Origin of the sequence: Mycobacterium sp. E740, from assembly GCF_001672895.1 — a bacterium.
Taxonomy (GTDB): Bacteria; Actinomycetota; Actinomycetes; order Mycobacteriales; family Mycobacteriaceae; genus Mycobacterium.
The window spans coordinates 1-41,280 of record NZ_LZKP01000191.1; the positions used below are offsets into that span (position 1 = coordinate 1).

The window sequence follows — 41,280 nt, forward strand, 5'->3', positions numbered from 1 at the left end:
TGCGGCTGCGGAGCAAGGTCGTCGAGGTCTGCGTCGCCGACGGGCGGGTGAACGGAGTGCGCCTCGAGGACGGCACCCCGCTGAGCGCGCCGGTAGTCGTCTCCGGCATCGCGCCCGACCTGACGGTCAACGGACTCATCGACGTGGGATCGGTGCCGGCCGAGGTGCGGGATCGGTTCTCCCGAGTGGACCATCGCGGCAGCTATCTGCAGATGCATTTCGCGCTCGACGGCATCCCGGAGTTCGCCGCACCCTACGAACTGCTCAACGACCCGGCGATGCAGTCCAACATCGGGATCTTCAGCACGCCTGAGGAATTGCAGCAACAGTGGGAGGACTGCAGGCGCGGGATCGTGCCCGCCGACCCGGCGATCGCGCTGCAGCTCCCGTCGGTCAACGACCCCGAGCTGGCGCCCCCCGGGAAGCACGCGGCATCGGCATTCTCGCTGTGGTTTCCCATCGAGGAAGGTGAACACTCCTACGGTGAGATGAAGGTCGAGATGGGCCAACGGGTGATCGAGAAGATCGGCCGACTGGCACCCAACTTCGAGAGCCTCATCCTGCGGCACACCACGTTCACGCCCAAGCACATGGGCACCATGTTCGGCGCGCCCGGTGGCGACTACTGCCACGGGCTGATCCATCCCGACCAGATCGGGCCGAACCGGCCGGGCCCCAAAGGCTATCTGGACCAACCCATCCCGATCGAGGGACTCTACCTCGGTAGCGCCGGTTGCCACGGCGGGCCCGGTATCACGTTCATCCCCGGCTACAACGCTGCCAAGCAGGCGCTGGCCGACCTGTCCTGAAGCCCGGCGAGAGTTTCAAACGGGTGGTGCAGGGAATGCATCGCCCATGGGAATCATCGTCGCTGTCACCGGGCCCACGGGCGAGATCGGCAAATCTGCCGTGGCGGCGCTCGAGGGCGTTGCCGAAGTCGACGAAATCTTCGGCATGGCTCGGCGGCCTTTCGACCCCGCCGAGCACGGTTGGACCAAAACCACCTATCTACAGGGCGACATCCTCGACCGAGCGGCGGTCGACTCCCTGGTCGCCCGCGCCGACGTGGTGGTCCATCTGGCCTTCATCATCATGGGTTCACGAGCCGACAGCGCTCGCGTCAACCTGCAGGGCACCCGCAACGTCTTCGAGGCGACTGTCGCCGCTTCGCGGCCACGGCGACTGGTGTACACCTCGTCGGTCGCGGCGTACGGCTATCACTCCGACAACCCGGTTCCGATCACCGAGAGCGTCCCGCCACGAGGCTCGCCCGAGCACTACTACTCCGAACAGAAGGCCGCATGCGAGGCCACGCTGGCCGAGGTTACCGACGGCACGACACTGGAAGTCTTCGTGCTGCGGCCGTGCATCGTGGCCGGACCCAAGGCGCCCGCACTGGCCGACGCCATGCCGTGGAGCCAGCTGCCCGGGCCGGTCAAGCAGATCACGCAGACCCTCCCGCTGTTGAAACCACCGTTCCCGGACCCGGGAATACCGCTGCAGTTGGTCCATCACGACGATGTGGCGACGGCGATTGCGTTGGCCGCCACCACCTCAGCTCCGCCGGGTGCCTACAACCTCGCCGGCGACGGACTGGTGTCGATGTCGGACGTGGCCCGCAAACTGGGCGCCCGTCCGGTGCGCGTACCGAAAGTCTCGGCCGCCGTGGCATCGGAGATCATCGCGCGGTTGCCGTTCGTCCCGTCGATGCTGGAGTGGCTGCACACCGGCCGCACCTCGGTCGTCATGGACACCACAAAGGCCAAAACTGAGCTGGGTTGGCAGCCGAAACACACTGGCGCCGAGACGCTGACCCAGCTGGCTGATTCCCTTTAACCCGTGGGGTCGCCGGTGTCGGCGGGACCGCTCGGTGTGGCGCCGCCCTCGTCCGACCAGTCCACGCCCTCCTCGGTGCCGTCCGTGCCGCGGGCCGGGTCGCTCTGCACGTCGTCGTCCGCGTTCGATGGGCCCGCGTCGGTGTCGGTGGTGTCGGGATCGTCCTTCTTCTGCTCGGTCACCGGCACTGACTACCCGCCGAAGTGGCGTTCTAGTCGCCAACTCATGGGACACCTCCCGGGCAACACTTAAGCTCAGCGCGATCTGATCTGAATGAGCGAAACCAAAGGCGTTGAAGCAGCCAGCGAATACCCCTAATTGACGGCCGGGTCCGGCCGTTCCCTTGCGTTGACAGCTAATTCGGACGTGCTTACCGTCCCGCCAGACCTGACGACGATGGGACCGAGTTTGAGCATGACTACAACTGCGTGGTCCCGGCCTGCGCTTGCCATGGGCGATTTCGTGGTGCTCGCGGGGGAGACGTTCGCGGCGATGTTCCGCCGCCCGTTCGCATGGCGCGAACTCATCGAGCAGATCTGGTTCGTCGCCCGGGTGTCGATAGTGCCGACGCTGGTGCTGTCGATCCCGTACACCGTGCTGATCGTGTTCACCTTGAACATCGTGCTGATCGAGGTCGGCGCCGGTGACCTCTCGGGCGCCGGTGCGGCGCTCGCGTCCGTGACGCAAGTGGGTCCGGTGGTCACCGCGATCGTCGTCTCGGGAGCCGGTTCGACGGCGATGTGCGCCGATCTGGGTGCGCGGACCATCCGCGAGGAGATCGACGCGATGAAGGTCATCGGTGTCAACCCGATCCAGGCCCTGGTGGTGCCGCGGGTGATCGCGGCGACATTCGTCGCGCTGATGCTGTATTCGGTGGTGGCAGTGGTCGGGCTGACCGGCAGCTACTTCTTCGTCGTCTTCATCCAGAACGTCACGCCCGGCGCGTTCGTCGCAGGCATGACGCTGCTGACCGGGCTGCCGCAGGTGATCGTCTCGTTGGTCAAGGCGTTGTTGTTCGGCCTGTCCGCCGGACTGATCGCCTGCTACAAGGGTTTACACGTCGGCGGCGGCCCGACCGCGGTGGGCACGGCGGTCAACGAAACCGTCGTCTTCGCGTTCATGGCGTTATTCCTCATCAACATCCTGGCTACGGCGTTCGGCGTGAAGGTGGCCCCGTGAGTGTGAGTGAGCTTGCGAGCGAACCAAAGGCACGGCGCGAGGTTGGATTCATCAACACCACCCGCAGGCTCGGGGAGCAGACCGCCTTCTACGGTCAGGCACTCGCTGCCACCCCCGACGCGGTTCGGCGTTACCCGACCATGGTGCTGCGCCAGATCGCCGGGATGGGCATCGGCACCGGCGCATTGGCCGTGATCGGCGGGACGGTCGTCATCGTCGGGTTCCTCACGCTGTCAACCGGCGCGCTGATCGCCGTGCAGGGCTACAACACGCTGTCCAACGTGGGAATCGAAGCCCTCACCGGTTTCCTCGGCGCGTTCCTCAACGTCCGGTTCATCGCGCCCGCCACGGCCGGTGTGGCCCTCGCCGCGACCATCGGCGCCGGCGCCACCGCGCAGATCGGCGCGATGCGGATCAACGAGGAGATCGACGCGCTCGAGGTGATGGGCATCCGCGTCATCACCTATCTGGCCTCCACCCGCATCGTGGCGAGCGTCGTCGCGGTGGTCCCCATTTACACTGTGGCCGTTCTGATGTCGTTCCTGGCGACCAGATTCGGTACGACGGTGATCTACGGGCAGTCGTCGGGTGTCTACGACCACTACTTCTCGACGTTCCTGCATCCGACCGATCTGCTGTGGTCGTTCGTCGAGGCGTTGGCGATGGCCGCGGCGGTGATGGCCGTGCACACCTACTACGGCTACACCGTGACCGGTGGACCGGCCGGTGTCGGTGAGGCGGTCGGGCGCGCGGTACGGATGTCGATCACCGCGGGCGTCTTCATCCTGCTGACGATCACGCTGTCGGTATACGGCCAGTCCGGCAACTTCCATCTGTCGGGATGACGGCATGAGCACAATCAATTCGCCTCGACGCGGCGGAATCGACCCGATCTGGTGGGCCCCGGTGCTGTTCGTGGTGACCGGTGCGCTGGTGGCGCTGACCGCGCTGCTGTTCTCCGGGTCGCTCAAGCGGTCGGTGCCACTCACGCTGGTGTCCGACCGGGCCGGGCTGGTGATGGAGGACGGCGCCAAGGTCAAGCTGCGCGGCGTGCAGATCGGCGAGGTCCACACGATCGGTGGTGAATCCGGGGTGGCGGGCGCCACCTCGAAGCTGGCGCTGAGGATCGATCCCGAACCGTTCTCTTACCTGCCGAGCAACATCGAAGCAGAGATCAAGGCCAGCACCGCGTTCGGCGCCAAGTACGTCGACCTCGTCGTGCCGCCGGATGCGAGTGCCGAGCCGTTGAAGCCGGGTTCGGTGTTGCATTCGCGCAACGTGACCGTCGAGGTCAACACCGTGTTCGAGAACCTGCAGTCGGTGGTGCGGTCGATCGACCCGGCGAAGCTGAACGCGGTGCTCTCAGCGGTCGCCGAATCCCTGCGCGGCAAGGGCGATGTCATCGGCCGGGCGATCACCGGCTCGAACAATGTGCTGCTCGCGGTGAACCCGCGCATGGACACCGTGCGACAGGACTGGCAGCTGTTCGGGCAGACAGCACAAGCGTATTCGACTGCGGCACAGAATATCTTGTCGACACTGGAGTCGTTCTCGACGACGAGCGCGACGATCTCCGGCCATGCCGGAGCGTTGGACGAGCTGTTGCTGTCAGCGGTCGGCTTCTCCACCTCGGGCATCTCCACGATCGGCGGAAACCAGCCCGCGCTGGCCCGCGCTCTCGACACCGCCGTGCCGACGACCAAGCTCCTGCAGACATATTCACCCACCTACGCCTGCCTGTTCCTCGGCGCGCAGTGGTTCCTGGAGAACGGGGGACGAGACGCATTGGGCGGCAACGGTAAATCGGTCATCATGGATGCGGCGCTACTCGCCGGTGACGATCCATACCGCTTCCCGGCCAACCTGCCGAAGGTCAACGCCAAAGGCGGGCCGGCCGGGAAGCCGAGCTGTGGTTCGCTGCCCGACGTCAGCAAGAACTATCCGGTCAAGTACCTCGTCACCGACACCGGTTTCGGCGACGGTCTGGACGTGCGGCCCAACCCGGGTATCGGATTCCCCGGCATCGCCAACTACTTCCCGGTGACCAAGCCGATTCCCGAGCCGCCGCGGATCCGCTACCCGGGTGGACCGGCGCCGGGTCCGCTGCCGCCCGCACCGGGGGGTGGACCGTGAGGAGGACCGGCCGCACGCTGACGCGGGTGGTGCTGTTCACCGCGATGTGCGTCGCGTTCATGTTCGTGCTGATGACCGTCTTCGGACAGTTCCGGTTCGACTCCCGCGCCACCTACAGCGCGGTGTTCACCAACGTCTCCGGACTCAAGGGCGGCAACTTCGTCCGCATCGCCGGCGTCGAGGTCGGCAAGGTCAAGAGCATGAGTCTGCACAAAGACGGCACGGTCACCGTCGAGTTCACCGTCGACAGGAACCTCACGCTGACTCAGGCCACCAGGGCGGCGGTGCGCTACGAGAACCTGGTCGGCGACCGCTACCTCGCGCTCGAGGAGGGCGCCGGCTCGGTGCGTAAACTTCAGGCGGGACAGACGATTCCGCTCGAACGGACCTCGCCGGCTCTCGACATCGACGCCCTGCTCGGCGGGTTCCGGCCGCTCTTCCGGGCGCTGGACCCAGACCAGGTCAACGCGTTGTCCGGTGAGCTGCTGCAGGTGTTCCAGGGCCAGGGCGGCACGATCGCCTCGGTCCTTGCCCACACGTCGACACTGACCTCGACGCTGGCGGGCCGCGACCAGCTCATCGGCGAGGTGATCACCAACCTGAACACGGTGCTCGGCACGTTCGCCGAGCGCGACGAGCAGTTCTCCCAAGGCCTGGACAAGCTTTCGCAGCTGGCCCAGGGGCTGGCCGACCGCAGATCCGACATCGCCACCGGGACCGCCTACATCAACGCCGCGGCGGGTTCGGTGGCGGACCTGCTGACCGAGGCGCGTCAGCCGATCAAGGAAGCCGTCACCCAGACCGACCGGGTCTCCGGTCAGATCATGGCGGACCGCGACTACGTCGACGATCTTCTCAAGACCCTGCCGGACGCTTATCAGGTCCTTGCGCGGCAAGGCCTTTACGGCGACTACTTCGGCTTCTATCTGTGCGACGCGATTCTTAAGGTCAACGGCAAAGGCGGCCAACCCGTGTTCGTCAAACTCGTCGGGCAGAGCACGGGGCGGTGTGCAGCCAAATGAGCCGACTTCGATTCAAGCGTCCCGAGATCAAGCCACTCGCCGAACGCAACAGACTCGTCGTGGGAGCGGTGGGCATCGCGCTCATCCTCGCGATCGTGGTCGCGGCGTTCTCCTACGACAGAATCCCATTCATCAAGGGGACCTCCGACTACTCGGCCTACTTCGCCGAAGCCGGTGGCATCAAGCCGGGCAGCGACGTCCGGGTGTCGGGCATGAGTGTCGGCAGGGTCTCCAGTGTCACGCTCGACGGCACCAAGGTGCTCGTCGACTTCACCGTGCGCGACGGCGTCGAACTCGGTGATCGAACGGAAGCCGCGATCAAGACCGAGACCGTGCTCGGCAACAAGATGCTCGAAATCACGCCGCGCGGTGACGGTGTGCTGGACGGCACCATCCCGCTCGAGCGGACGAAGTCGCCCTACGACCTGCCCACTGCCCTCGGCGATCTGACCACCACGATCAGCGCACTGGACACCACACAGCTGTCGTCGGCGCTGACCACACTCGCCGACACATTCCGCGACACGCCGCCGCAGCTGAAGACAGCGCTCGAGGGAGTGGCAAAGTTCTCCGACACCCTCAACACCCGCGACCGGCAACTGCGCAACCTGCTGGCCGACGCCAACAAGGTCAGCACCGTGCTCGGCAAGCGCAGCGACCAGATCGCCGCGCTGGTGGTGAACACCAACGCCCTGCTGAGTGAGATTCTGGCGCAACGGAACTCGGTCGACGCCTTGATGACCAATGTCACCGCGGCGTCGCAGCAGGTCTCCGGTCTGGTGGCCGACAACCGCACCCAGCTCAAGCCCGCGCTCGACAAACTCAACGGTGTGCTGGGAATTCTGGACCACCGCAAGACCGAACTGCAGCGGGTGCTGTACCTGTTGCGGCGCTACGCGATGTCCTTCGGTGAAGTGCTCGGCGCCGGCCCGTTCTTCAAGGCATCGCTGGTCAACCTCGCCCCAGGCCAGCTCGCCCAGCCGTTCATCGACGCCGCGTTCTCCGACCTCGGATTGGACCCCAGCGTCCTGCTGCCCTCGCAACTCGTCGACCCCGCTCTCGGTCAACCAGGCACACCCGCGCTGCCGGTGCCGTTCCCGCGCACCGGTCAGGGCGGTGAACCGAAACTCACCGTCCCCGAAGCGATCACCGGCAACGAGGACCCGAACCTGCCCGCGCAGTTCCCCGGCCGCTACCCGCACCGCGAGCCGCTGCCCGCGCCGCCGCCGGGTGGTCCGCCGCCCGGTCCCCCCGCGATCGACGGAGGCCAGTGACTATGCGCCGCAGAACGCTGCGAGCAGTGCGGATCGCCACCGCGGCAACGCTCGTCATCCTGCTGGCCGTCGCCCTCACCGTAGTGGCGACCCCGTGGTGGGACCGCGTCGCGAAGAACACCTTCGTCGCGTACTTCGCCAACGCCAACGGCCTCTACACCGGCGACGAGGTCCGCATCCTCGGTGTGGAGGTGGGCACGGTGGACGCCATCGATCCTCAGCCGAACCGCACGAAGGTCACCTTCTCGGTCGACAAGCAGGTCGATGTACCCGCAGAAGCGCGCGCGGCGATCCTGTCGCCGTCACTGGTCAGCGCACGAGCGATCCAGTTGGTCCCTGCATACTCCGGCGGCCCGAAACTCGCCGACGGTGCCACCATCCCGCAGGACCGGACCGCAGTCCCCGTCGAGTGGGACGACTTCCGCGAGCAGTTGGAGAAGCTCACCGAATCGCTGCAGCCCACCACGCCCGGCGGGGTCAGCGCAGCCGGTGAATTCATCAACAGCACCGCGAAGAACCTGCGGGGTAACGGCGCGACGGCCAGAGACACGGTGATCGAACTGTCGCAAGCGGTTTCGGCACTCGGCGATCACAGCACCGACATCTTCAGCACGGTGCGCAACCTGCAGCTGCTCGTGGCTGCGCTGTCGTCGAGTAGCGACCTGCTCGCGCAGTTCAACACCAATCTCGCCGACATCACCACTGCGCTGTCCAACACCCCGAACGAGGTCGCCGATGCGACCGCGAGCCTCGACGGCGCGGTCACCGACCTGCGCGGGTTCGTCGCCGAGAACCGGGAGGGTCTCGGGGAGACGTTCGATCGCGTCGCGTCCATCACCACGACGCTCAACGACAGCCGACAGGACGTCAAGCAGATCCTGCACATCACGCCGACGGTGTTCCAGAATTTCATGAACATCTACCAGCCGGCCCAGAGCTCGGTCACCGGCATCCTCGCGCCGGTGAACTTCGCAAACACCGTCCAGTTCATCTGCAGCGCAATCGAAGCGGCGGCCCGGCAGGGCTTCGAGCACTCCGCCAAGCTGTGCGTGCAGTACCTGGCACCGATCATCAAGGACCGCCAGTACAACTTCCCGCCGCTCGGCATCAACCCGTTCGTCGGGGCGTCGGCGCGGCCCAACGAAATCACCTACAGCGAGGATCGGCTGAAGGGGAGCCCCTCGAACCCGCCCGTGGCCACGCCCACCGACCCCAGCCTCGGCCTGCCGGGAATGATGGTCCCGCCGGGAGGGACGCCGTGAGGCGGGCGCTGGTCGTGCTGCTGGCCGCGGTGTGCGCGTCGGCGTTCAGCGGATGCGGCTGGCGCGGGCTGAACTCGTTGTCGCTACCGGGCACCGAGGGCGGCGGAACCGGGTCCTACACCATCCAGGCGCAGTTGCCCGACGTCGTGGTCATCCAGCAGAACACCCGCGTGCGGGTCGCCGACGTCAACGTCGGCAACGTCACCAAAATCGAAGTGCAGGACTGGCATGCGCTGGTGACGATGCGGATCAACTCCGATGTTCACCTGCCCGCGAACAGCACCGCGAAAGTCGGGACCACCAGCCTGCTGGGCTCCATGCACATCGAGCTCGCGCCGCCCGCCGACCAGCCGCCGCGCGGTGAACTCAAGGACGGCTCGGTGATCCCGTTGTCGGCGTCCGGGACGTATCCGACGACCGAGCAGACGTTGGCCGCCGTGTCGATACTCCTCAACGGCGGCGGCCTGGGCCAGTTGCAGGAGATCAACCAGACCTTCGCCAAGGCGCTCGCCGGCCGCGAGAGCGAGATGCGCAGCCTGCTCGACCAACTCGACATCTTCATCGGCCGGCTCAACGAACAGACCGACGACATCATCACCGCGACCGAGAACCTCAACGCACTGGCGGGCCAGGTGGCGGCGAAAGACGACACCGTCGACAGAGCGCTCACGACGATCCCGCAAGCCATTGCGGTACTGGCGGATTCGCGGGAGAAGATCGCCAACGCCGTCCACGCGCTCGGCCAGTTCAGCGCGATCGCGACCTCGACGGTCCAGCAGACCAAGGAGTCGCTGGTGGCCAACCTGCGCAACCTCGCGCCGGTGCTGCGCGAACTGGCCAACGCGGGTCCCGCCCTCACCAGGGGGCTCGACTTCCTGTCGACGTATCCATGGGTCAAGAGCACGATCCCCAACTGGTTCCGCGGTGACTTCGCGAATATCACGCTCGTGATCGACCTGACACTGAGCCGCATCGACGCCGGCTTGTTCACCGGCACTCGGTGGGAAGGCGACCTGACCGAACTGGAACTGCAGTGGGGCCGCACGATCGGCCAGAAGCCCAGCCCGTACACGGCGGGCAACCCGCTGGTCGCGCCGTACCGGTGGGGAGCCTACTGACATGGTGCGGTTGCCGCGCACGGTGTGGATCCAGTTGGGGATCCTGGCTGCCGTCACGCTCATCGCCGGTGGCGTGATGGCTTTCGGGTTCGTCAAGGTTCCGGCCCTGGTCGGAATCGGCCGCTACCACGTCACTTTGGAGTTGCCGTCGTCGGGCGGGCTGTACCCGTCGTCCGTGGTGACCTACCGGGGACTGGAGATCGGCAGGGTGACGTCGGTCGACGTCACCCCGAACGGGGTTCGCGCCGTCCTCAAACTCGAGTCGTCGAGGAAGGTCCCCGCCGACGTGTCGGCGGCCGTGCACAGCCGCTCGGCGATCGGTGAACAGTTCGTCGAGCTGACCCCGGCACCGGACACCGACGACGCGACCGCTCCGGCGCTGCACGACGGTTCGGTCATCCCGGCGGCCAAGGTGGCGGTGCCACCCGACGTCGCCAATCTGCTCGATGCGACGAACCGTGCACTGCAGGCGATTCCACAGGACAACCTGCGCACCGTGGTCGACGAGGCCGCCACCGCTGTCGCCGGGCTGGGCCCGGAACTGTCGCGCATCGTCGACGGCTCGACCAGGTTGGCGATCGACGCGGGAAAGACGGTGGACCCGATAGTCGGTCTCATCGATCAGTCCCCGCCGGTGCTCAATTCGCAGGTGCAGACCGCGGATTCGATCCGGACCTGGGCCGACCGGATGGCGTCGATCACCGGGCAGCTGAAAGCACAGGATGCTGCGTTCGCCGACCTGCTGCAGTCCGGTGCACCGACGCTAAAAGAGGGCCGCGCGGTCCTCGACCGCATCAGCTCGCCGTTGCCGCTGCTGCTGGCGAACATGGTCAGCCTCGGCGACATCGCGATCGACTACCGCAATGACATCGAGCAACTGCTGGTGTTGTTCCCCCAGGGAACAGCGGTGATGTCGGCCATCATCCTGCCCAACGCCAACACCAAGCAGGACTACAAGGGCGTGTACCTCGACTTCAACCTCAACCTCAACCTGCCGCCGCCATGCAACACGGGCTTCCTTCCGGTGCGCCAACAGCGATCGCCGTCGGAACAGGACGCGCCTGAACGGCCCGCCGGCGAGCTGTACTGCCGGGTGCCGCAGAACTCGGACCTGAATGTCCGTGGGGTACGCAACATTCCGTGTGCAACCGTGCCGGGCAAGCGGGCGCCGACGGTCGAGATGTGTGAGAGCGACGAGCAGTACGTCCCACTGAACGACGGCTACAACTGGAAGGGCGACCCGAACGCGACGCTCAGCGGTCAGGGTGTCCCGCAGTACCCACCGGGCCAGGATCCGAGGCAGCCAACACCGGCTGCCCCGCCTGCCTCGCCTGTCTTGGCGGTGCCCTACGACCCCGCCTCCGGCGACTACATCGGCCCGGACGGCAAGCCGCACACCCGCGCCGACCTCGCGCACCCGCAGCACCGGACGTGGCAGTCGATGCTGGTGCCGCCGGGCTAGCGCGCCATCGTCGAATTCGGCGCGGCCCAGTCGGTCGAGACCAAGCGGTGCCGGATCAGCCAGTGCCCGCCGACCGGGACGAACACGTCGCGGTAACGGCCGTAGTGGTCGAGGCCGATCTCGGTGAACACGGTGAAGTAGCAGGCGACCTCCGCCCGGGCCGGCGTCAGCTCGCCGAACCGGATGTTGGCCACGTTGTGGCGCACGATGCGTTTGACGTTCGACGCCGAGGCCGCCGCATTCGGCGCCGCGACCGCGCCACCGAGGAACTCGACGATCGCGGTGCGCCCCTGCACCGGAGCGCTGCCCCGCACCTCGAGAGTCCCGTCGTCGCAGAACGCAGCGGCCAGCTCGTCGAGCCGCATCGCGTCTCCCGACCAGTTGTACTGCGCCAGGGTGTCGCGGATGCGTTCTCGGGCGCAAAGCTCCCAAAGCTCCATGCGGTCAACGGTAACGGCGCTAGTGTCACGCCATGGCAACCAGCGATTCCCGCGAGGTCGTGATCGACGCGAGCCCGGAGGAGATCCTCGACGTCATCGCCGACGTCGAATCCGCGCCGGAGTGGTCGTCCCAACACCAGGGCGCCGAGGTGCTCGACAGGGACGGCAACGGACGACCGGGCCGCGTGCGGCTCAAGCTGAAGACGATGGGCATCTCCGACGAGCAGGTGGTGCAGTACACCTGGTCCGACAACAAGGCCAGCTGGGACCTGCTGGAATCCACCCAGCTGAAGACGCAGAGCGCGTCGTACACGCTCACCCCTGACGGCGACAAGACCAAGGTGCGCTTCGAGATCACCGTCGACCCGGCGGTGCCGATTCCCGGCTTCGTCCTCAAACGCGCGATGAAGGGCGGCTTGGAAGCGGCCACCGACGGCTTGCGCAAGCAGGTGCTCAAGGTCAAGAAGGGCCGTTAGCCCGCGGCTTCCAGTTCGTCAGGCTCGGCGATCGTCAGCACGGCGTCGACGATGAAGGGGTCGGCCTGCAGCTGCGTCTCCAGGCGCCGAAGCGTCTCGGCGACCCTCGATTCCACGGCGTCGCCCTCGAGGTCGACGCTGGCCACGAGGAACATCTGCTTCGGTCCGACGAACACCAGTCGCACGAAGCGCACCGCGGCGACCTCGGGTAGGCCCGCGATGCGTTTGACCGCGGCCTCCCGCACCCGCGGATCGGCCGGCTCACCGACCAGGAATCGGCGGTTGCGGTCGATGAGGATCACCGCGATCACGCCGAGCAGCAGGCCCACCATGATCGACCCCAGGGCGTCCCACATCGCGTTGCCGGTGAGCTGGTGCAGGCCAATTCCCAAGGCGGCGATGAGGATTCCGATCAGCGCCGCGGTGTCCTCGGCGAACACCGCGCGAGTCGTCGGGTCCGAGGTGTCGAGCACGTGGTCGAGCAGGTCGCGCTCGAAGCGACGCGCCTCGGTGCGCAGTTGGCGCACGGCCTGCAGCAGCGAAACGGACTCGAGTGCGAACGCGACGCCCAGCACGACGTAGGCGACCAGATAGTTCTCGGGCCCCGACTCGCCGTGCAGGAGTTCGGTGATGCCGTGCCAGACGGACAGCGAACCACCGACGACGAACAACCCGACGGCCGCCAACAACGACCACACGTACGCTTCGCGGCCGTAGCCGAACGGGCGGTCGGCGTCGGGTGGTCGGCGGCTTCGACGGTTGGCGACAGCCAGCAGTCCCTGATTGCCGGCGTCGGCCCAGGAGTGGGCGGCCTCGGCGGTCATCGACGCCGAACCCGTCACGACGGCTGCCGCCGTCTTGGCGAGAGCCACGGCGAGGTTGGCGCCGAACGCGATGAGGACGGTCAGGGTGCTTTCGCCGGACTCGGTTTCGGCCACCTTTCCAGTCTGCTCGCCTGACCCGCGGCGGGGCCGCCCGGGGGCACATGCCGCGACGTCCCCGCGATATCCGCGCGAATCCCCACGCCGTGCTACCCGTGCTCTTAGGCTCGTTGCGTGTCCTTGTCGTGGCCGTTGATCGGCCGCACGCAGGAAATGCGAACGATCGAGACCGTTGCCACGGCCGCGGATGTCCGCGGCCTCGTCATCTGCGGATCAGAAGGCGTGGGCAAGAGCCGGATCGCCCATGAGGCCTTGTCGGAAGCGGCCTCGAAAGGCTTCGAGACTCGCTGGACGGCGGGCGCTTGCTCGGCCAGATCGGTTCCGCTCGCCGCTTTCGCGGCGTGGGCGCCGTCCGGCGTGACGGACACATTCCAGCTGCTGCGAGGGATCATCGAGGCACTCGCCCCCGCTTCGTCGAGCGCCAATGTTGTTCTCGGTGTCGATGACGCACACCTGCTCGACGAGCTGTCGGCCTTCGTCGTGCACCAGATCGTGCAGCGCGGGGCCGCGAAAGTGCTACTCACCGTGCGCGACGGCCAGCCGGTCCCACCCGCTGTGCAGGAGATATGGACGGCCGGTGAGTTCGCGCGACTCGATCTGCGGCATCTGACGCTGGACGAGACCACCGCGCTGTTGGTAGCCGCACTGGAAGGCCCGGTGGACCCGGAGGCGGCCCTACGGTTGTGGACGCTTACACGCGGCAATGTGCTGTATCTGAGGAACATCGTCGAGCAGGAAGTTGCCGACGGCCGGATCGTGCGGGTAGGTGATTTCTGGCGCTGGGTCGGCGACCCGGTGATGCCGCCGGGCTTGGTCGAGCTCATCGAGTCCCGCATCGGAGTCCTTCCGGCGCCCGTCGGCGACGTGATCGACGTGGTGGCCGTCAGCGAGCCGATCGACCTACCGACCCTCACGCGGATCACCGGCGCGGCTGCCATCGAGGAGGCCGAGACCCGGGGCCTGATCTCCATGGAGTCCGCGGGTGGCGGCATCGAGGTGCGGGTGGCGCATCCGCTGTACGGGGAGGTCCGCCGCAGGCGTGCGCCATACAGCCGGTTACGGCGACTGCGTGGAGCGGTGGCCACGGAACTCGCCGCGTCGACTGAACCCCGCGACATCCGCGTCGTCGTACGCCGCGCGACGTTGAGTCTCGACTCCGACCTCGCTCCCGACGCCGACCTACTCGTGCGGGCGGCGTACGGCGCCGTATGGCTGGGGGACCTGGCACTCGCGGATCGACTCGCGGAAGGGGCAATCGGCTCCGACGCGGCACCGGAGCCGAACTTCGTTCGCGCGCATGCGTTGTCGTGGCTCGGTCGGGGCGAGGAAGCAGAGTCGGTGCTCGCCGCGATCGACACCGGTCAACTGACTGATCAAGACCGCGCCAGACTCGCCTTCCTTCGGGCCAGCAACATGCTGTGGGCGCTCGGTGATCCCGCACGCGCGAAGGCATTCATCGACGATGTGCAGCCCGTCATGAGTCCGAATGCCCGCATGTACCTCGACGCCTTCCGCACCGTCTACTGGTTCGCCATGGACGAGCCCGAAAAGGCGTGGGAAGTCTCGAGATCCATTGCTGTAGAGGAGTTTCCCGTCGCCGGCGCCGAAGTGGCCTGGGTGCTTGTCCAACTCTGCGCGGACGCCGGACGCACCGCCGAAGCCATGGCGTACGCCGACGCCGGCTATTCCGTGGCGACCCGCAGCCTCGAGGCCCCACAGATGCGATTCAACATCGCGGACGCCGAAGTCAGCGCGTTGCTTCTCGGCGGCCTCATCGAGGACGCGGCGGGTGTGGCCGAGCGCACTCGTGAACAGGCTGCCGGTCTACCCGGAGTTGTTCACCTGCTCGGTGCGGCGATCGCCGGTCGGGCCGCGCTCGGTGCCGGTGATCTGCACAACGCGTCCGCACTGCTGGAGCAGGCAGCCGAGGGGCTGTGCGCAACACATCCCGACGGCTTCGGATACCGCTATCGCATCCCTCAGGTGACTGCGCTCGCGATGCGCGGCATGACTCGGGAAGCCGCCGAGGCACTGGCCACGCTCGCCAGGAGTCCACGCCGATTCCGCTCCCTGGACCACGAGCAGGCCATGATGCGGGCTTGGGTCTCCGGGAGTCAAGGCGCAGTCAGCGAGGCGATCGCGATACTGGTGTCAGCCGCCCAACGAGCCGCCGCGGCAGGGCAATTCGCAGCCGAATTGCTTTGCCTGCAGACCGCTACGCAGTTCGGTGATCGCAGCAACGCACCCCGGCTGCGCGAGCTGGAATCGATGGTCGAGGGACCCCGGGCGGGCCTTGCTGCGCGATTCGCCGATGCCATGTCGAAGGGCGATGCCGCCGAATTAGCCTCCGTGTCGGAAGAGTTCGAGCATCTCGGCGACCTCATCGCGGCGATGGATGCGGCCGCCCACGCCGCCTTGGCATACCGTCGGGACGACAAGCGGGGATCGGCGCTAGGCTGCGCGACACGCGCCGTAGCCCTGGCCGAGCGGTGCGGCGCCAGCACTCCGGCGTTGCGACAGGCCAGCGATCCCCTGCCGTTGACCGATCGCGAAGAAGAGATCGTGATGATGATCAGCGAGGGATTGTCCAACCGAGCGGTCGCCGAGCGACTGACCCTGTCCGTGCGCACCGTCGAGAGCCATATCTACCGGGCCATGGCGAAGACCGGAACCACCAGTCGCGAAGAACTCGCAGCGTTGTTGCCGCGGCGCACCGCGTCTAAGTACTGATCGACTCGAGAGCGCGCCGACTGCAGTAGCGGCCTACTGCGCTCGTCGCGGCATGCGCGGCCGACGATCGAGCGACACAGCCCTAGTGAGGAGGCACGAAGTGACCGATCTCATCACCGCGCCAACTGAGCGCCAGGAAATCATCGAAAGCGGGCCCGTCGTCACAGAGGTCGCCCAGCCGCCGGTCCTCATCACGGTTCAACAAGTGGCTTTCAGCACGGCGGCCGCGGCGTCGCTGCCCCGTACGAAGCCCCATCATGGTCTGGTCGCCGCCGTGCGAGCGATGCTGTCGAGTCACGAACAGGCGGCATCGCCGGCAGACGACCGCGTTCCGCCGAGTCACTATCTGCCACATCGCGAGGCCTTCCTCGAAAGTGCCGCCATGGCGCGAGAGATGCTCAGGCTGTGATCCTGTTTCAAGGCCGGGTACCGGTGGATTCGGCCCCGGTGGCCGGATGCGGGCATCTCGGGGACTCGGTCGCGCCGGCGCTGAAGCTCTCGGGCATCGCCAAGACCCACCGCAGGGGTGACGAGCAGGTGCATGCGCTGCGTGATCTCGACTTGACTTTGGGTGCGGGCGAGTTCGTCGTCGTCACCGGGCCGTCCGGATCCGGCAAGTCGACTCTGCTGCATGTCGCCGGCGGCCTTGACCGACCGGACAACGGCACGGTGACCGTGGCAGGAAAGGATGTGTGGACGATGAAAGCCGGTGCGCGCGCTGCGTTCCGGCGCCGCAACCTCGGATTCGTGTTCCAGTTCTTCAACCTGGTGCCGATGCTCACCGCGGCCCAGAACGTGTCGTTGCCCCTGGTCCTGGACGGCGTGCCGACTCGGGTTGCGGACGCGCGCGCCGCGGAGTTGCTGCACCGGGTGGGTCTCGGCAACCGGGTCGATCACCTGCCTGCCGAGCTGTCGGGTGGCCAGATGCAGCGCGTGGCGGTGGCCCGTGCGCTGGTGGCCCGACCGTCGATCATCCTGGCCGACGAGCCGACGGGAAACCTGGATCGTCACTCGTCGGTAGAGGTCTTGGAACTGCTGCGCTCGCTGTCGGACGAAGACGGCGCGGCGGTCGTGATGGTGACACACGACCAGACGGCGGCGTGCTACGGCTCGCGCGAACTACATCTCGTCGACGGGCATGCGTACGCAGCCGACGACGTGGCGCTCAGGTAGAGGTGATGTCCCGGCTGGCCGGCACCTGGGTGCCGTTTCGGCGGATCCACCTCGCAGCGTTGATCGCAGACTGGCGCCGGACGCTGCTCAGCGTGATCGGAGTCGCCGCCGGGGTGACGGTGGTGGTCGGATCGCTGATCCTCAAAGGCGAACTCCTGCGCCCGTTCGATTCGTACGGTCCCTCGCTCACCCACGCCGCCGAGGGCGAGGTCGTCGAGGTCACGCCGAATGTCAGTGGCCGATTGTCGATCGAGATCATCGACCGGCTGCGCACCGAAGTCACCGGGGCCCAAGCGGTCATCCCGGTCGTCGCCGCGTTGACGCCGGTCGACATCCCCGACGGCCAGCAGGGCTTCTTCCTGCTCGGCGGCTCCTGCCAGATCGAGCTGCTGGTCGGGCCGTTCAACTGCGAACAGCGCGCACGTGAGAAGGCCGCCGACGGTCCCGGTGTGCCGCTTCAGATTCCGACCGCCATCGCCGAGCGCCACGGTCTGCAGCTCGGCGACGAGTTGCACATCCCCGGCCTGCCGCCCGGCTCGGCACATCTGGGTTGGACGTTCCCGGAGTTCGACCGCGTCGAGGGCATCAACAACGGCTACGTGCTGCTCGCGCCGTCCTGGGACATCGCCGCGGCCATGCTCTCCTCACCTGGCTACGTCACCGCCGCGTTCGTGTTACCGAGACCAGGTGCGCATATCACGACCGCCATCGACCGTGTCATCGCCGCCACCGCGACGGCGGGCCCGCCGCGCCCGCACCTGCCCGCGGTGCTGCAGAACGGCACGCAGAGCTTCAACCTGACGGTGCTGGCCGGCGTCTTGATCGGATTCCTCATCGCCGTCAACACGATCCTGCTGGCCGTCGAGGACCGACGGGCGGTCATGGGCACCATCGGCGCGATGGGCGCAAAGCCGGTCGGGTTGTTCGGTGGCATGCTCGGCGAAGGGGCGGTGGTGGGTGTACTCGGGGGACTGGCGGGGGTGCCGAGCGGTTTCCTGCTCGGGATGTATCTGGTCCATCGGCACGGCCAAGCCATCCTCGCCGGCTCCGGGGCCACGCCGGCAGCGCATTTCACGCCGAGCTTGATCGTGATCGGCGCGGTCGCGGGAACAGCCTCGGGAATCCTCGCGATGATCGGGCCTGCCATGCGGCTCGCCCGTGAAGGCCCGTTGGCGTCGATGGCCGGTGCCGGCGGAGTGCAGCGCGCGAGGACGATTCCGTTCTGGCCATTGATCATCGGAGCGGCAATGGTGGCCGGCGCCGTCGTCGTTTTGCAAAGGTTCGAACGTGGGTCGATGCCGCTGAATGTCGGAATTAACGGAATGGCGGTCGGGCTCTACGGGATCGCGTTCGTGGCACTGTGGATCGCGCCGCGCGCAGCCGGGCCGTTGATCGGCGTGGTGACCGCCGCCCGACCTGACGTCGGGCGTCTGCTGCGTGCCGATGTCCGGCGCTACACACTGCTGTTCGCCATGTCCGTGGCGTTGCTCACCGTCGGCAGCGGTTTGGCCATCGGTTCACATGGAATGCAACTGCTCGCTACCACGCAGGTGGCAGAACAGAAGGCCGAGCGCTTGCCTGACGCCCTGCTCGTCAGCGCGCAATCGGTGCTCGACCAGCGGGACAGCCACCTCGCAGACGCCACTTTCGGCTTGGTGACCGGGGCCGCTGACGGCCGCAGCGTGTCCGCGCGCTGGCGGTCGACGATCTCGTCAGGCACCACGCCGCGGCTTGTCATCGGCGTCACGCCGGGGGACTGGTACAGCCGCGGCCGCTATCAACCGACGCGCGCCGACGACGAGATGTGGCAGGGCTTGCGCGAGGGGAACATCGGTCTCAGCGAGATCGCCGCCAGCCGCCTCGGCGTCACCGTCGGTGATGCAGTCGAGCTGCCGACGGTCAACGGGCAGAAGCGGTATCGGGTCGCGGGTATCTTTCGTCCGCGCATGATCGACGACACCGCGGTGGGCGACATCGTCCTGACGTCGGAGACTGTGGCGCGCACCGACTGGGCAGCCGTCCGCGATCGAGCCGCGGTGAGCTATTCGTCACCCACAGATGCAGCCGCTCATCGTCACGACTTCCTTTCGCTCGGCGCCGGACTGGCCGTGTACGACAACACCGAATGGCACTCGGTAGCCGCAGACGGGATCACCCGGTTCTTGGAGCCGTTCACGATCAGCGGGTACATCATCATGGTCGTGGCGGGCCTGAGCGTGCTGAATGTGTTCGTACTGGGCCTGGTTCAGCGCAAGCGAGAGCGCGCCGCGCTGCGCGCCATCGGTGTGACGCCCGGGCAGGAGCAGGCTGTCGTGGTCGCGCATGCTGGTGCGCTCGGACTCCTTGCCGCCGTTTTCGGTGGGTTGGGTGGTTCGGGTCTCACGTACCTCTGGACACTGGGCTCGCCGGTCTACTACGGCGTCAAGATCGACTGGGCGGTGCTGGACGCCCCGTTGAGAACCGGGATGGTGGCCGTGATCGTGCTCGTATTGGCCGCCGCTGTCTATCCGGTGTTCCACGCGCGACGGTTGGAAACGATAGCGGTGCTGCGAACCGCTTGAGCCTGGTCTACATCGCCGCGGCCCAGGCGATATGTCCTTCGAAGCCAAGCGATTCCGCCTTCGCGCGATAACAGCTCAGCAGCTCTCGGTAAGCGGCGTCGTCGCTGCGGGCGCGGGCCAGGAGCGTGCGCAACCGTAGCCGGGTGATCTCGACCATCGCCGAGTTCCCGTTCGCCGACAGGTCCGCCAACACGTCAGTTGCCTTCTGGGCTTCAGCAAGGTCTCCCTCGGCGCCACGTTTCAGCAGCGCCTCCACCAGTAAGCCGGTCCCGAAAACGCCATATCCGAGCCGCCCCGCCGCGTGCAGCTCGGACACGGCTGCGCGCATCACCTTCAGGGCGGCACCCCAGTCGCCGCGCCTGGCCGACTCAGGGGCGGCCAACAGCTCGGTGACCGGAACGAGGGAGGGGATACGTTCCCGCAGGAACATGTCGCGGGACCGCAACAGCAGCTCGAGCCCGCGGTGACGGTCGGCCGCGGCCTCCCGATAGACCAGCACCACCCCCAGGGCGAGCTCGGCGAAACCCAGTGCGTAATCGTTGGAGGCCCGTTGGGCGGCGAGCACGGCCTCCTCGCATGCGGCCAGCGCGGAGTCGTCGGGCCGTAGCACCCCGTAGGCGATTTCGATGGGGTACGTCCAGCCGAGGATGAGGGCCAGTGTTGCAGGGTCGCTGTTGCGCGCCATCGCGTGCGCGTCGTGAAGGTCCTCGCGCCAGCCGGGCCGGCCCAGCCACCACCGGGCGACTCCGCGGATTGCCAACGCGAAGGCCAGCGGTGATCCGACCCCGAAGCCGGCGCCCCTGGCGGGATCGCCGCCGGCCAGCTCGATGATGGTCTGCGACCATCGCAGGATCTGGTCGAACTCGCCGCTGTCGAACCAGCTGAGGAACGCTATGAACGACAAGCTCATGATCGGGGTCGGGTCGGCCATCGACTCGAGCAACGACATCTGTTCGGCAGCCATCCGGGCGGCCTCACGCGCTTTTCCGGTGAACAAGAGCTCGGTGGCCGGGCCGGTCATGCCGATTGCGAGCGAGACCTTATCCCCTGCCGCACTGCACATCTCGCGCAGCTCCACGAACCGTCCTTGAGTTTCTCGGAGATCACGAGCTTGAAAATCGGTGGCGCACAGCATGGTCAGCGGGGCAATCGCCATGGCGAGCTGGGTACCGTCGTCGGCTGCGGACACACTGTCGGCGAGCCGACGTGCTCGCTGCCAGCTGACTCGGGCCGCACCGACATCGCGGGTGGCCGACCAACCGCCTGCACGCATGTGCCAGCCGTACGCCGCGCCCGCCTCGCCTGCAGACTCGAGATGCTCGGCGATCAGCGCCGCGTTCTCCTCCACTGCCGCCGGTTCGTGTTCCTGGACAGCGGTGGCGACGCGCCGGTGCCATTCGGCGCGAGTGGATTTAAGTTGTGACTCGTATGCCACTGCGCGGATCAGTGGGTGCCGGAAAGCGTACTCGGCGCTTCGGGTGAAACGAATCTGGTCGATGAACTCCGCACTGATCAGCTCCTGGAGCGCCGGCTCGATATCCAGCGCTTCGAGAAACTTCATCTCGAAGCGGGCGCCGATCACCGCAGCGGCGTTCAACGTTCGTCTGGCTGGATTGCTGAGCCGGTCGATGCGCGCCTCGATCGCCGCCTGGACCGTGGCGGGCACGTTGATCTCGGCGACATCCGTGCCGCAGATATGGGCACCGCGTTCACCGGTCAGCACACCGCGTTGCACCAGTTCCCGAACCATCTCCTCGGCGAAGAAGGGGTTCCCGGCGGCTCGCTCGGCGATGATCGTGGCGAGTTCCCGGACCGAGGGATCCAGGCCCAGCAGCTCGCGAAGGAGATTCGAGATCTCCGAATCATCCAGTGGCGCAAGCGCTATGGTCTGTGCTCCGGGCACGTGCATCAGCGCGCCATCGTAATCGTGGCGGGACGTGATCAGCATCATCGACGGGGTGCGCGAAATGACGGAAACGAAATCGGTGATCAGCGACTCGCTCACGTCGTCGATCCAGTGCGCGTCCTCGACGATGAACAGTGCCGGTTCGGTGCGGGCCAACGACGCGGTGTTGATCAGTGCGGTCAGGCGGCGCCGTCGGGCATCCGGATCGATCTGGGGCGGTGGTGTATCGGCGTCGGCGATGCCGAGCAGGTCATCGAGCAGCAGAAGATCTTCGGGGTCCGCGCCGGGGAGCATCTCCGCTCGCAGCCGCCGGCGCGCGGTCGCGTCCTCGAGGCCGGCGACACCGGTGACCTCGCGGAAGAGTTGTGCCACCACCGCGAAGGAGATGTCACGGGTGTGCGACTCGCAGAAGGCCCAGTGCACCTCGATTCCGCGCGCAGTCGCCAACCGTGCGGTCTCGCGCGCCACCCGGCTCTTGCCGACACCGGGTGGACCGGTCACATTCACGACGGTGCCTTGACCGGTCTTCGTGCGGCCGACGATTGCCTCGAGGGTTGCCATCTCCCAGTGTCGCCCGACCAGGTGCGCATCGGCGCGGTCGACGAGTCCGTTCCGTGGACGGATCGAGATCAGTCGGCGTGCAGGTACCGGGGCGTCCATCCCTTTGACACGAACCATCTCCCGTTCGGCCAGTATTACCGCGTGTTCGACGAGCCCAGCGGTCGACTCCGACAGCATCACCCCGCCGGGCGGAGCCACCGATTCCATCCGCTGGGCAAAGCCGACCGATTCGCCCGTCGCCGCGTAACCCAGTAAGCCAGAACCCATCTCGCCCGCGATGACCCGACCGGAGTTCAGCCTGACTCGCAACCGCAGGGGCACACCGTCGCGCCGCTGGATCTCGCCGGCCAACTGCTGGGCCTCATCCTGGAGAGCCAGCCCGGCGAGGCACGCGCGAAAGGCGTGATCCTCCAACGCGACCGGAGCTCCGAAGATCGCCATCACGCCGTCGCCGGTGTACTCCACTGTTCCGCCGAAGCGGCGCACCACCGCCGCGGAGCGCTCCAGTAAGTCGGTCATGATGTGGCGCAACCGCTCGATGTCCACGACGGCCGCGATCTCCATCGAGCGGACCACATCGGCGAACAGCACCGTCACCTGTTTGTACTCGGCGGCGTTGACCGGCACCGCAGTCGAGGCGCCGCACTCGTCGCAGAACCTCGCGCTCTGCCGCAGTTCGGTTCCGCATGAACTACACGCGGCTTCCGTCGTCACGCGATCCTCACTCGCTGCCCCCGACATCGATATGCCGCAGTCCACCCAGGCGGCGCATGCATGGACCACCCGACTCGCCAAGCGTATGTCCGCAGGTGGGACGAAGTGACGATATTGACGCACCTGACGGTCGCGTACGCCATGGCGATCCACCCGATCGGAGCCGCCGCACTAGCGTGGCCTGTCATGACGAGCTCAGGTCCCCTCGCGGGGGTGAAGGTGATCGAACTCGGCGGAATCGGTCCCGGACCGCATGCGGCGATGGTGCTGGCCGACCTCGGCGCAGACGTCGTGCGGGTGCGCAGGCCGGGCGGTCTGCAGATGCCCGCGGAGAACGTCGACCTGTTGCACCGCGGCAAGCGCGTCGTCGACCTGGACGTGAAGCAGGAGCCGGCGACGCTGCTGAGTCTGGTCGAGAAAGCCGACGTGCTGATCGACGCATTCCGGCCCGGCATCTGCGAACGGCTCGGCATCGGACCCGAGGACTGCGCGGCGGTGAACCCGCGACTGATCTTCGCCAGGATCACTGGCTGGGGTCAGCACGGGCCACTGGCGCAGACCGCGGGCCACGACATCAACTACCTGTCGCAGACCGGGGTGCTGTCGGCGATCGGCTACCGCGACCGGCCGCCCGTCGTGCCGCTGAACCTGGTCGCCGACTTCGGCGGCGGGTCGATGCTCGTGCTGTTGGGCATCGTCGCCGCGCTCTACGAGCGGGAGCGCTCGGGCCGGGGCCAGGTAGTCGACGCGGCGATGGTCGACGGGGTCTCGGTACTGGCACAGATGGTGTGGACGATGAAGTCGACCGGCACGCTGGCCGACGAACGCGAATCGTTCCTGCTCGACGGCGGCGCCCCGTTCTACCGGACCTACGAGACCTCCGACGGTCGCTACATGGCGGTCGGATCGATCGAACCGCAGTTCTACGCTCAGCTGCTCGCCGGCCTCGGGCTGGACGCCGACGAGCGGCCTGCCCAACTGGACAAGTCGGCGTTCCCAGAGATGCACCGGTTGTTCGCTGATCGGTTTGCGAGCAAGACCCGCGACGAGTGGACGCAGATCTTCGCGGGCACCGACGCGTGCGTCACGCCGGTGTTGACATGGAGCGAGGCCGCCGCGAACGACCACCTGCGCGCGCGATCAACTCTGGTGCAGGCCAACGGCGTCGACCAGGCTGCGCCTGCCCCGCGGTTCTCCCGTACCCCCGCCGGGCCGATCGGTCCACCACCGCAGGCGCTGACCTCCGTGGAGGACATCGACTGGTAGCGGGAATTAGCTGGAAAATGCTGGCCGACAGGCGCGTGGGGTAGCTAGGATTTGCCGTATGGCGGTCCGGGCATCGAGAGAAGTGGTCTTCGAGGCGCCCAAGGAAGCGATCCTCAACGCGCTGGCCGACATCGACGCGGTGCCGTCGTGGTCGCCGGTGCACAAGCGCACCGAGGTGGTCGACCGGCATCCGGACGGCCGTCCGCATCACGTCAAGGCGACGTTCAAGATCATGGGAGTCACCGACAAGGAACTGCTCGAGTACCACTGGGGTGACAATTGGGTCGTCTGGGATGCGGAGGCGACACTGCAGCAGCGCGGTCAGCACGGCGAGTACAACCTCACTCCCGTCGGAGAGGACCGGACGCGGGTGCGCTTCGACATCGTGATCGACCTCGCCGCGCCGATCCCGGAGTTCCTCTTACGCCGCGCGAAGAAGATGGTGCTCGACGTCGCCACCGAGAATCTCCGGCGGCGGGTGATGGCCGGCGCCGGATAGTTATCGGCGAGAGTCGGGTTGACCGACGTTTTGGGCGCCGTGCCGTAAGACAACCCGACACTCGGCACCCGGCTAGCGTCGGCGCAGGGCCTGTAGGCGGCGGATCGCCTCGTCGAGCGTGTCGTCGCGCTTGCAGAACGCGAAGCGCACCAGATGGTTCCACGCGCCGGCATGCTCGGCGCCCGAATCGCAGAAGGCCGACATCGGGATGGCGGCCACTCCTGCCCGGTGCGGCAGCTCGTTGCAAAACGAGGTGCTGTCGGTGAAGCCCAGCGGCCGCGGGTCGGCGCACAGGAAGTAGGTCCCGAAGCTGTCATGCACCTCGAAACCGAGGTCTTTCAGTGCCGCACTGAGCCGGTCGCGCTTCGCCTGCATCGAAACCCGCAGGGCGGCCACCCACGCCTCCTCGTTGTCGAGTGCGTGCGCGACGGCGGGCTGGAACGGCGCACCGCCGACATAGGACAGGTACTGCTTGGCAGCGCGCACACCGGCGATGAGTTCTGCTGGGCCACAAGCCCATCCGATCTTCCACCCCGTCACGTTGAACATCTTCGCGGCGCTCGAGATTGTGATCGTGCGGTCGGCCATGCCGGGGTAGGAGGCCAACGGTAGATGGCGACGCCCGTCGAACACGAGGTGCTCGTAGACCTCGTCGGTGATCACCAGGAGGTCTTTGTCGACGGCGAGTTGAGCCAGCGCCCGCAGTTCGTCGTCGGAGGCCACCATGCCGGTGGGGTTGTGCGGCGAGTTGACGATCAGCGCTTTGGTGCGCGGCGTGATCGCCCGGCGCAGCCTGTCGACGTCGATGGCGAAGCCTGCGCCTTGTTGCAGCAGCGGCACGGCGCGTCGCGTGCAACCGGCCATGGCGATGACGGGGGAGTAGGAGTCGTAGAACGGCTCGATCAACAGCACCTCGGAGCCGGGCTCGACGAGGCCGAGTACGGCAGAAGCGATCGCTTCGGTGGCGCCGACGGTGACCAGCACCTCGGTCTCGGGGTCGTAGCTGGTGCCGTAGTGGCGTTCGCGGTGCGCGGCGATGGCCTCGCGCAGCGGTGCGATGCCGAGGCCGGGCGGATACTGGTTGACGCCCTCGGCGATCGCGTTCTCGGCGATCTCGAGCATCCGGGGCGGGCCGTCCTCGTCGGGGAAGCCCTGGCCGAGGTTGACGGCGCCGATGCGGGCGGCCAGCGCAGACATCTCGGCGAAGATCGTCACCGCGTACGGCCGTAACCGTTGAACCGTCACGGTGACCGAGCGTAGCGCCGCTGCCGAACGTCGATCACCGCTCGAAATCCATGGCGGCCAAGCGGTGCACCTGCGCCTTGGTGGCCTGGTACAACTCCCCCCAGGTTCGGTGTAGCCCGTCGTACAGCGCCGCCCGGTCCGGATCCGGCTCGATGCGGCTTGCGATGCGGGTCCAGTCGGTGTCCGGCGGCACGAGCCCCACACCTATCGCCGCCAGCAGGGCGTCGCCGAAACTGGCGCCGACGGTCTGTTCGGGTATCAACTGGGTGCGGCCGGTGATGTCGCTGACGGTCTGCGGCCATACCGGGCTGTCCAGTCCGCCGCCGACAGCGACGAGCCGTGCGCTCGGCGAGGCGTCGTCGAAGCGTGTGAGCACGTCGCGCACACCGAAGGCGATGCCCTCGTACGCAGCCCGCAGCAGGTGACCGCGCCCGTGTCGCAGGGTCAGTCCGGCCAGCACGCCGCGCGCCTGCGGATCGAATATCGGGGTCCGCTCGCCGCTGAAGTACGGCAGCATCAACAGGCCTTCGCTGCCGGGCGGTACTGCCAGGGCTTCCGCGGTCAGTTCGTCGAACGACGCGTTGCCCGTCGTGGACTGCAGCCAAGTGATCAGGCTGCCCGCGGTGGCGGTGCCCGCCGCCAGCGCATAGCTGTTGCGTTCCACCGCGGCGGTCGCCCACAGTGCCGGGTCGCGGTGGTATTCCGCGAGGATCTGAACCATGAACATGGTCGACCCGTACATCAGCATCAGGTCGCCGGGCCGGCGTACGCCCACTGAGAAAGCCTCGGCGTAGGCGTCGACCGTCCCCGCCACGACAGGCGTCCCCGCCGGAATGCCGGACACGTCGGCCGCTTCCGCAGTGACCGAGCCGACCACCTCGTCGGGCCAGAAGAGCCGGGGCAACGGGAGGTGTCCGCAAATCCGTTCCGCCCATTCGAGGTTCCACTCGAATGTCGGAGTCGCGTACATCGGATCGCACTGGCTGGCAGTGTGGTGGTCGATGACGTACTCGCCGGTGAGTTTGGCGACGACATAGGAGTTGGAGCTGAACCATGTTCTCGCGTCGGCGAATACCTCGGGTTCGTGGTTCCGGATCCATTGCAGCTTCGGGCCGACGGCCTGGCTGGTCAACAGGCTGCCGCCCCGGTCGAGGATGTTCTGTTCGCCGAACTCGGCGGTGAGCGAGTCGATCTCGGCGACGGCGCGGGTGTCGATGCCGTAGAGGATCGCCGGTCGCAGCGGTCGCAGGTCGTCGTCGCACAGCAGCAGACAGGGGCCGAGCCCACTGATGCAGACGCCCGCCGGTGAACCGTGGGCGGGCATGCGGGCCAGCAGCGCGCGGCTGATGTCACAGACTTCGCGCCACCACACCGCCTCCGCGTCGAACTCCGCCCAGCCGGGCCGCGGCAGGTCCATCGAGTGCGTCCGCGTCTCGGTCGCCAGCACGGTGCCGGAGGCGTCGGTGAGCACGCCTTTCGTGCTTCCGGTGCCGATGTCGATGCCGAGAAGGACGTCCACGGCGTCACGGTAGCCGTGTTCGCGCGAGGACGTGGCCGCCCCAACCAACAGGTTGGCCGAGGCTGTTAGGCTCACCCGCATGTCTGAAGAAGCCTTCATCTACGAGGCGATCCGCACGCCTCGCGGCAAGAACAAGAACGGCGCGCTCAACGAGATCAAGCCCGTCAACCTGGTCACCGGCCTGGTCGACGAGTTGCGTCGCCGCCACCCCGACCTCGACGAGACGCTGATCAGCGACGTCATCCTTGGCGTCGTCTCGCCGGTCGGCGACCAGGGCGGCGACATCGCCCGCACCGCGGTGCTGGCCGCGGGCCTGCCCGACACCACCGGCGGCGTGCAGCTCAACCGGTTCTGCGCGTCGGGCCTGGAAGCGGTGAACACCGCCGCGCAGAAGGTGCGCTCGGGCTGGGACGACCTGGTGCTCGCCGGCGGCGTCGAGTCGATGAGCCGCGTGCCCATGGGTTCCGACGGCGGCGCGTGGGCGACCGATCCGGAGACCAACTACGTCATCGGCTTCGTCCCGCAGGGCATCGGCGCCGACCTGATCGCGACGATCGAGGGCTTCTCGCGTGAGGACGTGGACCGCTATGCGCTGCGCTCGCAGGAGAAGGCTGCCGCGGCGTGGTCGGGCGGTTACTTCGCCAAGTCTGTCGTGCCGGTGCGCGACCAGAACGGCCTGGTGGTTCTCGACCACGACGAGCACATGCGCCCCGACACCACACTCGAGGGGCTGGGCCAGCTCAAGACCGCCTTCGACGGCATCGGTTCGATGGGCGGCTTCGACGACGTGGCGCTGCAGAAGTACCACTGGGTCGAGAAGATCAACCACGTGCACACCGGCGGCAACAGCTCCGGCATCGTCGACGGCGCCGCGCTGGTGCTCGTCGGGTCCGAGAAAGCAGGCGCGTCACAGGGTTTGACGCCGCGGGCCCGCATCGTGGCGACCGCGACCAGCGGCAGCGATCCGGTCATCATGCTGACCGGCCCGACGCCGGCCACGCAAAAGGTGCTCGACCGCGCCGGCCTGACCGTCGACGACATCGACCTGTTCGAGCTAAACGAGGCCTTCGCCTCGGTGGTGCTCAAATTCCAGAAGGACCTGAACATCCCCGACGAGAAGCTCAACGTCAACGGTGGCGCCATCGCGATGGGCCACCCGCTGGGCGCCACCGGCGCCATGATCACCGGAACCATGGCCGACGAGCTCGAGCGCCGCGGTGCCCGGCGTGCGCTGGTCACGCTGTGCGTGGGCGGCGGCATGGGCGTGGCCACCATCATCGAAAGGGTTTAAGGCTATGGCGGAGAACACGATTCAGTGGGACAAGGACGACGACGGCATCGTCACGCTGACGCTGGACGACCCGACGGGCTCGGCCAACGTGATGAACGAGCACTACAAGGAGTCCATGCACAAGGCCGTCGATCGTCTTGTCTCCGAGAAGGATTCGATCACCGGCGTCGTCATCACCAGCGCGAAGAAGACCTTCTTCGCCGGCGGTGACCTCAAGGGCATGATGAACGTCGGGCCCGACAACGCCGCGGAGGCCTTCGAAGAGGTCGAGACGATCAAGGCCGACCTGCGCAAGCTCGAGACGCTGGGCAAGCCGGTCGTCGCCGCGATCAACGGCGCCGCGCTGGGCGGCGGTCTGGAGATCGCGCTGGCGTGTCATCACCGCATTGCCGCAGACGTCAAGGGTTCGGTCATCGGCCTGCCCGAGGTCACGCTGGGCCTGCTGCCGGGTGGCGGCGGCGTGACCCGCACCGTGCGGATGTTCGGCATCCAGAAGGCGTTCATGGAGGTGCTCTCGCAGGGCACGCGGTTCAAGCCCGCGAAGGCCAAGGACACCGGTCTGGTCGACGAATTGGTCGGCAGCGTCGAGGAATTGGTGCCCGCCGCCAAGGCGTGGATCAAGGCCAACCCCGACAGCCACACGCAGCCGTGGGATGCCAAGGGCTACAAGATGCCTGGCGGCACCCCCGCCTCGCCGGGCCTGGCGAGCATCCTGCCGTCGTTCCCGGCACTTCTGAAGAAGCAACTCAAGGGCGCGCCGATGCCGGCGCCGCGCGCGATCCTCGACGCGGCCGTGGAGGGCGCGCAGGTCGACTTCGACACCGCGTCGCGCATCGAGAGCCGCTACTTCACCCAGTTGGTCACTGGGCAGACCGCCAAGAACATGATCCAGGCGTTCTTCCTCGACCTGCAGTACATCAACGGTGGCGGCAGCCGCCCCGACGGCATCGAGCCCGTCAAGATCAACAAGATCGGTGTGCTCGGCGCGGGCATGATGGGCGCGGGCATCGCGTACGTGTCGGCCAAGGCCGGCTACGACGTCGTGCTCAAGGACGTCAGCCTGGAGGCGGCGCAGAAGGGCAAGGGCTACTCCGAGAAGCTGGAGGCCAAGGCGCTGGAGCGGGGCCGCACCACGCAGGAGAAGAGCGACGCGCTGCTGGCGCGCATCACGCCGACGGGCGACCCGGCCGACCTCAAGGGTGTCGACTTCGTCATCGAGGCGGTGTTCGAGGACCAGGACCTCAAGCACAAGGTGTTCCAGGAGATCGAGGACGTCGTCGAGCCCAACGCACTGCTCGGGTCGAACACCTCCACGCTGCCGATCACCGGTCTGGCGACCGGTGTGAAGCGCCAGGAGGACTTCATCGGCATCCACTTCTTCTCACCTGTCGACAAGATGCCGCTGGTGGAGATCATCAAGGGCGAGAAGACCTCTGACGAAGCGCTGGCCAGGGTGTTCGACTACACGCTGGCCATCGGCAAGACCCCGATCGTCGTCAACGACAGCCGCGGCTTCTTCACCAGCCGCGTGATCGGCACGTTCGTCAACGAGGCGCTGGCCATGCTCGGCGAGGGTGTCGAGCCCGCGTCGATCGAGGCGGCCGGCGCGCAGGCCGGTTACCCGGCGGCGCCGCTGCAGCTGTCCGACGAGCTCAACCTCGAGCTGATGCACAAGATCGCCCTCGCCACCCGCAAGGGAGTCGAGTCCGCGGGCGGTACCTACGAGCCGCATCCGGCCGAGGTGGTCGTCGAGAAGATGATCGAGATCGGGCGGCCGTCGCGGTTGAAGGGCGCCGGCTTCTACGAGTACGTCGACGGTAAGCGCACCGGGTTGTGGCCGGGGCTGCGGGAGACGTTCAACTCGGGCAGCGCTGACATCCCGTTGCAGGACATGATCGATCGGATGCTGTTCGCCGAGGCGCTGGAGACCCAGAAGTGCCTGGACGAAGGTGTGCTCACGTCGACCGCCGATGCGAACATCGGCTCGATCATGGGTATCGGCTTCCCGCCGTACACCGGTGGCAGCGCGCAGTTCATCGTCGGCTACCAGGGTGCCGGCGGCGTCGGTAAAGAGGCCTTCGTGGCGCGGGCCAAGGAACTGGCCGCCAAGTACGGCGAGCGGTTCAACCCGCCGGCGTCGCTGACGTAGCTTCTTCGCCGAGCCGGGCCCGGCTCACGATAAGTTGTGGCCGTGCCCGAGACGTTCACCGAACGGTTCGCGTCGGGGTTGGCGAGCTACGGCGGCAAACCCTGCATCGAGTTCGACGGGCGGTGGTACACCGGCGACGAGGTGGCGGCGTACGGCAGCGCGATCGCTAGGGTGCTTCGTGAGGCGGGTGTCGACGACGACGCCCCTGTCGGTCTCGTGGTGCGCAACCGGCTGCCGCATGCGGCGGCGATCATCGGCTTCCTGGCCGCCGGGCGCACGGTCTCGATGATCTACTCGTTCCAATCGCCGGAGTCGATCGGCCGCGACATCGAAACGCTGCGGCTGCCGGCCGTCGTCGCCGACGTCGAGGACTGGACCGCGCCCGTCATCGACGCGGCTACGCGAACCGGCTGCGCGGGGGTGGCGATCTCGACGCGGTCGCCGGCTGTGGCGGCGGTGCCCGGGCTGCAACGTCGTGACCCGAACCGTGCACACGCGCACGCGGAACCCGAAGTGGCGCTTCAGATTCTGACCAGTGGGACGACCGGACCGCCGAAACGCCAATCGATCAAGACGCCGGTGCTCGAGCGCACGGTCTTCAGCGTCACCAGCGGAGAGGCCGCAACCGCCGACGCGCCGCCCGAGCTGGCGTACTGGCAGTTCGGCGGCATCGGCGTCTGCCAACTGGTCGCCGGCGTCTACAACGGCAGGCGCATCGCGATGCTCGAGCGTTTCAGCGTCGAGGATTTCGTGAGCGCGGTGAAGCGCCACCGCATCACGCGCTCGGGCGTCCAGCCCGCCGTCATCCGGATGCTGCTCGACGCCGACGTCGCCAAGGAGGACCTCGCGTCGCTGGATTTTCTCATCAGCGCGTCGGGTCCGCTGGACCCCGAAACGCGCGACGAGTTCGAGGCCAGGTACGGCATCCCGATCGTCCTGGCTTACGGCGCAACGGAATTCGCCGGATCGCTGTGCGCGTGGACTCCGGACCTGCAACGCGAGTTCGGCTCGACCAAACGCAACAGTGTCGGCAGAGCACTGCCTGACGTCTCGTTGCGGGTCGTCGACCCCGACACCGGAGCCGAGTTGGCTATCGGGGAGCAGGGCTTGCTGGAGGCCAAGGTGGGGCCGATCGGTCCGGAGTGGATCCGGACCACCGATATCGCCTCGATCGACGCCGACGGGTTCGTCACGCTGCACGGCAGGGCCGACGGCGCCATCAACCGCGGCGGGTTCAAGATCCTGCCGGAAACCGTTCGGCGCGTTCTGATTTCGCACCCCGCGGTGCGCGACGCCTGCGTCGTCGGAGTGCCTGACGCCCGCTTGGGCGAGGTGCCGTTCGCCGCCGTCGAACTGCTGCCGGGCCTATCGGTGCCCACTGAGGCTGAGCTCGCCGACCTGGTTCGGCGGTCACTGCCGGTGTACAACGTGCCGGTGGCGTTCGCCGTCGTCGACCAGCTTCCGCGCAACCCCGCGCTCAAGGTGAGCCTGCCCGCCGTCGCCGCGCTCTACGAACCGCGCTGAAGTCAGAGGGAACCGAGGTCGGCCGACAGCCAGTGCTGCGGCCTCATGAAGATCACCACGCTGTCGCCGTGCTCGCGGCGCGCGTACTCGAGATAGTCGTCGACCTTGTCGGGCGGCAGATAGCGTTTGGTGACCTCCACGAGGTATTTGTCGGTGCCGGGTTCGATCCGGCTGACGGGGCCGTCGACCGCCACATAGCGCACCGTCGGTTCGGCGCGCTCCACCATGAGCGTGAATTCGCCTTGTGCCTCGATGAGCCGGTGCTTGCGTGACCCGTCACCGGTGAGCACCCACGGCTCACCGCCAGGACTGTACTGGTACCAGACCGGGACCGTCAGGGGACCGCGTTTGTCACCTGCGCTCACCGACAGCGCCGCGATGTGTGGTTCAGCGAGGAATTGTTCGCGTTCGTCTTTGGACAGTGCCATGGCGCCAGGCTAACCCCGGCGGCCGACAGTGCCCGACGGTCAGCAGCCGACCCGGGAGAAGAACGCGAGTGAGACGATTCCGATCGCGATCGCGATCGGGGTCTGGCCGGCCGCCGCGGTGCTGACGATGCCCGCCACGGCGGCGATCGCGATGAGCGCCAGCAAAAGGGCGTGGAACCAGCGAACGCCGATCGCACCCCCGGGACGCACCGGATGGTGTTCCATCCTGATGATCGGATCTCGGGCCACGGCCGCCTCCTTTGTGTGGCTCAGCTCACATCCAGATTGACGTGTGAGCCACACCATACAACAGAAAGTGCCGGTCAGCGAACCGCTTGGCACCTGTTTCGCCTGCTCGGCTCCGGTTCAGGCCGCTGCTGCGCCGCTCGACCGGCGCTGGAGGCGGAGGTCTCGACGGCTCCGTGCTGCTTGGTGATCATGATGAGCGCAGCTAAGTGATTTGCGCGTCCGGTGGGGCGCAGATGTGGCGAATCGACGGCGCCGGGCCTGTGGTGACCTAAAGTCGGGAGCCATGCGCTTCGGATTGTTCATCCCGCAGGGTTGGCGACTCGATCTGGTGGACATCTCCTCCGAAGACCAGTGGGACGTGATGCGCGGCCTGGCCGCCTACGCCGACGGCAGCGAAGGCTGGGACTCGCTGTGGGTGTACGACCACTTCCACACGGTCCCCGTGCCCACGGCCGAGGCCACGCACGAGGCGTGGACATTGATGGCCGCGTACGCGGCGACGACGTCCCGGATCAAGCTCGGGCAGATGTGCACCGCGATGAGCTACCGCAACCCGGTCTATCTGGCGAAGGTCGCCGCCACCACCGACATCATCTCCGGCGGCCGGGTCCAGATGGGCATCGGTGGCGGTTGGTACGAGCACGAATGGCGCGCCTACGGATACGGATTCCCGTCCGCCGGGGTACGGCTGGGCCGCCTCGACGAGGGCGTGCAGATCATGCGCGACGCCTGGCGCGACGGCAAGGTCACGTTCGACGGCAGGCACTACCAGGTCGCCGGTGCGATAGTCGAGCCGAAACCGTTGCAGGAGGGCGGGATTCCGCTGTGGATCGCGGGCGGTGGAGAGAAGGTGACACTGCGTATCGCGGCGACGTATGCGCAGTACACCAACTTCACCTCGGAGCCGGGAGGCTTCGCGCACAAGTCGCAGGTGCTGGCCGAACATTGCCGCGACGTCGGCTCGGACTACTCCGCGATCGTGCGCTCGGCCAACTTCAACGCGGTGATCGGCGAGTCGGAGCGCGAGGTCTCCGACCGGGTGGCGAGGCTGCGCGCCCGGCAGGTGGCCAAGGCCGACGAAAGAGCGGTCGACGCAATGCTGAGCACAGTATCGGCCCCCGAATCGGCAAGCGGCACACCGGAACAGGTCGTCGAGAAGCTGCAGCGCATGCGAGACCTCGGCTGCGAGTACGCGATCCTCTATTTCCCCGAGGCCGCGTATGACCGGTCCGGTATCGAACTCTTCGAACGGCAGGTGATTCCCGCGTTGAGTTAAGGCGTCGGGGGAGTCGGGCCGGGCGCCGGGGCGTCGTAATAACCGGGCGGCGGCGGGCCGTTCAGGGAGTGATACCCCGGTGGCAGCGGCGGACCGCCCGCTGCGGGTGCGGCCACCGGCGGTCCGTTGGACTCGGGCGCGGTCAACGAGACGTACCCAGGCGGCAGCTGCGGAGCCGGCCCGGCCCCGGGCGGCGGGGGAGCCCCGACCGGCATCTGACCGGGTGGCATTCCGGTGAACCCGAATGGGTCCTGGGCCTGATGCCAGGCGTCCCGCAGGAAGCCGAGCGGCCCTGGGCGCGAACCCTGCCCGTACTGGGCGTTCGGGATCTCCGGCACAGGCGGAGCTCCGGTGGGCGGTGGGGCGGGCGGGGGTGCGGCCGAATCCACCGGCGCCGCGTAGGGCTGCCCCGGCGCAGGCGGCGTGCCAGGGACCGGGGGCACCGGCGGCGGTGGGGCGTCGGGTTGCGCGCCGGCGAACCCGGCACCTGTGAGCGCGCCCAGCCCGAGCGTGACGCAAGCCAGCACGACCTTGGCCGATGTGGTGGCGCGTGGGCGTCGGCGTCCGGTCATGGGTATTGAGGCTAGCGCCTGTCGACGGTGTGCGCCCGGGGACGGTGCGAGCGTCCGGGGGTGGACCCGCGGCACTAGGATCGAGGTTTCCGGCGTACCGCGATCGACCAGCCCTCGATTGAGACGAGCTCGCGCCGTCTCGGAAGGAAGCCTGATGAACAAGACGTCACTAACCGCGCTCGCGCGCGAGCAGCTCGAAACCGCCCGCGCCGCACGCAGCGGTCGCAGCGCGCACACCGTCTACGGCGGCCATGAGCATTCGCTGCGTCAGACGCTGATCGCCCTGACGGCCGGCTCGCAGCTCGACGACCACGAGACGAACGGCGAGGCTACGCTGCAGGTGCTGCACGGCCGGGTGCGGCTGACCCAGCAGACGGCCAACTGGGAGGGCTCCGCGGGTGACCACATCGTGGTGCCGAAGTCGCGGCATGGACTGCAGGCGATCGAGGATTCCGCGGTACTACTGACCGTGTCGAATCCCGTTGGCCCGCACGTCTGAACGCCCTACACGGTCGGGCCGAGCAGGTCGTCGGCGTCCTTGATGACGTAGCCGTAGCCCTGCTCGGCCAGGAAGCGCTGCCGGTGCGCGGCGTACTCGGCGTCGAGACTGTCGCGGGAGACCACCGAGTAGAAGATCGCACCGCCGCCGTCGGCCTTGGGGCGCAGCAGGCGGCCCAACCGTTGAGCCTCCTCTTGGCGCGATCCGAAGGTGCCCGAAACCTGAACTGCCACAATTGCTTCCGGTAGGTCGATGGAGAAGTTCGCGACCTTCGAGACGACCAGCGTCGAGATCTCCCCACGACGGAACTGGTCGAACAGCGCCTCGCGCTCAGCCGTCTTCGTCGAGCCCTGGATCACCGGCGCGTCGAGTTCGTGGCCCAGCTCCTCCAACTGGTCGAGGTAGGCGCCGATCACCAGCGTCTGCTCGCCCCGGTGCTTGTCCAGGATCGCCTTCACCACAGCGATCTTGGTGTGCACCGTCGAGCACAGCTTGTAGCGCTCGTCGGGCTCGGCAGTGGCATACAGCATCCGCTCGTTGTCCGTCATCGTGACCCGGACCTCGACGCACTCGGCGGGCGCTATCCAGCCTTGCGCCTCGATGTCCTTCCAGGGCGCGTCATAGCGCTTGGGCCCGATCAGGCTGAACACGTCGCCCTCACGGCCGTCCTCACGAATCAGCGTGGCGGTCAAGCCAAGTCGGCGGCGCGATTGCAGGTCGGCGGTCATCCGGAACACCGGCGCCGGCAGGAGGTGCACCTCGTCGTAGATGATGAGGCCCCAGTCGCGGCTGTCGAACAACTCCAGGTGCCGGTACTCGCCCTTGGTGCGGCGGGTGATCACCTGATAGGTGGCGATGGTGACCGGGCGGATCTCCTTCCGTTCGCCGGAGTACTCACCGATCTCGTTCTCCGTCAACGAGGTTCGGTTCATCAGCTCGCGCTTCCACTGCCTGCCCGCGACGGTGTTGGTCACCAGGATCAGCGTGGTGGCCGACGCCTTGGCCATCGCGGCCGCGCCGACGAGCGTCTTGCCGGCACCGCACGGCAACACCACGACACCAGAGCCGCCCTCCCAGAACGACTCGGTGGCCATCTCCTGGTAGTCGCGCAGGTGCCAGCCGTTCTGCGCGAGGCTGATCGGGTGCTTCTCGCCGTCGACGTAGCCCGCCAGATCCTCTGCGGGCCAACCGATCTTGAGCAGCATCTGCTTGACGCGGCCGCGCTCGCTGTTGTGCACGATCACCGTGTCGTCGTCGATGCGCGCGCCCAGCATCGGTGCGATCTTCTTGTTGCGCAGCACCTCTTCGAGCACCGCGCGGTCCAAGCTCACCAGCGTCAGGCCGTGCACCGGACTCTTGACCAACTGCAGGCGTCCGTAGCGGGCCATCGTGTCGACGATGTCGACCAGCAACGGCTGGGGCACCGCGTAGCGGGAGAACGACACGAGCGCGTCGACGACCTGTTCCGCGTCGTGGCCGGCGGCGCGGGCGTTCCACAGCGCAAGGGGCGTGATGCGGTAGGTGTGCACGTGCTCGGGGGCACGCTCGAGTTCGGCGAACGGGGCGATCGCGGCGCGCGCGGCGCCCGCCTGCTCATGGTCGACCTCGAGCAGCACCGTCTTGTCGGACTGCACGATGAGGGGGCCGTCGGTCATTTTGTCCATTATCCAGCACCGCCGGACGGCCACCGCTGCGCGAGCGTGCGCACAGTGCTGTTTTTCCGCGGCGTGTCGTGTGCCGACACACACGCTCGGCCGAAAAGGGGGAGGTCAGGTAGGCGCAGGGTTACTGTTCGTCGGCGGCGACGACCGACGTGATCCTGTGTACCGCGAAGTCGCGGACCCGGCCCGATGCGGGGTCGTACGCGGTCAACTGCCCGCCGCGCACGTTGATCGGCGCGACGACCCGTTGCGTCGCCACCCCCGCGGGATCGACGTAGCCGATCAGCACCGAGTCCTGCATGTGCGCGGCCTCCTGCAGCTGGGTGATCGCCACCGTCGGGTCCAACCGCACACCGCCGCCAGGAGCGGCCGAAGCCCTGCGCAGCACCGCGACGATCGCGGCCAGCGTCTGGCTGCTGGGCGTGGGAGCGTAGCGGTAGACGCGCCGGCGGCCGGGCGGCGCCGACACGCGCGCCCCGCGTGCGCGGATGTCGACGATGGTGCCCGTCGAGTCCTCGGCCGCGGGGGCGAAGCCGGCCTGGCGCAGCGCGGCGAGCACCTCCGATATCGGCGCTTGGGACACCGCGACCGTCGGCGCGAGCAGCCGCATCTCGAGTGCCTCGGCCGCCGGCGCGGTCACCGCCTGCGCGAGCAACGCCGCGTCCTCGCACCGCACGAAGGACGCGGCCATCCCCACGCGAAGCTGCCCGTGGCGACGGGCCACGTCGTCGATGAGATACGTCAACCCTTGCGGGACAGGGGTTTTGGAATGACGATCGAACAGCGCGTGCAACTCGCCCGCGGTACGGCCCGTGTCGAGCGCCCGCCGGATCGACGCCTCGCTGATGCGGTACACCATCGCCGCGCCCGCGGACTCCACGGCAGCCACCGCGGCCAGCTGTTCGGCGAGGTCGCGCTGCAGCGGGCCCGGCACGATCACGGTCAGGTCGGCCTGCAGCAGGAAATGGTCGATCGGCGTGGGCAGCACCTTCTCCATCGCCTTGACGACATCGTCGGTGCTGTCACCGGCCAGCAGCGCTCGCGCGGGCGTGGCCAGCGCGCCGCGGCCCACCAGTCCCAGCGCGTGCGCCTCGGTCAACAGGTCGCCGACCGGTCCGGGTTGCAGGCGGACTGCCCACCGCGGCCTGCGCCAGATCAGCGCGCGCGACGCCTCGGTCGGATCCACCCCCGCCCCTGCAGGCAGGCTCGCCAGCACGGCGAGGAGCAGTCTGCGGTCCAGCGGTGCTGCGGTGGAGAACAACGAATCCGACAGCGCCGCATAGGGTTTGTTGTCGGAGCTGCGGCTGCCGATGAGGCTCGGCCGACCGTGCAGGTCGAGCCATGCGACGGCGAGCAGGTGCCATTTGGCCGCAGTCGGCGATTCGACGAACCGGTCCGCCGCCACCGTCGGCGCCCAGAAGGGGCCGTCGCCGGCTTCTGGTTCCGGGTCCGGCATGCCCACCGAGATCAGCCCCGCCGCCGCAGTGATCTCGAGAATCAGCCCCAGCCTGCGTTCGTCGATGCCGGTGACTTTCGCCAGCCGCTTGAGGTCGCGCACCCCGAGCCCACCACTGCGAAGGTCGGGAACCGGTGTGGCGCCCAGTGTTTCGAGCACCATCTCGACTTCCCGCAGCAGGTCGAGCGCAGCACCCGCGGCCACCGCGTCGGCGTCGGCCGCCGTGGTGGTCGACACGACGGGATCAGGTTCGGTCAGCTGCACCGGACCGGGCAGTTCGCCTCGAAGCACCTGACCGACCAGTCGCGGCATGATCACGGTCTCGGCATCCAGTTGTCGCAGCAGACCGGCCGCCAACAGGCGCTGCACCGGACGGTCCGGCGGGGTACCGGGCGCGGCGTCGCGGGTGCGGCCGACCGGTGAGCCGTCCAGCAGTTTGTGCAGGAGATCGGACTGCGCCTCGTCGAGCGCCTCGAGCCGCGCCGCGATCTCGTGCGGCGCTTGCGTCACATCCTCGACCGTCACCTGTCCGGGCTGCCACGGCAGCCCGCCGGCGACTTCGGTTGCCGCCCGCACCGCCGCGTCGCCCCACACCAGCGCCCGCTCACGCAGATCGTCGACGGCGGCGGCGACTGCCGCCTCGGGCGCCCGCTCGCCGATCAGCTCCACGAGTTTGGTCAGCGGTACGGCGCTGGTATCGGCGCGCAGCACGAGCAGCGCGTCGAGCACCGCCAGGTGCAGGAAGTCGAGGTCATCGGTGGCGGCCTTGACCGACTGACGGCTCTGTGCGCGCGCCGCCAGCGCCGCGATCGAACCGGGCGGCGGGTTGGTCAGGTCGGGCCGCAACTCGAGCAGGCGGATGAGCCGCTCGTCGGGGAGATCGGCCAACCAGGCGCCCAGAGGCAGGCCCCCAGCGTTCTCGGTCATTGCTGACCAGCGTAAAGCAGCCCGGCAGTTCGCCACCGGCCGACGCATTTGCCACAATGTGGGCGTGGCAGACAACAAAGGGAAGAAGCGTTACGTCGATCCGGGCTGGCCGGCGGTCGACGGTGAGGACGATCATGCCGTCAGCGAGCTGGCTGCCGACCGTACCGGCGCGCTGTCGCCCTTCGGTGAGCTGACCTTCCCGCTGCCCGCCGACGACCTCCCGTACGTGCACCCGGTGACGGTCGTCAACAAGTAGGTGTCCGAGCGGCCCCGCCTCTCGCACGTCGACGAGTCCGGCGCGGCGCACATGGTCGACGTCAGCGCCAAGGACGCCACCAAGCGCACCGCCGTGGCGGCGGGCACCCTGCACACCACCCCCGACGTCGTCGCGATGATCGCCTCGGGCGGGCTGCCCAAGGGTGACGCGCTGGCCACCGCCCGCGTCGCGGGCATCCTCGCCGCCAAGCGCACCAGTGACCTGATCCCGCTGTGCCATCAGCTCGCGCTGACCGGTGTCGATGTGGACTTCGAGATCGGCGACGCCGCCGTGGACGTGACCGCGACCGTGCGCACCACCGACCGCACCGGTGTCGAGATGGAGGCACTGACCGCGGTCAGCGTGGCTGCGTTGACCGTCTACGACATGATCAAGGCCGTCGACCCTGCCGCCCGCATCGACGACATCCGGGTGCTGCGCAAAGAAGGCGGCAAGACCGGAACCTGGACCAGATGAGGTCGGGTCGCGTCGTGATCGCCTCCACCCGCGCCGCTGCCGGGGTTTACGAGGACCGCTGTGGACCCATCGTCGTCGACTGGCTCAGTGCCCGCGGCATCGCCACTGGAGCGCCCGTCGTCGTACCGGACGGCGGCGCGGTCGTCGACGCGATCTCGGCTGCGGTCGCTGAGCGCGTCGACGTGGTGATCACCTCGGGCGGCACGGGGATCTCGCCGACCGACCGCACCGCCGAGGCCACCGCGGAGATCGTGGACTACCAGATTCCCGGGCTGGCCGACGCGATCCGCCGCGCCGGCGAGGACAAGGTGCCGACGTCGGTGCTGTCGCGGGGGGTGTGCGGCGTCAAGGGCAACACGCTGATCGTGAACCTGCCCGGCTCGCCCGGCGGGGTCAAGGACGGCTTGGCCGTGCTGGACGCCGTTCTCGAGCATGCGCTGGATCAGCTTGGCGGAAAGGACCATTCGCGATGACGGCCGTCGTGCTGCGCGCTGAGCTGACCGGGCAACGGATCGAGGTGGCCGCGCACGAGGCGTTGGTCGCCGATGCGTCCGCGGGCGCAGTGGTCAGCTTCGCCGGGGTGGTGCGCGACCACGACGGCGGCCGCTCAGTGGTCCGGCTGGAGTATTCGGCGCATCCCTCGGCCGAGCAGACGCTGGCCGACGTGGCCGCCGAAGTCGCCGCCGATGCGACGGGCGTGCGTGCCATCGCCGTCAGTCACCGGATCGGGACGCTCGAGATCGGCGACGCCGCGCTGGTGGCCGCGGTGGCGGCCGACCACCGGGCGGCGGCCTTCCAGACGTGCGCCCGGCTGGTCGACGTCGTCAAGGAGCGTCTTCCCGTGTGGAAACACCAGTTCTTCGCCGACGGCTCCGACGAGTGGGTGAACTCCGCCTGAGCGCTCGAGATCAGGCAGCCGGGGTGGGTGGCGGCGGCGGCTGGGTCAGCGCCCGCAGCGCATCCATGCCGGTGATCTCGTGGTTCTGCAGCGCCTGCCAAACCTCCTGCAGGTAGTCGCCGCCGGGGCGGTGCTGCGGGACGTGCCCGTTCTCGACGGGCGCGGCCCAGTTCTGCGGCTGATCTGCCGGAGCCGGCGCGTTCGAAGCGGCATCCCAGTTGGCGGCGGGCTGCAGTTCTCGCCGAGCACCTGGAGCGGCCACGGCGGCGGCGAGTACGCCCCTGCCGCGAACCTGGCACG

Annotated in this window: 37 protein-coding genes and 1 pseudogene; 27 read left to right on the forward strand and 11 right to left on the reverse strand. The window is 67.8% G+C overall.

The window, feature by feature from the left end; genetic code table 11:
- Together A5663_RS18690 and A5663_RS18695 are read left to right on the forward strand one after the other, a co-directional pair.
- Positions 1-809, forward strand: an 809-nt coding sequence (locus A5663_RS18690) for an NAD(P)/FAD-dependent oxidoreductase (RefSeq protein ID WP_197503456.1), incomplete at its 5' end; no start/stop codon positions are given.
- A 46-nt stretch (positions 810-855) separates the two neighbouring features.
- Positions 856-1,836 (forward strand): NAD-dependent epimerase/dehydratase family protein, encoded by a 981-nt coding sequence (locus tag A5663_RS18695; RefSeq protein WP_068152491.1) that lies wholly within the window; start codon positions 856-858, stop codon positions 1,834-1,836.
- Here the strand turns inward: A5663_RS18695 and A5663_RS18700 are convergent.
- Positions 1,833-2,018, reverse strand: a complete 186-nt coding sequence (locus A5663_RS18700) for a hypothetical protein (protein ID WP_068152574.1) — start codon at positions 2,016-2,018, stop codon at positions 1,833-1,835. The genes A5663_RS18695 and A5663_RS18700 overlap by 4 nt on opposite strands.
- Positions 2,019-2,250: 232 nt before the next feature.
- On the opposite strand from A5663_RS18700, the gene A5663_RS18705 reads away from it, so the two are divergent.
- From A5663_RS18705 to A5663_RS18740, 8 genes are read left to right on the forward strand one after another with little or no spacing between them, the layout of a single operon-like run.
- Positions 2,251-3,015, forward strand: a complete 765-nt coding sequence (locus A5663_RS18705) for an ABC transporter permease (protein ID WP_068152492.1) — start codon at positions 2,251-2,253, stop codon at positions 3,013-3,015.
- Positions 3,016-3,017: 2 nt separating this feature from the next.
- A complete protein-coding gene (locus A5663_RS18710) occupies positions 3,018-3,860 on the forward strand; it encodes an ABC transporter permease (protein WP_068152495.1) in 843 nt (280 codons plus the stop codon).
- Positions 3,861-3,864: 4 nt separating this feature from the next.
- Entirely contained in the window at positions 3,865-5,148 is a 1,284-nt protein-coding gene (locus A5663_RS18715; RefSeq protein WP_068152500.1) for an MCE family protein, read from the forward strand.
- Complete coding sequence (locus tag A5663_RS18720) at positions 5,145-6,170, forward strand: MCE family protein (protein ID WP_082974235.1); 1,026 nt, start codon at positions 5,145-5,147, stop codon at positions 6,168-6,170. The genes A5663_RS18715 and A5663_RS18720 overlap by 4 nt, the downstream gene beginning before the upstream one ends.
- Positions 6,167-7,444 (forward strand): MCE family protein, encoded by a 1,278-nt coding sequence (locus A5663_RS18725; protein ID WP_068152502.1) that lies wholly within the window; start codon positions 6,167-6,169, stop codon positions 7,442-7,444. The genes A5663_RS18720 and A5663_RS18725 overlap by 4 nt, the downstream gene beginning before the upstream one ends.
- Positions 7,441-8,706 carry a virulence factor Mce family protein gene (locus A5663_RS18730; RefSeq protein WP_082974236.1) on the forward strand — a complete coding sequence of 422 codons (1,266 nt, stop codon included), beginning with the start codon at positions 7,441-7,443 and terminating at the stop codon, positions 8,704-8,706. Before A5663_RS18725 ends, A5663_RS18730 begins: the two co-directional genes overlap by 4 nt.
- A complete protein-coding gene (locus A5663_RS18735) occupies positions 8,703-9,824 on the forward strand; it encodes an MCE family protein (protein WP_068152508.1) in 1,122 nt (373 codons plus the stop codon). The genes A5663_RS18730 and A5663_RS18735 overlap by 4 nt, the downstream gene beginning before the upstream one ends.
- A gap of 1 nt (position 9,825) precedes the next feature.
- Positions 9,826-11,286 (forward strand): MCE family protein, encoded by a 1,461-nt coding sequence (locus tag A5663_RS18740; protein ID WP_068152511.1) that lies wholly within the window; start codon positions 9,826-9,828, stop codon positions 11,284-11,286.
- Here A5663_RS18740 and A5663_RS18745 read toward each other — a convergent pair.
- Positions 11,283-11,726 (reverse strand): nuclear transport factor 2 family protein, encoded by a 444-nt coding sequence (locus tag A5663_RS18745; RefSeq protein ID WP_068152514.1) that lies wholly within the window; start codon positions 11,724-11,726, stop codon positions 11,283-11,285. The two genes, A5663_RS18740 and A5663_RS18745, sit on opposite strands and share 4 nt — an antisense overlap.
- Before the next feature lie 32 nt (positions 11,727-11,758).
- Here A5663_RS18745 and A5663_RS18750 point away from each other — a divergent pair, with 32 nt between their 5' ends.
- Complete coding sequence (locus A5663_RS18750; protein WP_068152518.1) at positions 11,759-12,202, forward strand: SRPBCC family protein; 444 nt, start codon at positions 11,759-11,761, stop codon at positions 12,200-12,202.
- Here the strand turns inward: A5663_RS18750 and A5663_RS18755 are convergent.
- Complete coding sequence (locus tag A5663_RS18755; protein WP_068152523.1) at positions 12,199-13,140, reverse strand: cation diffusion facilitator family transporter; 942 nt, start codon at positions 13,138-13,140, stop codon at positions 12,199-12,201. The genes A5663_RS18750 and A5663_RS18755 overlap by 4 nt on opposite strands.
- 117 nt (positions 13,141-13,257) lie before the next feature.
- Between A5663_RS18755 and A5663_RS18760 the strand changes: the two genes are divergently transcribed.
- From A5663_RS18760 to A5663_RS18775, 4 genes are all read left to right on the forward strand, one after another.
- A complete protein-coding gene (locus A5663_RS18760; protein ID WP_068152526.1) occupies positions 13,258-15,873 on the forward strand; it encodes a LuxR C-terminal-related transcriptional regulator in 2,616 nt (871 codons plus the stop codon).
- 100 nt (positions 15,874-15,973) lie between these two features.
- A complete protein-coding gene (locus A5663_RS18765) occupies positions 15,974-16,282 on the forward strand; it encodes a hypothetical protein (RefSeq protein WP_068152528.1) in 309 nt (102 codons plus the stop codon).
- Positions 16,279-17,046 carry an ABC transporter ATP-binding protein gene (locus A5663_RS18770; RefSeq protein ID WP_231976831.1) on the forward strand — a complete coding sequence of 256 codons (768 nt, stop codon included), beginning with the start codon at positions 16,279-16,281 and terminating at the stop codon, positions 17,044-17,046. Before A5663_RS18765 ends, A5663_RS18770 begins: the two co-directional genes overlap by 4 nt.
- Positions 17,047-17,051: 5 nt before the next feature.
- Positions 17,052-19,607, forward strand: a complete 2,556-nt coding sequence (locus A5663_RS18775; protein ID WP_068152581.1) for an ABC transporter permease — start codon at positions 17,052-17,054, stop codon at positions 19,605-19,607.
- Positions 19,608-19,614: 7 nt separating this feature from the next.
- Here A5663_RS18775 and A5663_RS18780 read toward each other — a convergent pair whose 3' ends face one another.
- Entirely contained in the window at positions 19,615-22,815 is a 3,201-nt protein-coding gene (locus A5663_RS18780) for an AAA family ATPase (RefSeq protein ID WP_068152531.1), read from the reverse strand.
- A 159-nt stretch (positions 22,816-22,974) separates the two neighbouring features.
- Between A5663_RS18780 and A5663_RS18785 the strand changes: the two genes are divergently transcribed.
- A complete protein-coding gene (locus A5663_RS18785) occupies positions 22,975-24,054 on the forward strand; it encodes a CaiB/BaiF CoA-transferase family protein (protein ID WP_068152584.1) in 1,080 nt (359 codons plus the stop codon).
- A gap of 58 nt (positions 24,055-24,112) precedes the next feature.
- A complete protein-coding gene (locus A5663_RS18790) occupies positions 24,113-24,553 on the forward strand; it encodes an SRPBCC family protein (RefSeq protein WP_068152537.1) in 441 nt (146 codons plus the stop codon).
- Between the two features lie 72 nt (positions 24,554-24,625).
- On the opposite strand, the gene A5663_RS18795 is transcribed toward A5663_RS18790, so the two are convergent.
- On the reverse strand, positions 24,626-25,798 hold the full coding sequence (locus A5663_RS18795) for a pyridoxal phosphate-dependent aminotransferase (RefSeq protein WP_068152541.1): 1,173 nt from the start codon (positions 25,796-25,798) through the stop codon (positions 24,626-24,628).
- A 34-nt stretch (positions 25,799-25,832) separates the two neighbouring features.
- Positions 25,833-27,317 carry an FGGY-family carbohydrate kinase gene (locus A5663_RS18800; protein WP_068152587.1) on the reverse strand — a complete coding sequence of 495 codons (1,485 nt, stop codon included), beginning with the start codon at positions 27,315-27,317 and terminating at the stop codon, positions 25,833-25,835.
- A gap of 79 nt (positions 27,318-27,396) precedes the next feature.
- Between A5663_RS18800 and A5663_RS18805 the strand changes: the two genes are divergently transcribed.
- The 3 genes from A5663_RS18805 to A5663_RS18815 are packed head-to-tail and all read left to right on the forward strand — an operon-like array spanning position 27,397 to position 32,281.
- Positions 27,397-28,608, forward strand: a complete 1,212-nt coding sequence (locus A5663_RS18805; RefSeq protein WP_068152543.1) for an acetyl-CoA C-acetyltransferase — start codon at positions 27,397-27,399, stop codon at positions 28,606-28,608.
- Between the two features lie 4 nt (positions 28,609-28,612).
- Positions 28,613-30,757: a 3-hydroxyacyl-CoA dehydrogenase NAD-binding domain-containing protein gene (locus tag A5663_RS18810; protein ID WP_068152545.1), complete on the forward strand. Its 2,145-nt coding sequence runs from the start codon at positions 28,613-28,615 to the stop codon at positions 30,755-30,757.
- A 42-nt stretch (positions 30,758-30,799) separates the two neighbouring features.
- The gene (locus tag A5663_RS18815; protein ID WP_068152590.1) at positions 30,800-32,281 is read left to right on the forward strand and encodes a class I adenylate-forming enzyme family protein; all 1,482 of its coding nucleotides are present in this window, start codon (positions 30,800-30,802) and stop codon (positions 32,279-32,281) included.
- Positions 32,282-32,283: 2 nt separating this feature from the next.
- Here A5663_RS18815 and A5663_RS18820 read toward each other — a convergent pair whose 3' ends face one another.
- Entirely contained in the window at positions 32,284-32,709 is a 426-nt protein-coding gene (locus A5663_RS18820; RefSeq protein ID WP_068152547.1) for a pyridoxamine 5'-phosphate oxidase family protein, read from the reverse strand.
- A gap of 39 nt (positions 32,710-32,748) precedes the next feature.
- The gene (locus A5663_RS18825) at positions 32,749-32,958 is read right to left on the reverse strand and encodes a hypothetical protein (protein WP_156744553.1); all 210 of its coding nucleotides are present in this window, start codon (positions 32,956-32,958) and stop codon (positions 32,749-32,751) included.
- Positions 32,959-33,241: 283 nt separating this feature from the next.
- Here A5663_RS18825 and A5663_RS18830 point away from each other — a divergent pair, with 283 nt between their 5' ends.
- Positions 33,242-34,234, forward strand: coding sequence for an LLM class F420-dependent oxidoreductase (locus A5663_RS18830; protein WP_068152551.1), 993 nt, complete (start codon positions 33,242-33,244; stop codon positions 34,232-34,234).
- Here A5663_RS18830 and A5663_RS22775 read toward each other — a convergent pair.
- Entirely contained in the window at positions 34,231-34,806 is a 576-nt protein-coding gene (locus tag A5663_RS22775; RefSeq protein ID WP_082974237.1) for a hypothetical protein, read from the reverse strand. The two genes, A5663_RS18830 and A5663_RS22775, sit on opposite strands and share 4 nt — an antisense overlap.
- Positions 34,807-34,960: 154 nt before the next feature.
- On the opposite strand from A5663_RS22775, the gene A5663_RS18835 reads away from it, so the two are divergent.
- Positions 34,961-35,305 (forward strand): LuxR family transcriptional regulator, encoded by a 345-nt coding sequence (locus A5663_RS18835; RefSeq protein WP_068152554.1) that lies wholly within the window; start codon positions 34,961-34,963, stop codon positions 35,303-35,305.
- A gap of 5 nt (positions 35,306-35,310) precedes the next feature.
- Here the strand turns inward: A5663_RS18835 and A5663_RS18840 are convergent, their stop codons facing one another.
- Together A5663_RS18840 and A5663_RS18845 are read right to left on the reverse strand one after the other, a co-directional pair.
- The gene (locus tag A5663_RS18840; protein WP_068152593.1) at positions 35,311-36,960 is read right to left on the reverse strand and encodes a DNA repair helicase XPB; all 1,650 of its coding nucleotides are present in this window, start codon (positions 36,958-36,960) and stop codon (positions 35,311-35,313) included.
- 130 nt (positions 36,961-37,090) lie between these two features.
- Positions 37,091-39,349 (reverse strand): helicase-associated domain-containing protein, encoded by a 2,259-nt coding sequence (locus tag A5663_RS18845; RefSeq protein ID WP_068152557.1) that lies wholly within the window; start codon positions 39,347-39,349, stop codon positions 37,091-37,093.
- A gap of 58 nt (positions 39,350-39,407) precedes the next feature.
- Here A5663_RS18845 and A5663_RS18850 point away from each other — a divergent pair, with 58 nt between their 5' ends.
- The 5 genes and pseudogenes from A5663_RS18850 to A5663_RS22780 form a co-directional block, all read left to right on the forward strand.
- Entirely contained in the window at positions 39,408-39,605 is a 198-nt protein-coding gene (locus A5663_RS18850) for a hypothetical protein (protein WP_068152560.1), read from the forward strand.
- On the forward strand, positions 39,606-40,082 hold the full coding sequence (gene moaC / locus A5663_RS18855; RefSeq protein WP_082974238.1) for a cyclic pyranopterin monophosphate synthase MoaC: 477 nt from the start codon (positions 39,606-39,608) through the stop codon (positions 40,080-40,082).
- Positions 40,079-40,555, forward strand: coding sequence for a molybdenum cofactor biosynthesis protein B (locus A5663_RS18860; protein WP_068152563.1), 477 nt, complete (start codon positions 40,079-40,081; stop codon positions 40,553-40,555). The genes moaC and A5663_RS18860 overlap by 4 nt, the downstream gene beginning before the upstream one ends.
- Positions 40,552-40,980: a molybdenum cofactor biosynthesis protein MoaE gene (locus A5663_RS18865; protein ID WP_068152568.1), complete on the forward strand. Its 429-nt coding sequence runs from the start codon at positions 40,552-40,554 to the stop codon at positions 40,978-40,980. Before A5663_RS18860 ends, A5663_RS18865 begins: the two co-directional genes overlap by 4 nt.
- Positions 40,981-41,197: 217 nt before the next feature.
- A pseudogene (locus A5663_RS22780) lies at positions 41,198-41,280 on the forward strand (transglycosylase family protein); the annotation flags it as partial.

Excerpts from the sequence above, each read along its gene's own strand:
- A5663_RS18705 (WP_068152492.1), top strand. The coding sequence starts at position 2,251 with ATGACTACAACTGCGTGGTCCCGGCCTGCGCTTGCCATGGGCGATTTC.
- A5663_RS18715 (WP_068152500.1), top strand. The coding sequence starts at position 3,865 with ATGAGCACAATCAATTCGCCTCGACGCGGCGGAATCGACCCGATCTGG.
- A5663_RS18790 (WP_068152537.1), top strand. The coding sequence starts at position 24,113 with ATGGCGGTCCGGGCATCGAGAGAAGTGGTCTTCGAGGCGCCCAAGGAA.
- A5663_RS18750 (WP_068152518.1), top strand. The coding sequence starts at position 11,759 with ATGGCAACCAGCGATTCCCGCGAGGTCGTGATCGACGCGAGCCCGGAG.
- A5663_RS18865 (WP_068152568.1), top strand. The coding sequence starts at position 40,552 with ATGACGGCCGTCGTGCTGCGCGCTGAGCTGACCGGGCAACGGATCGAG.
- A5663_RS18775 (WP_068152581.1), top strand. The coding sequence starts at position 17,052 with ATGTCCCGGCTGGCCGGCACCTGGGTGCCGTTTCGGCGGATCCACCTC.
- A5663_RS18780 (WP_068152531.1), bottom strand. The coding sequence starts at position 22,815 with ATGTCGGGGGCAGCGAGTGAGGATCGCGTGACGACGGAAGCCGCGTGT.
- A5663_RS18860 (WP_068152563.1), top strand. The coding sequence starts at position 40,079 with ATGAGGTCGGGTCGCGTCGTGATCGCCTCCACCCGCGCCGCTGCCGGG.
- A5663_RS18835 (WP_068152554.1), top strand. The coding sequence starts at position 34,961 with ATGAACAAGACGTCACTAACCGCGCTCGCGCGCGAGCAGCTCGAAACC.
- A5663_RS18785 (WP_068152584.1), top strand. The coding sequence starts at position 22,975 with ATGACGAGCTCAGGTCCCCTCGCGGGGGTGAAGGTGATCGAACTCGGC.
- A5663_RS18725 (WP_068152502.1), top strand. The coding sequence starts at position 6,167 with ATGAGCCGACTTCGATTCAAGCGTCCCGAGATCAAGCCACTCGCCGAA.
- A5663_RS18845 (WP_068152557.1), bottom strand. The coding sequence starts at position 39,349 with ATGACCGAGAACGCTGGGGGCCTGCCTCTGGGCGCCTGGTTGGCCGAT.
- A5663_RS18740 (WP_068152511.1), top strand. The coding sequence starts at position 9,826 with ATGGTGCGGTTGCCGCGCACGGTGTGGATCCAGTTGGGGATCCTGGCT.
- A5663_RS18840 (WP_068152593.1), bottom strand. The coding sequence starts at position 36,960 with ATGACCGACGGCCCCCTCATCGTGCAGTCCGACAAGACGGTGCTGCTC.
- A5663_RS18695 (WP_068152491.1), top strand. The coding sequence starts at position 856 with ATGGGAATCATCGTCGCTGTCACCGGGCCCACGGGCGAGATCGGCAAA.
- A5663_RS18805 (WP_068152543.1), top strand. The coding sequence starts at position 27,397 with ATGTCTGAAGAAGCCTTCATCTACGAGGCGATCCGCACGCCTCGCGGC.
- A5663_RS22775 (WP_082974237.1), bottom strand. The coding sequence starts at position 34,806 with ATGACCGGACGCCGACGCCCACGCGCCACCACATCGGCCAAGGTCGTG.
- A5663_RS18820 (WP_068152547.1), bottom strand. The coding sequence starts at position 32,709 with ATGGCACTGTCCAAAGACGAACGCGAACAATTCCTCGCTGAACCACAC.
- A5663_RS18745 (WP_068152514.1), bottom strand. The coding sequence starts at position 11,726 with ATGGAGCTTTGGGAGCTTTGCGCCCGAGAACGCATCCGCGACACCCTG.
- A5663_RS18810 (WP_068152545.1), top strand. The coding sequence starts at position 28,613 with ATGGCGGAGAACACGATTCAGTGGGACAAGGACGACGACGGCATCGTC.
- A5663_RS18830 (WP_068152551.1), top strand. The coding sequence starts at position 33,242 with ATGCGCTTCGGATTGTTCATCCCGCAGGGTTGGCGACTCGATCTGGTG.